Source organism: Glutamicibacter nicotianae (genome assembly GCF_006539525.1).
Taxonomy (GTDB): Bacteria; Actinomycetota; Actinomycetes; order Actinomycetales; family Micrococcaceae; genus Glutamicibacter; species Glutamicibacter nicotianae.
Window position 1 is genome coordinate 56,268 of sequence record NZ_BJNE01000003.1, and the last position, 55,011, is coordinate 111,278.

Genomic DNA, 55,011 nt, shown 5'->3' on the forward strand with positions numbered 1-55,011 from the left:
GGGAATGCAGCAACCTGACGAGCAACGCGCCATCACCACCGCTCGCCACGTACTCTCCGCAGTGATCCGCGCGGGAATCAGGGATCTGGTGATTTCTCCCGGTTCACGCAGCGCCCCATTGGCCTACGCCGCGGCCGAGGCGGAGGCTGCCGGGATCCTGGATATCCACGTGCGCATCGATGAACGCTCTGCCGCCTTCATGGCCCTGGGCCTGGCCCAAGGCACCGGGCGGCCGGCAGCAGTGGCCGCCACCAGTGGCTCTGCCGTCGGGCAGATGCTGCCGGCGGTGATGGAAGCCAACCATACCGCGACACCGCTGCTGGTTCTTTCTGCTGATCGCCCCGATGAATTGCACGGCACCGGGGCAAGCCAGAGCACCCGCCAGAAAAACCTCTTTGGCGAGCACGTGCGCCTGGCGGCCAATGTTCCTGCCGGTGCTGACCCGCAGCATGAACTCGCACAGGCCTTGGCTGCCTTGGCCGGCAACGAGCAGGATCCGGCCGGCCCGGTCCAATTGAACCTGCAGTTCCGGGATCCGCTGACTCCAGCACCCCAGGAGCGCATCGAGGAACAACGCTGGACTGCGATTGAACCCGGGCAATGGCCGGCACCGCGCCAGCCGGATATGTCGACCCTGCCCGTCCAGCAGCTCAAGCCACGCCGGAGCGTGGTCGTCGCCGGGCATGGGTCTGGCGAGGAGGCGCAGCAATTCGCCCAGGACCTGGGGTTGCCATTGTTCGCCGAGCCATCGTCCAACGCACGTTTCTCGGCCAATGCCATAGGCCACTACCGCCCGCTGATCACCGTGGGCCTTGAGCGCATTGAACGCGTGGTGCTCTTCGGCCGCCCGACCCTGAGCCGCCCGGTGGGCAAGCTGCTAGCCGACCCGGCAATCGAATCGGTGATCTGGCAGCCGGTGCCGGTGGCATGGTATGAGCAGGGCCGGCGACGCGAGACCCCGGTCAGCTCGTGGAACGAACTGCAGGAATTCGCCGGCTCTGGTGCACCGGGCTGGCTCGAAGCGTGGCAGCAGCTCGATACCCAAGCCTTGTCGGTGCGCCAGGATCTGGGCCGGGAGTCGGCGGCCAATGGGACAGATGTCGCCGAGGCCATCTGGGAGCACGCACCGGAAGTGCTCCTGCTCGGCTCTTCGAACATCGTCCGCGATTTCGACTTGGCGGCCCGCCCGGCACCAGCACGAACCATGACCGTGCACGCCAATCGCGGCCTGGCCGGAATCGATGGAACCATCGCCACCGCCCTGGGCCTGGCCCAGGGCAGCAAGCGTCCGACACTGGCGGTGATGGGGGACATCACCTTCGCCCATGACGCCAGCTCGCTGTCCTGGACTCCGGGTGAAGAACAGCCCGTGGTGGACATCGTGGTCTACAACGATGGGGGAGGAGCAATCTTCTCCACCTTGGAGCACGGTGAAGTAGATGGTTCGGGCCGCTACGCCAATGCGGTGGAACGGCTCTTTGCCACCCCGCAGCGGCTGAGCCTGCCTGCGCTCGCCGAAGCCTATGGGTGGCAGTACGCCAAAGCAGAAACCAAGGAAGAGCTTGGCGCCGTTCTGGCCGCACGGCGCACGGCAAACCTGCGGCTGATTGAAGTGCCGGCCTCGCGCAGCAACCTGCGCGCCGAGACGCTTGAGCTGAACCAGGCCATCGGGCAGCTGTCCTGGCCAACCCCCTGAAGGCCGCTGCGAGGCAAAAAGGAATCCCCTGCGCTGCCAGTACATTTCACTGGCAACGCAGGGGATTCCTGATGCGCTGTGGTGCTTAGATGTCGACGTGCGTCGGATCGAGCACGCGGCGCAGGAAGTCCTGCGTACGCGGCTGCTGCGGATTGCCGATGACATCCGCTGCCTTGCCTTCTTCCACCACGACCCCGCCGTCCATGAAGAACACCCGGTCTGCAACTTCCTTGGCGAATGCCATCTCGTGGGTGACCACGAGCATGGTCATGCCCGCCTGGGCCAGGTTCTTCATGATGGACAGCACCTCGCCTACGGTTTCCGGGTCCAACGCACTGGTTGGCTCATCGAAAAGCATCAGGGTCGGTTCCATGGACAGCGCGCGTGCGATGGCTACGCGCTGCTGCTGGCCGCCGGAAAGCTGATCGGGGTAGCGGTCGCCGAAGTCGCCCAGCCCTACGCGTTCCAGGTGGCCCAAGGCGATTTTCTCCGCCTCGGCCTTCTTGCGCTTGAGCACCTTGATAGGCGAAATGGTGCAGTTCTCCAGCACCGTCAGGTGCGGGAACAGGTTGAACTGCTGGAAGACCATGCCCACTTGCTGGCGCATCTTGTCCAGGTTCACATCGGGATCGGTGGCGTTGAAGCCGCCGACCATGATGGTGCCGCCATTCGGCTGCTCCAGCAGGTTCACGCAGCGCAGCAGGGTGGACTTTCCCGAGCCGGAAGGACCGATCAGGCAGACCACCTCGCCCGGAGCAACATTCAGGTCAATGCCCTTGAGCACTTCGTTGCTGCCGTAGGCCTTGCGCAGTCCGGTGATTTCCACGCCCGAAGCATGGACTGAAAGCTTATTGGTGTCGCTCGACATTTCCAGGTCCTCTCTATCGCTTGGTCTTTGCGGCGCGGGATTCGAACTTGCGGGCCACCAAGCTCAGCGGGATGGTGATCACCAAGTAGAACAGGCCGGCGACAACCAGCGGGGTGATGCCGGCATCGATTTGCGAGATGCCGTCGCGGCCGAACTTGGTCATTTCGTACTGGGCCATCGAAGCACCGAGGATGAAGGCCAAGGAGGTGTCCTTGGTCAGCAGGATGATTTCGTTGGTCATCGGCGGCAAGACGATCTTGAAGGCCTGCGGGATCACGATGGTGACCATGGCGCGCCATGCTGGCATGCCCAGTGAACGAGCGGCTTCGGTCTGCCCCTTGGGCACTGCCTGCAAGCCTGCACGCAGGGTTTCTGCAATGTAGGCTGCCGAGACCAAGCCTAGGGCGCACATGACGTTGACCGGCTGCGGCCACTGTGTTCCAAAGGCCTGCGGCAAGCCGAAGCCGAAGGCCAAGAGCACCAGGATTGCCGGGATGCCGCGGAAGAATTCAATGAATGCGGTGGCGAACCAGCGGTAGGGCGCAAATGACGCCATTTTCATCAGTGCCAGAAGCAGGCCAAGGACCAAGCCGAAGGCGAAGGAAATGATGGTGTAGAAGATGGTGTTCTTCAGGCCGACCAGGATCATGCCTGGGAACATTGGCCCCAGCTTGTCGAAGGAGAAGAAGGCGTAGACTGCCTTGTCCCAGTCGACTGCCAAGACCAATGCGATGATCGCGATGATGAAGATGGCGATCTGGATGGTCTTGCTCATGCGGGCGCGCTGACGGGTGGTCATTGCCATGCTTGATTACCTCTCATGCAGGAAGCGGAGGCAGGGCTGCCAACCTGTGGGCGCAGCCCGATGCCCCCGCTTGCCTTGAAATCAGATGATGCTCGAGAATTACTTCTCGCCGAACCACTTCACGGTCAGTTCTTCCATGGTTCCTGCATCGGTCAAGCGCTTGAGGGTGCCGTTGACCAATTCCAAGGTCTTTGGCTGGTCCTTTGGAACTGCAACGCCCAGCTGCTCGCCGGTCTTGAAGTCGGCAACAACGCTGAAGCCTTCTTTGTCCTTGATGGAGTAGCCGAGTACCGACTGGTTGCCCAGCAGCGCGTCGACCTGGCCAGCCAGCAGTGCCTGGGTCTGCAAGCCGGCATCCTCGAAGCCTACGATGTTGGTCAGGCCCTGTTCCTTGGCGTACTTCTCACCGGTGGTCGCCTGCTGGACGCCGACCTTCTTGTCCTTGGCGGATTCAAGATCCTTGATGCCTGAACCGTCTGCCGAAATCAGCACCAGGTCGTCATCCATGTACGGGGTGGAGAAATTCATCTTGGCCGAACGCTCTTCGGTGATCGAGATGGAGGAGATCGCTATATCGCACTGGGTGTTGAACAGGCCGGATTCGATGGAGTCGAAGCTGGCGTCGATGACGTTCAGATCCAGTTCTGCATCCTTGGCAATCTCAGCTGCGATGTCCATGTCGAATCCGACGTTCTTGCCATCCTTGACGAACTCGAATGGCTCGTAAGGAATATCTGAGCAAATGGTGAGCTTGCCTTCGTTCAGCGGGAATGAACCAGCTTCGGCTTCACCTTCAGAACCGGAGCCGGAACCGCAGGCGGTGAGCGCCAGCAGTGCAACGGAGGTGACAGCAACTGCGGAGGCGAACTTCTTCTTGAGACTACGCATAGGATCAGAACCTACTTTCGGGTAATGCGAGTGGATCATTGCGTAGCCATAATCATAACCACGCCAGCCCTAGGCTGAGATTCACCTCACACATGACGCGCCGAGAGTAAGGATTGTTTATGCTTAACCGGGTGCTACCCGGCCGCCTTCCCTTGTGCGGACTGGGCCTACTCGGCGCCCAAGGCTTGGCGCATGGGACGCATCTTGGCCCACGACTCGGCTAATTCATCTTCCGGCACCGAGCCGGGGACAATGCCGCAGCCGGCGTACAGGCGCATCAGCTTTTCGTCTTCCAGGATTCCGCCGCGCAAGGCGATGCCGAATTCGCCATCTCCACGGCTGTCAACCCAGCCGACCGGACCTGCATACGGGCCGCGGTCCATTCCTTCCAGTTCGCGCAAGAGCACGCCGGCCTTCTTGGTCGGGGTGCCGCATACGGCTGCGGTCGGATGGAAGATCTCGGCAACATCCAGTGCGGTAGGCAGGGTGCCGGCGGCATCTGCGCGCAACTGGGCACGGACGTCGCTGGCCAAATGCCACACATTGGGAAGCTGGAGAATGAATGGTTCCTCCGGGGCATTCATGCCGTGCGAAATGGGATTCAAGGACGCGGTGAGCGAATCGATGGCCAGCTGGTGCTCATTGCGCTGCTTCGGATCCTCAAAGAGGTTGCGGTGCGCGAAGTCGGGATCCTCGGCACCAGCGGCAGCGCGGTCCAGGGTTCCGGCCAAGACGCGGGCCTCGGCCAAGCCGCCGGTCACGCGCACCAGCATCTCCGGGGTGGCGCCTACCAAGCCGTCAACAGAATAGGTCCAGCAATTGCCATACTGCTCGGTTAGCGCATCGACGATGCGGGCCAAGTTGATCGGGGTGGAACTATGCGCCAACACGTCACGGGCCAGCACCAGTTTGGAGATTCCGCGTTCCTCGAAATGGCCCAGCGCATGGTCCACGGCTTCAAGGTAGGAACCGGCGGTCAGTTGTCCGCTGGTCAGCTCGATGCTGCCCGTTTCGGCTGCCGGCAAGGATGCATCTGCCATCGCTGATTCGGCGCGTGCCAGGGCCTGCTGGTAGGTCAGTCCGTTAAGTTCCTCGGCGCTGCCGGTAACGGTGATCCATGACTTCTCCTCATCGCGGCCGATAACCACCTGGGGGATGACCATGCGCGATTCGAAAACGCTGGTGAAGGAAAATGCGAAAGAGCCAAAAGACACCAGGCCGCTGCCCGGGCGGGAGATCGGGTCGATGATCCGAGCCTGCTCGATGACCTGTGCGAACCATGCGCGTGCACGCGCAAAGCGCTCTTCACCGTGCGTGTGCAGGCGGGCGGCAGTGCCGAAGCCGACCAAGCCGTGGCCGTTGCGGGTCCATACCAGGCTTCGGTGACGCAATGAGTCGGCCAGCAGTGTTTCGGGGGCATCGAGGTATTCGAAGGTGATGCTGGTGAGAACAGGAGCCGACGGCTGATGAGCGCTGGCGCTAAGAACGGGCGAATCTGCAGACATGATAAGGCTAAGCCTACCGCGCAATGCCGGGGAAAAAGGCTTGCGGGTGTCCGTGGTCACCCCTGTGAGATCGGCCGAGTCGGGTGAGAAGTGCAGGGGGAACCCGGTAAACTCTAAATCGACCTCTCAGGTCGCTGGTACCAGACCGGTAGGCCCGGCTCCGGCCATGCCAGCAATATTCAGTGGAAAGCATCGGCTAGAGTGAAGAGATGTTTGCGTGCATCTTGCAGGCAAGATTGCCTTCGCACACCGCGATGGCCAACCCGATGAAAGATAAGTAAGCCGTAGAACAGTGACTGATTCGAAGAGCAACTGGACCGCAGCCGGACATGACGTGTCCGACTCGATTGAGCTGAATCCTGAAACCGCTGCATTAGCTGCGGCCATCAATCTTCCCTCGGGCTTCGCTTTGCTGGCCGAGGATCCGGACTTCGGTCCGGCTATTTCCATGGGCATGGCAAAGGTGGAGAAGCTGCTGCGCGATGCACTGGCCAACTCTGACCCCTTGATCGACGCATCCAGCCGCCACCTTGTCGAGGCCGGGGGCAAGCGCGTACGCCCGCTGCTGGTGCTGCTGACCTCCCTGCTCGGCGAGGGCGTCAACGATGAGGTCATCAAGGCGGCGGCTGTCGTAGAACTTACCCACCTGGCCACCCTGTACCACGATGACGTTATGGACTCCGCTCCCATGCGCCGCGGCGCACCGACCGCACACGAAGTGTGGGGAAACTCCGTTGCCATTCTCGCAGGCGACCTGATCTTCGCCCGTGCCTCGGTGTTCGGCTCCGAGTTGGGCCCAGAAGCAGTCATGTGGCAATCACGCACCTTCGAACGCCTGTGCCTGGGACAGCTGCATGAATCCATCGGCCCTCGCGAGGGCGACGATGCCATCGAGCACCACATCCAGGTGATCAGCGACAAGACCGCATCGCTGCTTTCGACCTCCGGTGCTTTCGGCGCGCGTTTCGGTGGTGCCCCTGACTACATCGAGGTGTTGCGCGAGTACGGCGAGAAGGTTGGCATTGCCTTCCAGGTCGCCGATGACGTGATTGACCTGGCGTCCAAGGAAGCCGATTCGGGCAAGACTCCGGGCACTGATTTGCGCGAAGGCGTGCCGACCCTGCCGATTCTGCTGCTTCGCCAGGCGGCTGCGGACGGCGACACCCAAGCACAGCAGGCTGTCGAACTGGTCGATGCGGACCTGACCAGCGATGAAGCCCTGGCGGCCGCTGTAGAAGCCGTGACCGCCCATCCGGCAATCCACGAGGCCTGGAAGGCCGCGCGCAAGTGGGCCGATGATGCGATTGCCGTCCTGGCTCCGCTGCCAGAAGGTACCGTGAAGCAGGCGCTGATCTCCTTCGCCGATGCGGTGGTTACCCGCGAAGCCTAGACGGGATTGAACAAGCAAACCCCGGAAGACTGCGAAAGCCTTCCGGGGTTTCCTTGTGCTCGGGGCCTGCTTCTGCCCACGTGCATGCTCCTGCTTATCTGACGATATCCTCGCGGGTCAGCGGCTGCGGATGATTGGGGGAGAAGAGCGCCTGGCGCAGCTGTTCCGCTTTGCTCGCCCGCTCCTGGATTGAAACCCGGTGGCGCAGCTGCCGATAAAGCTCGTCATCGGCGTAGCGCGGGAAAACATGCTGGTGATAATGCCACACGTGCTGATTGCCCGCCGGCTCATTATGCTGCCGGGTACTCGTGCCTTCCGGATCCCAGGCCAGCTTCATCGCCAAGGCGACGCGCTTGGTCTCGCGCATGACCGCGGCACCAGTGGCCTCATCGAGGTCATAGAGCGCCTCCAGATGCGCGGTAGGAATGATCATCACATGACCGCCGTAGTTCCCGAACCCATCACAAGCCATGATCGCTGCCACAAGTTCGGTCTGATAGATCAGATCTGTGGGCGCGCACAAGTTGTCCTGGCTGAAGGGCAGGTCGTTGACCAGCTCGCAGAAAGGGCACGCGTAATTGGCTGGTTCATGGGAACGGTGGAGCACTAGTCCTCCAATTCGGCGGCCAGCTCTTCGAAGACCCAGGCGAACATGTCCAGGGTGAATTCGCTGAAGGTGCCTTCCTCGCTGGTCCATTTGCCCTTGGCATTGTTGCGGCGGTAGACGATTGGATCGGGAACATCGAGCTGGGACGCCTTGAAGCCCCAGACGAACTTCTCTTCCTCGTCTTCCAGGAACAGGAGGTAGCCGTCTTCGATTTCCAGTTCTTCCGGATCGAAGAAGTAGTGGTAGGCCTCCATGAAATCTTCATTATTGCCCAGCGCACGATAGAACTCTTCAAGGACGAAGGGAATCGGCACCTCGGACTGCGCCAGCCCTTCGCGCAATTCTTCGGCGCTCAGGCCATCGGCCTCGTTCCACTGGTCTTCCAAGTACTTGGGAACCAGGGAACAGAACTTCTCTAGAAACATGTCTGCCATGTCTTTATCCTATCGAGATTAGCCCAGCTCAAGGGCGCTCAACGCGATCCAGAGCTGGACTCGGTCGCTAGTCACATTCGGGTCGTAGCCGGAAAGGTCTGAAATCTGCTGGATCCGGTAGCGCACAGTGTTGCGGTGCAGGCCCATGGACTCTGCCACCGCGCCCACCGAGCCATCGCGGTTGAGATACTCGCTCAACGTCAGCAACAGGTCGGAATCGTGGGAGGCATCGAACTCCTGCAGCGGCCCCAGCACTTCGATGGCCAAATCCTGCAGGGGAACATCGTGGGCGGCGAGCAGGAGCGAGGTGAGTGACAGCTTGGTAGGCTCGTTGACCCGTTCGCCGTGGCGCAATGACTCCAGGGCCTCGAAGTAGCTCCAGCGGATGCCGGTGGTATTCGGGTAGCGTCCGCCGTAGCCCACGCGCGCCGGAATGCCGGCCGCGAGCAGATACTCATCGAGGTGCTTGACGGACAGCTGCACCTTGCCGTGCGCAACGATGATTGCCAATCGGCCATCGATGATCGCCGAAACCTGCGAGGAGAGATCGGAAGGCAGCGGCAGGGTTTGCAAGCGCTCGATCTGGCTTGGAGCCTGGACCAGGATGACCGAGTGCTCGCGCTGGGTGTTCAAGCCCAGAGCGCCCAGGCGTCCAGCCGCATCGGCGCCGACCAGGGCGCCGCCGGCGAGGTCTTCGAGCACTTGGCCGTTGGCGTGGCGCTGCGAAGCGCGCAGCCGGGACTTGTTCGCGAGTTCCAGGCCGATCAGCGACTGCGCGTAGTCGACTACTTGCTGGTGGACGTAGGGCTCGGCAATATGCAAGGTGCACTTGTCGCGCAGCCCGGTGGCCACCGGGCGTTCATGCCAGGAACGCGCCGGATCATAGTCGCCGCTGATCACTTCTCCGTGCAGGGTCAGTGCCACTTGGGTGCCGAGCATGCGTTCGAGTTCCTCGAGCATGCTGTCAAGATCCGAGGAGAGCAGTGTCTGGGCCAGCTTCTGGTGGGACTTCAGCAGGCTTTCAACGCGCTTGAGATGATCGGAGTTCAGTGCTTCGGCAATCAGCCGGGTGATCGCCGCGAAAGGTATCTGATAGGGAACCTCGAAGACGGGAAGTCCTACTTCGCGGGCGGCGTCAACGGTCGCCTGCGGTACCGAATCGTGCTCCAGTCCTGTGCCAAAACCCAAAGCTACGGCATCATTGGCCGCAAGGATATGGACGAACTGCCGTTGCGCGGCTTTGGTCTTCTGGCGAACGCCAGTGGTCAAGACAATTTCTCGTCCGGTCAAGAACTGCGAAGGGTCGAGTAGTTCGGTCACCGCACCCCAGGTGATGACCATGCCATCGCGGTGACTGTGTTCAGTTAGCGGCCGAAGATCGAGCTCGTCATGTTCCAGAAGACCGCGTAAACTAATTGCCATATAGTCATTCTAGTGGGAGAGCGAAAAGTTCCCGATTTAGCAAAATGCTCAAAATGTGGACACGAAAGCTCTAGAAATGACCACAATGTGAAAGTTTTGCAGTAGCTTAGACACATGAGCACTCCATCTTCATCGCAGGGCGCTCCACTCGCAACAGAGAAGCGTGAGACTTTCAGCTCCCGAAAGTTGTTCATCCTCTCAGCGATTGGTTCGGCCGTTGGTCTGGGAAACATCTGGCGTTTCCCCTATGTCGCCTACGAAAACGGCGGCGGCGCATTCTTGATCCCGTACCTGGTCGCAATTCTCTGCGCCGGCATCCCGCTGCTGTTCCTCGACTACTCGATCGGCCACCGCTACCGCGGCTCCGCCCCGCTGGCGTACCGCCGGGCTAACCGCAAGGCTGAGGTCCTGGGTTGGTGGCAGGTACTGATCTGCTTCATCATCGCCATCTACTACGCTGCCATCATTGCCTGGGCCGCCATGTACTGCTGGTTCTCCATCACCAAGACATGGGAAACGAACGCAGACGGCGCCGCCGGGTTCTTCATGGGGGACTTCCTCAAGGTCTCGGACAACGTCAATGTCGGGTTCGACTTCGTTGGCAACATCTTCATCCCGATGTTCTTCGTTTGGCTGGTCACCATCGTGATCATGGTCGCCGGCGTGAACAAGGGCATTTCACGAGCCAACGCGGTCTTCATGCCGCTGCTGATCGTGATGTTCTTGATCCTGGTCGTCCAGTCGGTCTTCCTGCCAGGCGCCATCGACGGCCTGAGTGCATTCTTCACCCCGGACTTCGCGGCACTGTCCAACCCGGCGGTGTGGGCTGCAGCCTTCGGACACATCTTCTTCTCGCTGTCCGTGGCCTTCGGCATCATGGTGACCTACTCGTCCTACATGAAGCGCAAGAGCGATCTGACCGGTTCGGGCTACGTTGTCGCCTTCGCCAACTCCAGCTTCGAACTGCTGGCAGGCATCGGCGTCTTCGCCGCTCTGGGCTTCATGGCCTACAACGCCGGCAGCTCCGTGGACGAGGTTGCCACCTCCGGCATCGGCTTGGCTTTCATTGCCTTCCCGACCATCGTGTCCGAAGCGCCGCTGGGCTCGCTGATCGGTGTGCTGTTCTTCGGCTCGCTGGTCTTCGCAGGCCTGACCTCGCTGATCTCCATTCTTGAGGTGATCGTGGCGGCATTCCAGGACAAGCTGGGCTGGAAGCGCGTCCCAGCGACCCTGGTCGTGGGCATTCCGGTTGCAGTGATTTCGCTGGTGCTGTTCCCGACCACCACTGGCCTGTACCTGCTGGACACCATGGATGCCTTCGTCAACCAGTTCGGCATCCTGGCCTGCGCCTTGGTACTCGTGATCGTCTTCGGTGCCGGCCTGGGCATGCTGCCGAAGCTGGCCAAGCACCTGAACCGCCATAGTTCCATCAAGCTGGGAACCGGTTGGAAGGTCCTCGTTGGCGGCATCGGACCAGCAGCCTTGGGCTACATGCTGATCAACGAATTGCAAAGCAAGATGGCCGAGTCCTACAGCGGTTACCCTGTCTGGTTCAACGGCATCTTCGGCTGGGGCATGGCCGGTGCGCTGATCGTTGGCGCGATCGTGCTCTCGCTGATTCCATGGAGCAAGAACTCGAAGATCGATGACCCCGAGTTCGACCAGCATCGTGCGAATGTCGAGGCCGAGGAAGTTCCTGAAGTCGCTGGAAAGGAGTACTAGCCATGAGTGCCATCGCGATTGTCTTCATGATTATCTCCATGCTCACCATCTGGGGCGGCCTGGCCGTCTCGCTGATCAACCTGAGTCGTCATCCTGAAAAGCAGGACGACGATGTGATTGAGCCAGCTGGCTCGGCAGGAAACTAGAACCTGCACGCAGCATCAGGATTAGAGGCCTCTGCGCTTCAAGCTACGGCTTGGAACGCAGAGGCCTCTTTCTTGTGCAAATGCACTGTGCGACACGAAGTGCGTTGTGCCATTCAGCGTAGTCCGCTGGTGGCCAGGAGAATACTCTCTAGTTATAGAGAAAACTGGGCAAGCGAGCTCACCAACAAGTTCTGGAAGGACAAGCACATGGACGTTACCTACCGCATTGATCAGAAGCGCAAGATCAACGGTCCGTTCCCCGGCCCGAAGTCGCAGGAGCTGACCGCCCGTCGAGCCAAGGCAGTTGCCGCAGGCGTGGCTTCCAGCCTGCCTGTATACGCCGCAGAGGTGGATGGCGGCATCATTGTCGATGTCGACGGCAACCAGCTGATCGACCTGGGATCCGGCATCGCGGTGACCACCGTTGGCGCTTCGAATCAAGCGGTAGCCAAGGCCGTCGCCGAGCAGGCAGCCCGCTTCACGCACACCTGCTTCATGGTCGCCCCGTACGAGAACTACATCGAGCTGGCCGAGAAGCTCGCTGCCATCACCCCGGGCAACTTCGAGAAGCGTGCGGTCTTCTTCAACTCCGGTGCCGAAGCGGTAGAGAACGCCATCAAGGTCGCCCGCATTGCCACCGGCCGCCAGGCAGTGGTCGCCTTCGACCACGCCTACCATGGCCGTACCAACCTCACTATGGGTCTGACCGCCAAGGCAGCTCCATACAAGCGCGGCTTCGGACCGCTGGCACCGGAGATCTACCGCATGCCAATGAGCTACCCGTTCCGCGAGGAAAACCCGAACATCTCCGGCAAGGAAGCTGCCGAGCGCGCCATCCTGGCCATGGAGAAGCAGATCGGTGGCGACCAGATCGCGGCGATCATCATCGAACCGATCCAGGGCGAGGGCGGCTTCATTGTTCCAGCCACAGGCTTCCTGCCGCGCATTGCCGAGTGGGCCAAGGAAAACGGCATCGTCTTCATTGCCGACGAAGTACAGGCAGGCTTTGCCCGCTCCGGCGCATGGTTCGCGTCGGATATCGAGGGCATCGAGCCTGATATCGTCACCCTGGCCAAGGGCATTGCCGGTGGCATGCCGCTGTCGGGCATCATCGGCCGCGCCGAACTGCTGGACTCGGTGCACGGCGGCGGACTGGGCGGCACCTACGGCGGCAACCCGGTAGCAGTGGCCGCAGCCCTGGAATCCATCAAGTTCATGGAAGAGCAGGACCTGGCGGGCCGCGCCCGGCAGATCGAAGAGAAGTTCTTCACCCGCTTCGGAGCGCTGCAGAAGGACATCAAGGAACTGGGCGACATCCGTGGCCGTGGCGGCATGGTCGCGATGGAATTCGTCAAGGCCGGGGGCAAGGAGCCGGATGCCGCACTGACCAAGGCGATCGCCGACGAATGCCTGGCCCAGGGTGTGCTGATCCTGACCTGCGGCACCTACGGCAACGTGGTGCGCCTGCTGCCGCCGCTGGTCATTGGCGACGAGCTGCTCGAAGATGCCTTTAACGTGCTGGAAGATGCCATCCGCAAGGCTGTCGCCTAAGCAGCCGCGTTCTAGGCCGAGCACGGCGAAAGCCTCGAATCTCCTTTTCGGAGATTCGAGGCTTTCGCTTAATCAGTGCTCATGCCAATTGGCGCTCAGCCCAGCCTCTTTGGTTCGGGCATGGATCCAGTGCGTGGAATCCGCATCATGTCCACGAGCACGAAGATGACTGCAACCCATACCAGAGCGAAGCCAACCCAGCGTTCGAATGGCATGTGCTCGCCGAAGACCAATAAGCCCAAGATGAACTGCAAAAGCGGGGCGAGGAACTGCAGCGAGCCCAGCGTGCTCAATGGCAAACGGCGTGCCGCACCTCCGAAGAGCAATAGTGGAACAGCGGTGATAATTCCGCTGCCTGCCAGGAGCAGGAGACCCGGAACGTCAGCCGAGAACAGTGCCGACTGACCGTCAACAGCCAGCCACAGCAGGTAGCCGAAGGCCAGCGGGGTCAGCCAGACGGTTTCAATGGTCAACGACCCCAGAGCAGTACCGCTTTGGCCCACCTTGTTCTTCACCAGTCCATAGAAGCCAAAGGAGAAGGCCAGCCCGAGGGAAATCCATGGAACCCGCCCCAGACCGACGGTCAGGACGATCACGGCAACAGTGGCTACGCCGACTGCGATCCACTGCAGGCGACGCAATTTTTCCTTCAGGACCACGACGCCCAGGAGGATGGCCACGATTGGGTTGATGAAGTAGCCCAACGATGCTTCCAGCACATGCCCGGTCAAGACAGCTAGCGCGTAGAGCGTCCAGTTGGCCGCGATCAGCACACTGGCCAGTCCCAGCTGCCACATGGCCTTGGCGTCCCTGAACATGGCCAAAAACTGCTTGAACTGGCGGGTGAATGCTAGTAGAAGCAGGCAGAAAACCAGCGAGAAGATTACCCGGACGCCAACGAATTCGAGGGCCGAGATGGCAGGCAGCAGTAGGAAGTAAGCCGGGAGCATGCCCCAAATCAGGTATGCGGAGGTGCCTTGGATCAGCCCATAACTATGTTCCGAGCGGATCGGTTTGGCAGTACTTAAGGACATGCAGGGCGCACACTTTCAGAATCGCAATAGGTCGGAGGAACGGGCTAGCCGGAAATAAGCTGTGGCACCGCATCTTAAAACTACAACGTCCAGCCTCCCGGTATATTCCCCTGCCCTTGCGGGTGCCTGCACCCGGGGCGCCGATGTGGTCTTCTCACCGGAACATATTTGGAATTCCAGTCGTTGACTAGACTAGAGAACACCAACTTGGTTTGCTTCATTGAGGGAGTGCATCGCCGTGCATGGACATAACAACGGACTCAAAACCGCCTTTTTGATGGGTGGAATGTTCGCCCTGCTGCTGGCCATCGGCTCGCTGATTTCCGCGGGTACCGGCCGTTCGATGTTCATATGGATCTTCGCCTTGATCGGCCTCGCAAGTACCGCCTACAGCTATTGGAATAGCGACAAACTGGCCCTGCGCTCAATGCATGCCTACCCGGTCAGCGAAGCGGAACAACCGGAAATGTACCGCATCGTGCGCGAGCTTTCGATGAACGCGCAGCAGCCGATGCCGCGCCTGTATGTTTCCCCAACCACTTCGCCGAATGCCTTTGCTACCGGCCGCAACCCGCAGAACTCGGCGGTGTGCTGCACCGAAGGCATCTTGCAGCTGCTTAACGAACGAGAATTGCGTGGTGTGCTGGGCCATGAACTGATGCACGTCTACAACAGGGACATCCTCACCTCGTCGGTCGCCGCGGCAATTGCCGGCGTGATCACTTCGGTGGCGCAGTTCCTGATGTTCTTCGGAGGCGGCAACAGCAATGACAACCGCGGGGTGAACCCAATCGCATTGATTGCGTTGTCGCTGCTGGCACCGCTGGCTGCGTCCATCATCCAGATGGCCGTGAGTCGTACCCGCGAATACGATGCCGATGAAGATGGTGCCAAGCTGACCAACGATCCGCTGGCACTGGCAAGCGCGCTACGCAAATTGGAATCGGGGATCTCCCACGCTCCGCTGGCGTCGAATGACCAGAAGCTGGTCAACAGCTCGCACCTCATGATCGCGAACCCTTTCGGTTCGCGCCTGAAGCGCATGTTCTCCACCCACCCTCCGATGGAAGATCGCATCGCGCGGCTTGAAGCAATGGCCGGCGGCCGCGGGTACTAGGCTGAATCCGCTGGAGCAGGTGACCGCTCCTGCGGATCGACCTGTTGTAGCAGCGCTCCATGGGCGATCGGAGACTCGCGTCTGCGGGAAGTTGAAGCCCTGGGGAAGCCTCAAAGGCGTTAACCCAGAACCGTGATCGCGGCATGCTTCTCATCAACAGACCACGAGGAGAAAGAAAAATGACCGACGGCGAAATGCGTTTTCCTTCGCTGGGTGATGCGATTGCTGGCCGGTTGACGACAGGTGTGGTGAAGGGAGCGGTTGCCCTCCTGCTCGCGTGGATCATTACGCTGTTCATCGATGTCGACATGGCGTTTGACAGGATCGCGGTCGCACTAGTTCTTGCGTTTGTCCTATCCGGGATTGCGGGCGCAGTCATTGAGCGGCCCATCGTGCTCCGCGATCGCAGGCCCAATCCAGGAGGGTTTGCCTACGTTTTCCTGCCGTTCACGGCGTCAATAGTGATCAGTTTTGTTGCTTCTTACGCTCTCCACCGTTCCATAAGTGCCAGTGCAGTGGTGACGGCTGCAGTGGCAATCTGCAATTTGGCAGAGCTGCTCTGGATGAAAAGTTGGATTCCTGGGCCGACTCCTGAGGAAGAGCAGGCCACGATCGATGAATTCACGGCGATGACGAAGGAGCATTTTGCCGACGATGTGGAGGAGATCAAGCGTGGTGCCAGGGAGAGGAGCCGCGACAGGTACTACAAGAAGAAGGCCCGTGACGAGGCCAAGGCGCAAAAACGCAAAGGCGATGGCAAACGGACACGTTGAGCAGTCGGACGAGAGTTTTCGGTAATCCAGCAAAAGCCGGGGGCTGTCACCCATCCACCACGGATGGGTGACAGCCCCCGGCTCTTGCGAAGTACGTCTAGCAGGCTGAGATGAGCCCTACCGGAAGTTCACGAACTGCAGGTCTGCTTCTTCGAAGTCGCGCAGCAGAGCCATGGTGGCCTGAAGATCATCGCGGGACTTGGACGAAACGCGCAGCTCATCGCCCTGGATCGTGGACTTGACGCCCTTAGGTGCCTCATCGCGGATCAACTTATTGATCTTTTTGGCGACATCCTGGGCGATGCCCTCCTTGATGCTCGCTTCGATGCGGTATTCCTTGCCCGAAGCGAAAGGGTCACCGGCATCCAACGACTTCAGCGAAATGCCGCGCTTGACCAGTTTGGACTGGAAAACATCCAGTACAGCGTTGACGCGCTCTTCCGAGTTGGCCTTCATCAGGATCTTCTCGCCGCTGAAGTCAATTTCAGCGCCAACGCCCTTGAAGTCGTACCGCTGGGCGATTTCCTTCTGGGCCTGGTTCATCGCGTTGGCGACTTCCTGGCTATCAACCTTGCTTACGACGTCGAATGTGGAATCACTAGCCATGTGAGTACTCCTAGTTGAAACGGGTCTGATTCGCTTCATAGCCTACCGGTTTTAACATTCAAATTCGGGGTGTGATCAGGCTTACAGCAAAAATGCCCCTCTCGATTTCACAACTCCGGAAAACTCCTGTAGAGTTATTTCTCGTTCCGACAAGAGCAAATGTTCTTGAAGCGAACATACTCGGCAGATTACCCGAGTGGCCAAAGGGGGCTGACTGTAAATCAGCTGGCAACGCCTTCACTGGTTCGAATCCAGTATCTGCCACAAAATAACTCCCGGATCCCAGGATCCGGGAGTTTTTTGCATCCGGGGAACTTGCGCGGCCATCGGGTTGGTTTTATTCCCGTGCTCAACCAAGATCACCTTTCTACGTATTTCAAATAAGGATCGGCTACCGTATAACCATGGCAACGAAAAATGTGAGCGAAGACGAATTCGCGCAGCTGATTGATGAGAACGACATCGTCCTGGTGGACTTCTGGGCTGCCTGGTGCGGTCCATGCCGCAATTTTGCGCCGGTGTACGAGCAGACTTCCGAGAAGTTCCCCGATGTAGTGTTTGCCAAGGTGGATACCGAAGCGGAACAAGGCTTGGCCCGCGCTGCGAACGTCACCTCGATTCCGACCATCATGGCGTTCCGCGAGAATGTCCTCGTGTTCTCGCAGGCTGGTGCGCTGAACCAGACCCAGCTCGAAGACCTTGTTACCGCCGTCAAGGGCATTGACATGAGCGAAGTGCATAAGCAGATCGCAGAGGAAGCCGCGCAGGCAGACTCCTAGGAATTCCCAGAAACTTCGGGCTCCCTTACCGCCGCCGGTGATCCAGCGGTGCGTATCGGGGCCCGAAGCTTTGTTTTCTCTGCCCCGAGAGCTGCAGCAAACGGACCACGCGTTGCCGATGCGGGGCATAGGGCGCCAGCAGGTCAAGCATCTGCGCATCGCTGATTCTCGAACCGGCCAGCACCTGGCCAACGAAATCTGCCAGATGGAAATCTCCGACGGAAATGTGATCAGCAGATCCATGGGAACGCTGCAGCGTCTCGGCAATGGTCCATGGGCCGACCCCTGACACCGACGCCAACGCCGCCTCCAGGGTTCCCGGTGCCATCGCCTTGGGCTTTGGCTGGTTTATCGGCTTATCCGCCCACCACTGCAAGCTGCTGGCAACCCGCACCACACGCGCCATCGTGGTAGCCCGTTGCCCTTCAACACGCGCTGCTTGCCAGTCCCACCGCTTCATCGTTGCCAATTTCTGCGGACCGGGGAAAATCATCAGGCCTTCGGGCGCCGGGCCAGGTGCCCGGTGGCCCAGGTGGCGGATCAGCCAGCGCCACGCGTAATTCGCTTCGATCCCGGTGACCCGCTGTTCCAGAATCGCCCCGGTCACGTGCTCGAAGATCCTGCCGGTGCTGGGCAGAACGAAATCAGGATGCTCGAAGCGGGAACGCGCGATGATCTCCGGGAACTTGCCTTCTTTGACTCCCGCGTCGAAATCGGTCCAGTCATCTTTCGCACCCAGCAAGTTCGGTGCCGATTCCATGGCCCACTGGGCGCCAGGACCCCAGGCCTGCAATGCGGCTGGCGAGCTCGGGGAGGGCTTATGGATATGCAAAGTTGCATCCCCCAGCGGCGTCGCAAAGGCCAGCCACGCCTCGGTCTGCGACAGGCGGATCGTCGGATCGCCCAGGCCGCGGCGCAAGATGCCCAAGGTCTTGGGCAGGGCCACCGGACGCTGCGGATCGTAGCTGGCGGTCAACGACTTCTCCATGAAACGCATCCTATAACTTCGTGCTCGGGATTCCTGGGCCAGCATCGCTATCACCAGAGAAAAGCGTGCGTCCACTGCGTGACGTTTCGCTACGCCTCGGAACGACATGTATGACATCCGCCGGTAAAGTTCTTGACATGAAGTATGCGTCCACAGTTCTAGACCTGATCGGCAATACCCCTTTGGTGAAGCTCAACCGAGTCACCGACGGGATCAAAGCCACCGTACTGGTGAAGCTCGAGTACCTGAATCCGGGCGGTTCCATCAAGGACCGCATCGCATTGAAAATGGTCGAGCGTGCCGAGGAATCCGGCCAGCTCAAGCCCGGTGGAACCATCGTGGAACCGACCAGCGGCAACACCGGCGTCGGCCTGGCGATGGTAGGCCAGCTCAAGGGCTACAACACCATTTTCGTCACCCCCGATAAGGTGGGCGAGGAAAAGCGCGACGTGCTGCGCGCCTACGGTGCCAAGGTAGTAGTTACCCCAACCGCGGTGGCTCCGGATTCGCCCGAGTCCTACTACGGCGTATCCGACCGCCTGGTCACCGAAATCGATGGCGCATACAAGCCCGACCAGTTCTCCAACCCGGGAGCGCCTGACAGCCACTTCGAGACCACCGGCCCGGAAATCTGGAATGACACCGACGGCAAGCTGACCCATGCAGTCATCAGCGCAGGAACCGGCGGCACCATCACCGGCACCGGACGCTACCTCAAGCAGATCTCCGCTGACCGCGCTTCCGGCCCGGTGAAGATCATCGCCGCTGACCCCGATGGCTCGGTCTACTCCGGCGGCACCGGACGCCCCTACTTTGTCGAAGGCGTCGGCGAAGACATGTGGCCGGGAAACTACGACCCCTCCGTGCCGGATGCCGTGGAGCCGGTCACCGACGCCGAGGCATTTGAGATGACCCGCCGTCTGGCCAAGGAAGAGGGCCTGCTGCTGGGTGGTTCCTCGGGCATGGCTGTCGTCGCCGCGTTGCGCGCCGCCAAGGATCTGGGCGAAGACGACGTGGTTGTCGTGATCGCACCGGATGGCGGCCGCGGCTACCTGGCCAAGATCTTCAACGACCAGTGGATGCTGGACCAGGGTTTCACCACCGATGAATACTCCGCGCTGGACTTCATCGGCGAGGCGCTGGCCAAGCAAGGCACCGCGACAGTGCCATTGGACACTACCCTGGCCGAGGCGGCCAAGGCGCTGCGCGAGCAGGGCGATGACGCGCTGGTCGTAGCCACTGCACCACTGCCTGCGCGAATCGGCGAGATCCGCGGCGTAATCGGTGCCAGCGACATCACCGACGCGCTGTTGGCCGGTGCAGAACCAACCAGCACGCTGGCAGATCTGGGCGACTTGGCAATGCCATTCATTGGCACCGCAGACACCCCGGAGCATGCGCAAGACTTGCTCAAGAGCCACCCGGCCGTGCTGCTGACCAAGGGCGGCGAAGTGATTGCCGCGGCCACCGCAGCCGACCTTCTGGCCTACACCACCCGCTAGAGACTTCACCACAAAGGATTGATATCGATGACTGAAAACCATCAGGGCGCAAACACCCGCTTTGTCCACGCGGGCCAGGAATTCGAACCGGTTACCGGCGCGGTAGTTCCGCCGCTGCACTTCTCCTCCACCTACGCGCAGGACGGCATTGGCGGCCTGCGCAACGGCTACGAGTACGGCCGCGGCACCAACCCGACCCGCGACTCGCTGCAGGCGCAGCTGGCCGGCGCCGAATTCGGCAACCACGCATTCTCGTTCAGCTCGGGCCTGGCCGCCGAGGATTCGCTGATCCGCGCCGTTCTGCGCCCGGGCGACCACATTGTGCTGGGCAACGACGCCTACGGCGGAACCTTCCGCCTGATTGACCGCGTCCTGGGTGCATGGGGCATCGGCAACACCCCGGTGGACATGGGGGACGAGGCTGCCCTGGCCGCTGCCATCGAGAAGAACCAGGCGAAGCTGGTGTGGGTGGAAACCCCGTCCAACCCGATGATGAAGATCACCGACATCGCGAAGGTCGCAGAGATTGCGCATGCTGCCGGCGCACTGCTGGTCGTGGACAACACCTTCGCCAGCCCGTTCCTGCAGCAGCCGCTGACCCTGGGGGCCGACATCGTGGTCCACTCGACCACCAAGTACATCGGTGGCCACTCCGACGTGGTGGGCGGCGCCGTGATCGTCAAGGACGCCGAGCTGGCCGAGAAGATCGGCTTCATCCAGTTCGCCGTGGGCGCCGTTTCCGGTCCCATGGATGCGTTCTTGACCACCCGCGGCCTGAAGACCCTGGGCGTGCGCATGCGCACCCACTCGGAGAACGCCGCGCAGGTGGCCCAGTGGCTGCGTGAACGCAGCGAGGTCGAGCGCGTGCTCTACCCGGGCTTCGAAGACCACCCGGGCCACGAGATTGCCAAGAAGCAGATGTCCGGCTTCGGCGGCATGGTCTCCGTGCAGTTCAACGGCGGGGAATCGGCAGCCCGCAAGATTGCCGAGAGCACCAAGCTGTTCACCCTGGCTGAATCCCTGGGCGGCATCGAGTCGCTGATGAACTATCCGTCGGAGATGACCCACGCTTCGGTGAAGGGCACCGAGCTGGCAGTTCCAGTGAACTTGCTGCGCCTGTCGGTCGGCATCGAAGACCCTGCAGATTTGATCGAAGACCTGGAGAAGGCCTTCACCAACCTGTAAGCCGTAAACGCAAAGGACCTGGGTTCTGCTGCCCGCCAAGGGCAGCAGAACCCAGGTCCTTCGTGCATTGAACCGGGTTCCGGTCCGGCTACCGGCGGCGCTTGGCCGGCTTGGGATCGACGATCTTGAAGTACCTGTTGCTTGCCGGCAACCACATCAGCACCACGCTGAACATGATGATGGCGGCCAGCAGCGAATAGCGTCCGAACCGCAGCAGCAGCGGCAGTGCGGCAATCAGCCCCAGCCAGGACAGCTGGGCGCGCGCTGCCCGGTCGCCGGTGAACAGCCGGTATCCCAGCACGCCGCAGGCGATGCCCGCTGCGGCGAAAAAGACCATCAGCGCAATGCTGCCGAAATCCAGTGTGGAATCCCGGCTCTGCTCATAGGCCAGGAAGCCGCCGAAGCCGAGAAAAAGCACTCCGGCCAACAGCCAGAGCATCTGGGCGACGAACAACCCGCCGGGGATGGGCTCATCGGGACGTCGTGGAAAAAGTGGTTTCTTCACGTGCTTAACCCTACGTGCTCTGGCGCGGTGCCCGATCTCACACGGCTTCGGCACTGACAACACAGTGCCGTTCAAGCTAGCATTAAGTGTTCGCGAACATCAGGGTATCCCTCTCGCATCCAGCCCAATTTTTGAGGCTGGAGCCTTCTCGTGTTGTATTTTCCGCAAAGTGTGTGCGGGTCTTTATGTCATAGGGGAGCGCTTGATGAGCGTGACTTGTATCTGACTGTGCAGCCTATACGTCGTTTCTTTGGGGACGGCCAAGGCCTATCCCCAAACGAATGAGGTAATTCTTCGTGTCTTCTGACATGCCCGTAAACACCAACGACAACCAGACCCCGGAAGAGCCAACCGTGCTCTTCTCCGAGCTTGGCCTGGATGCCCGCGTGCTTGCATCGCTTGCCGACCTTGGCTACGAGAAGCCATCGCCAATCCAGGCAGCGACCATTCCACTGCTCCTCGAAGGCCGCGACGTGGTCGGACTGGCCCAGACCGGTACCGGCAAGACTGCTGCTTTCGCACTGCCTGCCCTGTCCCGCATGGCCGAACTGGCTGACACCAACGGCCTAGCCAAGACCCCGCAGATCCTGGTCCTGGCTCCAACCCGCGAGCTGGCCCTCCAGGTCGCCGAGGCCTTCACCTCCTACGCCAAGTACCTGCCGAACTTCACCGTTCTGCCCGTGTACGGCGGCTCCCCATACGGCCCGCAGCTCAACGGCCTGCGCCGTGGCGCACAGGTCGTCGTGGGCACCCCAGGCCGCGTGATCGACCACATCAACAAGGGTTCCCTGGACCTGTCGAACCTGCAGTACGTGGTGCTGGACGAGGCCGACGAAATGCTGCGCATGGGCTTCGCCGAAGAGGTCGACAAGATCCTGGAAGCGACCCCGGAAGAGAAGCAGGTTGCCCTGTTCTCGGCCACCATGCCGCGCACCATCCGCCGCATCGCCTCTGAATACCTGCGCAACCCGCAGGAAGTCGCCGTGAAGTCCAAGCAGTCCACCGGCACCAACATCACCCAGCGCTTCCTGCAGGTCATGGGCGCCCACAAGCTGGACGCCATGACCCGCATCCTCGAATCCGAGGAATTCGACGGCGTGATCACCTTCGTGCGCACCAAGATGGCTACCGAAGACCTGGCCGACAAGCTCAAGGCCCGCGGCTTCACCGCTGCCGCCATCAACGGCGACATCCCGCAGCAGCAGCGCGAGCGCACCGTGGAGAACCTGCGCTCGGGCAAGATCGACATCCTGGTGGCTACCGACGTGGCGGCCCGCGGCCTGGACGTCGAGCGCATTTCGCACGTGATCAACTTCGACATCCCGCATGACACCGAGTCCTACGTGCACCGCATCGGCCGCACCGGCCGTGCCGGCCGCAAGGGCGACGCGATCCTGTTCATGACCCCGCGCGAGAAGTACCTGCTGCGTGCCATCGAGAAGGCGACCCGCCAGCCGGTGACCCAGATGCAGCTGCCGTCGCTGGATTCGGTCAACGACCGCCGCATCCAGAAGTTCACCGACCGCATCGACAAGACCATCAGCGGCCAGGACCTGACTACTTTCCGCGAGATCGTGGAGAAGTTCGCTGCCGAGCACGAGGACCTGGACCACCTGGAAATCGCGGCTGCACTGGCTTTGATGGCCCAGGGCGGACGCCCGCTGCTGATGACCGAACCGGTCATGTCGCCTGCGAAGAAGGCCCGCATGGATCGCCCGGAGCGTGGCGAACGCGGTGAGCGCGGTCCACGTGCCCGCAAGACCGCTGCCGAGGGCAACGCCATGTACCGTCTGGCAGTTGGCCGCCGCAACCGCGTGCAGCCAGGCTCGATCGTTGGCGCGCTGGCCAACGAGGGCGGCTTCGATTCTTCGGAAATCGGCGGCATCGACATCCGTTCGGACCACACCCTGGTGGAGCTGCCAGCAGAGCTGAGCAAGGACCAGTGGCGTGCGCTGTCCAAGACCCGCATTGGCGGCGAAGCCATCGATCTCCAGCTCGACAGTGGCCGCAGCCCGCGCCGTGACGACGATGGCGACCGCGCTGGTTTCCGTGGCAGCCGTGGCGGCTACGGTGGTGGACGTGGCGGCCGTGGTGGATTCGGTGGCGGACGCAATGGCGGACGTGGCGGATTCGGCGGCGGACGCGGTGGCAAGGACCGCTACAGCGATTCGAACCGCAGCGGTGGACGTCGCGACTACTAAGCCTGCAGCGCACAGCTGAATAGCACTGGATAACGCCCTTGGGGCAAGCCGAAAGCTTGCCCCAAGGGCGTTTTCGCATGCCCGGGCTAATTACTCGGCAGGGGTCCCGACGGGGATCTCGTCCCCGAGATAGACCGTGCCCCCGCTTTCCAGGAACTGCCTGCTTTTCTGCGCCATCCCGGCCAATGCCGCCTGCGCCTCGGCCGAGCCGTATTCGTCGCGGATATCCTGGGAAATGCGCATGGAGCAGAATTTCGGCCCGCACATGGAACAGAAGTGGGCAGTCTTCGCAGGCTCGGCCGGCAGCGTCTCGTCATGGAATTCCTGCGCGGTGACCGGATCGAGGGACAACGCGAACTGGTCATTCCAGCGGAATTCGAAGCGAGCCTTGCTCAGCGCATCATCCCGTGCCGTGGCACCCGGATGCCCCTTGGCCAGATCTGCCGCGTGCGCCGCGATCTTGTAGGTGATCACCCCGGTCTTCACGTCATCCCGGTTGGGCAGCCCCAGATGCTCCTTGGGGGTGACATAGCAGAGCATCGCGGTACCGTAGCGGGCAATCTCCGTGGCGCCGATGGCGCTGGTGATGTGGTCGTAGCCCGGCGCGATATCGGTAACCAGCGGGCCCAGGGTGTAGAACGGGGCCCCGTCGCACAATTCCTGCTGGCGCTCCACATTCTCGCGCACCAGATGGAAGGGGATATGCCCCGGGCCCTCGACCATCACCTGCACATCGTACTGCCAGGCGCGCTTGGTCAGCTCGGCCAGGGTATCCAGCTCGGCGAATTGCGCTGCGTCGTTCGCATCCGCGATGGAGCCCGGGCGCAGCCCGTCGCCCAGCGAGAAGGCCACGTCGTACTGAGCGAAGATCTCGCACAGCTCATCGAAGTGGGTGTAGAGGAAATTCTCCTGGTGGTGCGCCAGGCACCATCCTGCCATGATGGAGCCGCCGCGCGAGACCATGCCAGTGACCCGGTTGGCGGTCAGCGGGATGTAGCGCAGCAGCACACCGGCATGGATGGTCATGTAATCCACGCCCTGCTCGCACTGCTCGATGACGGTGTCGCGGAAAATCTCCCAGGTCAGCTTGTTGGCTTCGCCATTGACTTTCTCCAGCGCCTGGTAGATCGGCACGGTGCCGATGGGCACGGGGGAGTTGCGGATGATCCATTCGCGGGTGGTGTGGATGTCCTCTCCGGTGGACAGGTCCATCACCGTGTCGGCACCCCATTTGGCGGCCCACTGGAGCTTGGAGACCTCTTCAGCGATGGAGCTGGTCACCGCCGAGTTGCCGATATTCGCATTGATCTTGACCAGGAACGCCTTGCCGATGATCATCGGTTCGGATTCCGGATGGTTGATGTTTGCCGGGATGATGGCTCGTCCGGCGGCGAGCTCGCTGCGCACCAGCTCGACATCGCATTCCTCGCGCAGCGCCACATAGCGCATTTCCGGGGTGATGACCCCGGCGCGCGCATAGTGCATTTGCGTCACGCGGGCTCCTCCAACGGCCCGCAGCGGAGGGGCCGAACGTCCAGCCCATTCCGCGCTGGCCGTGCCGCGGCGGACCGCTGAGCGCCCGTCGTCGTGCAGATTGCGCTCGCGGCCGGCATAGGTTTCCACATCCCCGCGCTCCCGGACCCATCGCTCGCGGAAGGGTGGCAAGCCCTGGGTCGGTTCGCTTCCCGGTCCGCTGGTGCGATACACCGACAGCGGCTCGTTGGGCTTTCCATTGGGGGAGTCTGCCAGATGGATCTGCGTGACGGGAACAGAAATTCCCGCAGATTCGCGGTAGGCAAGGGTGTGGGCAGGGTGCTGTTCAAATTGTTCCACTTGGAAACTCACTTCCTTCGCCGGCATTACCCGGACAGGTTCAACGGTCGCGGACGGCGATAGCCCGATCTCAGCCCTTGCCAGGGCACCCGTGTGGTCGCGAACAACTTAGCACGCTTGGGAGGAGGAAACGCAAATCCAGTGGTCAGAACAGTGACATCAAGTCAGGATGCGGGCACTGGCCCCGGCGTCAGGAGATAGTTTCTGGAAGCGATCAGTCTCTTGCGGCGCGAATCCGGAATCTGGGAAAAAGGGCGTGGCAGATAACTGGCGAAGCAGCGCGGGCGCAGGCTGAAGCGATGGCCGCGCGATGGGGCACTGAGAGCGGTAGATAAACGAAAAGAGAAGCAATCTGGAACCAGATTGCTTCTCTCATTTCGAGCCCCCTGCCGGAATCGATCCGGCGACCTCGTTCTTACCAAGAACGCGCTCTACCACTGAGCTAAGGGGGCAACAGGTAAATACTTTACACAGGTTTTCGAGGTTTGCAAAATCTGCCGGGGATTTGTTGCTGACATCACAATGTCCCTAATCAAGGCGGAAATGGAGGTCGGTGAACCTAGGGGGATTCTGCGCCCGCAATAGCTTGCCTTCATGCCACTGAATTCCGGTTGCCGCACGTGGTGGAGAGTTCACCCACCGGATGTCGCGCACCCAGCCGGATGTCGCGCACCCTTCCGGACGGCCCGTGGCCCTGGAGCTAGCGGGGGCAGGGGGAGTGTTCTCTTCTGGAGTATTTGTGTTGGAAGATTTGCCGGCTGCCTCAAGGGAATTCGGCGCGGAACTCTATCCTGTAAGCCTGAGCGAAGCGGCGATTGACCGCGAGGGGCAACCCAGTGAGCATCGTCACCAGAACACTTTTTGTCCCAGCCTTCGTCCCTGATTGCCTTCAAGGTCTGGCTAAAACCGTTTTGACTAGCAGTTTTATGGAAATCCTCGGGCGCTTTCCAGATCGGTTTGCCGATTTTTCTTTGCCGGGAAATGCGTGTAGAGTATTTACTCGTTGCCCCCTTAGCTCAGTGGTAGAGCGCGTTCTTGGTAAGAACGAGGTCGCCGGATCGATTCCGGCAGGGGGCTCTGAGTGAGAAGCTTTCTTGGCTTCTACTGGATTGTTTCTCACTTGTGGCGGCGTAGCTCAGCTGGTTAGAGCGCACGACTCATAATCGTGAGGTCCCGGGATCGAGTCCCGGCGCCGCTACCAAATCAAAGATCCTCAGCTTCGGCTGAGGATCTTTTTTTGGTTTCCGGGTTCGAAACGGTCTTCAGCGGACCTTGAGCGCTAAAGCCATTAAGGCTTAGTTGTCGGCACACTTTTCGGGGCCTCTGGTGCTGGCTTGCTGTGCCAGCGACAGCAGTCCTTGGAAGGCCTTCGTATCGAAAGTCGCCTCGTGGCCTGCTTGGTCATTGGCATCATGGCCGTGTACTTCGGTATGCAACCGTTGCATTTGCATATCGAGTTTCGTTGCAACAGCTGCCGCATCGGCGAGCTCCTGTACCAGATGCTCTGGAACCTCGCCCTCGTACTTGTAGAAAATCTTATGTTCCAGGCTTGCCCAGAAGTCCTGGGCGATGGTGCGGATCTGCAACTCCACTACAACGTCGACAGGGCCGTCGGACAAGAAGACCGGAATTTGCACAATCGCATGAACACTTTTATAGCCGCTAGGCTTCGGGTTCTTGATGTAATCCTTGATCTGGATGACCTTCAGGTCATTTTGAGCGGTCAAGGTGTTCAGGACCTTATAGATGTCCTTGACGAAACTGCAGGTGATGCGCACACCCGCAATATCGCTGAGGTTCTCGCGTATGGCAGTAAGAGACGGTGCGATATTCCGGCGGGCAACCTTGCGCATGATGCTCTCCGGAGTTTTCACCCGGGAACTGACATGTTCGATTGGATTGTATTTGTGCAAGTACAAGAACTCTTCGCGCAAGATCGAGACCTTGGTCAGTACTTCGTCCACCGCAAACTGGTATTCCATCATGAAGCGCTGGAAATCATGGTGGAAGGCCTTCGTCAATCGCTGCAACTCAGCCGGGGAAGGGGTAGTTCCAGCAGCTGAGATTGCCACTGCACGCGTCTCGTCATCAAATGGGACAGAAATCCTGGATCACCTCAACAGATTGTGGCCCGGCCCGCGGTACGTTTCCGGTGCAGTTTCAGCCTACGGGCATCTCCTAAGAATTAGGTCAGAACCAATCGGGAATTTGTTCAGCTAACTTTCGGACTTTGTGTATCGGCCAACCTGTCCGCCGGACCTGGCCATCTGCGGTGAACTATCGTTGGGAGGGGAAACTTCAGAAAGGTCCTGATGGAATTCGCTTCAGCTACCCGGCAGCTATGCCACGGCATCAGCTTCGCAGAACATGAACCCGCCCCGATGCTCCAGCTGCGCAGCGGCGAAACCTGGGGCACCGAGTACTTGGAAGCGGGGCGTTCACTGGCCCTGGAGATCGGAGAACTGAAGTTCTGCCTGGGCTACATCACGATGAAGGCCGACGGCTCGCGCAATACGCTGCCGTGTCCCAAGAACCAGGCCCTGCGCACCGGTACCCAATGCGAGAGCTGCCGCCGGCTGGACCAGTCGAAGTTCATGCACCATTTCCACAAGACGGGCGAAGCCCCCGAAGGCCTTCGCAAGTACCTGGAACAGCCGCACTTCTTGTATATAGCCAGCTTCGCCCACGGCGCGACCAAGGTCGGCACCACCTCGACCAGTAGCAAGTGGACCCGGCTGGCGCAGCAGGGCGCGGTCATTGCGCGTTATGTCGCCCGCGCCAACGACGGGGCGGCCATCCGGGTGCTCGAAGACCTGGTCACCGAGCATGTGGGCCTGAGCCAGCAGGTGAGGCAGAAGTCCAAGGTCAAGGGCTTGGCTAGCTGGGAACTGGACTACGCCCAGCTTGATCAGATCAACGCCGACGCAGCAGGCAGGGCCCGGGACTTCCTCGGCGCGCAGCGGGGCTTGGAGGCCTACGGCGTGCAATTGCGCGACGAGCTGTGGGAGCAGCCGGCTTTCGCCCGCCCAGTCATTGGCGCCTGGGATGCGCATGCGCTGCATGCCTGGACCACGGCCCTGCCCGGAAGCACCGTGAACCTGCGTATCCGCGGCGTGCTGGGACAGAGCATCCTCGCCGACAGCGGCGATGGCACCACCCTGCGCGTGCTGGATGCCGCCGAGCTGAAAACCCGCGAGGTCGCGGTGGTGGAGCAGCGCGGGGACTTCAAGGAAGAGCAATCCGCCTTGTTCTGAGACCAGAATGCTGTCGGGGGAGTCACGCGGAAATGCCCCGGCGGCAATGAGCGCTCCCGGCCCGGGCTGAACTAGACTTGAGCCATGACCAACACTCCTTGGGAATCCGCCTCGCCGCGCTACAAGAAGCTCGTCTTCGCCGCCATGGGCATCATGGGCGTGGGCATCATCCTGGCCATCATCGGCGCCAACATTCCGTCCCTGCCCACGGTCTACACCGCGATCGGCATCATGGTCATCGGCATGCTCTGCCACATCGCCAGCCTGGTTGTCCGGGCCAAGGACGCACGCCAGTGGCGCATCGAGAATGGCCTTGCCGCACCACGGACCAACAAGCGCCCCTCCGACGGGCAGAACTAGGCTCCCGCAAGAATTCCACAGTGTGACCGGGCAGCTGCGCCCGGATTTCGTATCCGGCGGCATCCACGCCCGGCCACGTCCAACAACGTTCAGGAGAACCCATGGGCATCAACCCTGACCTGGTAGGGCGCATCTACCCTGCCGGCGAGTCCTACCAGGTAGGCCGCGAGAAGATCCGCGAATTCGCCGCCGCCACCAAAGCCGCCAACCCGGCGCACTACGACGTGCAGGCAGCCCGCAAGCTGGGCTACAGCGACGTTGTCGCCCCGCCGACCTTCGCAATCATCATCGCACAGCGGGCCGATGCGCAGCTGATCTCCGACCCGGCCAGCGGCATCGACTTCTCCCGCGTGGTGCATGCCGACCAGCGATTCACCCACCACCGACCGATCGTGGCGGGTGATGAACTGCTCGCCGAGCTCTACGTGGACCAGGTCCGCGAGATGGGCGCCGGCGCGATGATCACCACCCGCGCCGAAATCACCACCGCGGCCGGCGAGAAGATCGCCACCACCGTTTCATCGCTACTGGTACGAGCTGAGGACTAAGCATGATTGAATTCGACAGCCTCGAAAAGGGACAGGTCATTGGATCGCACACGGTGCAGGTCAACCGCGCGGACCTGGTTCGCTATGCCGGAGCTTCGGGCGACTTCAACCCGATCCACTGGAATGAGCGCTTCGCCAAGGAGGTGGAACTGCCTTCGGTGATCGCCCACGGCATGTTCACCATGGGTTCGGTCATCGACCTGGTCTCGCAGTGGGTAGGGAACCCGGGCGCCATCATCGACTACCAGACCCGCTTCACCAAGCCGGTCGTCGTCGAAGACCCGGAAGGCTCCAACCCATCGGAGCATGAAGGCACCACCATCTCGGTGGAAGGCAAGGTCGGCGCCTTGGACGCCGAAGCCCGCACCGCCCGCATCGACTTGGCAGTCTCGGCCGATGGAGCCAAGGTGCTGCTCAAGTGCCAAGCAGTGGTGCAGCTCTAGGCATGCAGCTTCCAGGTGATGCGCAGCGGCCGGCAACCCAGTGGCGCAATGCGCTGATGGCCGCCTACCTGGCCAGCGGCCTGCTGATCTCGGCCCTGGTCTCGCGCTTGCCGGCGGTGCGCGACGCCTTGGCGCTGGACCACGCCAGTGTCGGCCTGCTGCTGCTGTGCCTGAGCGCAGGGTCCTTCCTGTCCGTGTCGGTCTCGGGGCAGCTGGTCCTGCGGCTGGGCGCCACCAGCGTCATGCGCATCGCCGCGACCCTGGCCGGCGGCTCGCTGATCCTCGTCGGCGTCGGTGCCGGGATCTTCGGCAGCGTCGTCATCTGCGGCATCTTCCTCTTCGCCCAGGGACTGGGCACCGCCTCTTGGAATGTCGCCTCCAACGTCCAAGGCGCGGCCATGGAACGGGCCCTGGGCAAGAGCATCATGCCTGCCCTGCACGGCTTCTTCTCCATTGGCACGGTAATCGGCGCCGGTGCCGGCGCGCTGGGCGCACGCCTGCAGATCCCGCTGCAGTACCACTACGGCTTCATGGGCCTTCTCATCATCGCCACGGTCCTGTTCAGCGCACGATTCTACGGCGAAGACTTCAGCCGGACCCCGCGCACCAGCAGCAACGGGTCCTCGCTGAAGAAGGCCTGGACCGAACCGCAGACCGTGCTCCTGGGCGTGCTGGTGCTGGGCATGGCCCTGGCCGAAGGCGCTGCCGGAGACTGGGTGGCCATGGCGCTGGTGGACGGATACCAGACGAAGGAAGGCGTGGGCGCCATCGGCTACGGCGTCTTCGTGGCCGCCATGACCCTGACCCGCCTGCTCTCCGGCGATTTGATCCTGCGGATGGGCAGGGTTTTCATGATCCGTGCCAGCGCCATCAGCGCGCTGGTTGGCGTGCTGCTCTTCGCCTTCGGCAACAATCTGCCCCTGGCCTTCGTGGCCTTGGCCATCTGGGGCATGGGCGTGGCCCTGACCTTCCCGTTGGCCATGAGCGCTGCCTCGGATGATCCGGTGCATGCCGCGACCCGCGTCTCGGTGGTGTCCACCATCGGGTACGGCGCGTTCCTCGGCGGCCCGCCACTGCTGGGTCTGCTGGCCGAAGTCATCGGGCTGCTGCCAGCACTGGGCTCCATCTCCATCCTGGTGGTTGTGGCCTTCTGCCTGTCCTCGAATGCCGCCGGAAGCCGTGCCGGCGGCGAGCCCAAGGCCTAACTGGCCGGGCAGGAAGCCCACCCCTACCTCCTCATACGGAAAGTAAACTGAAGCAATGCTGAAGAACCTGACCACGACCCGCGTCGGCGGGCCAGCCCGGCAAATGGTGACCGCAACCAGCGAAGCTGAACTGGCTCACGCAGTAGCCGCCGCGGATGCCGCAGGGCAGGACGTCCTGCTCATTGGCGGGGGGTCCAACCTGGTGATCTCCGATGAGGGCTTCCCGGGTGTTGCCGTGCAGATTGCCACCCGTGGATTGCACCTGGACGAGCAGCCGAATGGCAAGGTGCTGCTGCGTGCCGCCGCCGGCGAGAACTGGGACACGACCGTTGAATACAGCTTGGCTGAGGGCCTGAGCGGGCTGGAAGCGCTCTCGGTCATCCCAGGGTGCACCGGTGCCACCCCGGTGCAGAACGTTGGAGCCTACGGTGCAGACGTGTCCCAGACCTTGGCGTGGGTGCGCGCCTATGACCGCGAGAGCGACCAGGTGCTCAAGCTGGATAACGCCGAGCTTGAATTCGCCTACCGGGAGTCGCTCATCAAGCGCACCAGCACCAATGGGTCCCCGCGCTATGTGGTCCTCGAGGTGGCGTTCCTGCTGGCCCGCGAGAACGAATCGGCTCCGATCCGCTACGCAGAGCTGGCCCGCCGGCTCGGGGTTGAAGCGGGAGACCGCGCCAACGCGCTCCAAGTGCGCCAAACAGTGCTCGAATTGCGCCGTTCCAAGGGCATGGTCTTTGATATCAAGGACGCTGACTCGCATTCCACCGGTTCCTTCTTCACCAACCCCATCGTTGAATCCAGCGTCCTGGACAAGCTTCCGCCGAACGCCCCGAACTACCCGGTGGAACAAGCCGGCTTCGTGAAGCTGTCCGCTGCGTGGCTTATCGACCAGGCCGGTTTCTCCAAGGGCTACGGTTTGGAGGGGACCGGCGGATTCGCGCTCGCCGATGGCCGCGCCTCGCTGTCCACCAAGCACACGCTGGCCATCACCAACCGCGGGGAAGCCACTGCCCAGGACATTCTGGCCATCGCCCGCTCAGTACGTGCCGGCGTGCAGGAACGTTTTGGAATTGAACTGGTCAACGAGCCGTTGCTGATTGGCGAAGTGCTCTAGGTGAAATGCTTCCCGGCGATTGCCGGGGCAAGGGAGGAATGCCGTGGCGGAAGTATCCCTGCGAAAGCTCTGTCCAGCAGATATCGACCTGCTGGAGGTGAACTTCCAATCCGTCCAGGGCGCCGGCGAAGCCCAATGGTTCGGCTTCTGGGATACCAGCAAGCTGCGCAACCGCGTGGCCCAAGACCAGATGATCGGCAGCGCTGACGGTGCGCTGGCAGTTTGCCTGGGAGAGCAGGTCATCGGCAAAGCCGATTGGTTCACCGTCACGTCGTGGGGCCGGGCCAACACCTCTGCCTGCTGGGAAATCGCCATCGGCATCTTTGCCGAGTTCCGCGGCCAGGGCCTTGGCACCCGAGCGCAGGAGTTGCTTGTCGATTACTTGTTCTCCCATTACCCGCGGCATCGGATTCAGGCCACGACAGCCGCTGAAAACCTGGCTGAGCAGAGGTGCCTGGAGAAGCTGGGGTTCACCCGCGAGGGTGTCATCCGGCAAGCGCAGTGGCGTGCCGGTGCGTGGCATGACCAGCTGATCTATTCGCTGCTCAGGGATGAGTTGGCCCGCTAGCGCTCACCTGCAGGAAAATGGCACACAGCCCGGAACAGAAATCCTGTTCCGGGCTGTGTGCCATGGTTTGCGCTTCAGGGATGGCTAGAGGCGGCCCTGGGCGATAGCGAGCATGCGGCGCAGCGGCTCCGCTGCGCCCCACAGCAGCTGGTCGCCGACGGTGAAGGCCGAGATGTATTCCGGGCCCATTTCCAGCTTGCGGATGCGGCCTACCGGGATGTCCAAGGTGCCTGAAGCCGCGACCGGAGTCAGCTGATCCACGGTCGCTTCCTTCTCGTTCGGGATGACCTTGGCCCACTCGTTGTCGGCTGCCAGCAGCGACTCGATTTCGGAGACCGGCAGGTCTTCCTTCAGCTTCAGCGTCAGTGCCTGCGAGTGCGAACGCATGGCGCCAATGCGGACGCACAGTCCGTCCATGATGATCTGCTGGTCGCCGGAAGTCTGCAGGATCTTGTTGGTCTCAACGCCTGCCTTCCATTCCTCGCGGGACTGGCCGTTGCCCAGATCCGCGTCGATCCATGGGATCAGCGAGCCGCCCAGCGGTACGCCGAACTGGGAAGCGTCGAGGTTTCCGCGCTGGGTTTCCAGGACCTTGCGGTCGATTTCCAGGATGGCGCTTGCCGGGTCAGCCAGTTCGCTGCCCACCGATGCGTTGATGTCGCCGAACTGGGTGAGCAGTTCGCGCATGTGGCGGGCTCCGCCGCCGGAAGCGGCCTGGTAGGTCATCGCGGTGCCCCACTCGACCAGGTTGTTCTTGAACAACCCGCCCAAGCCCATGAGCATGCACGAGACGGTGCAGTTGCCGCCGATGTAGTCCTTGGTGCCAGCGGCCAGGGATTCGTCGATCACCGAGCGGTTGACCGGGTCCAGGACGATGACGGAATCATCGTTCATGCGCAGCGAGGACGCGGCATCGATCCACAGGCCGTCCCACCCGGACTTGCGCAGCTCGGTGTGGACCTTGGTTGTGTAGTCGCCACCCTGGGCGGTGACGATAATCGGCAACTTCGACAGCGTGTCAATGTCGAACGCGTCCTGCAGCGGGCCGGCGCCCTCAGCGAATGCCGGGGCGTTGCCGCCAGCATTGGAAGTCGAGAAAAATACCGGGTCGATCTGGGCAAAATCGCCTTCGTCGAGCATGCGCTGCATCAGCACGGATCCAACCATGCCTCGGTAACCTACAAAACCAACAGATGAAGTCATGTCTCCATGGTAGGTGCGATGATCGGGCAGAGCCCGGTTCGTTACAAGAGTTAAAGCAGAATCACACCCAAGCCCCAGCAGGGTTCAGGTGTGATTCGGTACAGCGAAAGTTTTACTTTTCCTCAAGCAGCAGCTTGCGGTTCTTGATCGCCCACATCGCCGAGAAGATGAAGATCTGCGTGGGAACCAGCAATAGGATCAGGCCGAAAATCTTGTGGCCGCCCAGAACCATGAAGAAGCCGAGTACGGCCACTACCAATGCCAGCAGCGGGAAGAGCATGTATCCGAGAATGAAGAGTGCCTCGGGGTGCTGCTTGAGCTCTCCGATGTATTTTTTCATGGTCGTTCTAGTCCTTTAGGCGAAGCCAGGTTTCAAAGCGGTAGCGGGTACCGGTGGAGGAAGTATGCCAACGGGCAGCTTCCGATTCTTGGGATGGATCGCAAGCACCCAGAGCGAAGTCGGCGGTGAGCGCGGGTGCAGAGGTGTCTCCTTCGGGGGAGACATCAAGCTTGGTGACCACTGCGAGGTCCAGCATGTCCAGTGCCTGTGCGTAGACCTTTCCGCCGCCAATGATCCAGACTTCTTCGCCGCCTTCGCTGCGCTGTGCCAGGGCAACGGCTTCTTCCAGGCACGAGACGGGTACTGCGCCATCCTCGCGGAGTTGCCCATGGGCATCGGCCTGAGTGGTCAGCACGATGTTGGTGCGGCCTGGCAGGGGGCGGAACTTCGCCGGGAATGAGTTCCATGTGGTGCGGCCCATGATTACCGGATGGCCTGCGGTGGTGCGCTTGAAATGGGCCAAGTCCTCGGGAACATGCCATGGCATAGCACCGCCAGCGCCAATGATGCCGTTCTCGCCTTGGGCCCAAATGGCGCCAATTAGCGGTTGCGCTTCGTGCGCGTGGCGCGGATTGGAGGTCATACGGCTACGGTTCCCTTGATGGTCGGGTGGTGCTGGTAGTCGTTGACGCTGAAATCTTCCAGCGTGTAGTCGAAGATCGACTCTGGCTTGGAATTGAAGCTGAGCGTCGGGTATGGGTAAGGATCGCGGGAGAGCTGTTCCTTTACCTGTTCCAAGTGGTTGGTGTAGATGTGCACGTCGCCGCCGGTCCAGATGAACTCGCCTGGTTCCAGATCGAGCTGGTGCGCCAGCATGCGGGTGAGCAGGGCATAGGAGGCGATGTTGAAAGGCACGCCCAGGAACATGTCTGCACTGCGCTGGTAAAGCTGGCACGAGAGCTTGCCTTCGGCGACGTAGAACTGGAAGAACACGTGGCATGGCGGCAGCGCCATGTTGTGGATTTCTGCGACGTTCCACGCCGAGACGATGTGGCGGCGGGAGTCAGGGTTGTTGCGCAACGAGTCGACCAGCTGGGAGATCTGGTCAATGTGCCCGCCGTCTGGAGTTGGCCAGCTGCGCCATTGGACGCCGTAGACCGGGCCGAGTTCGCCGGTCTCATCAGCCCATTCGTTCCAGATGCGAACGCCTTGGTCCTGCAGCCACTTCACGTTGGACTCGCCGCGCAGGAACCACAGGAGCTCGGCAGCCACAGACTTGAAGTGCACCCGTTTGGTGGTGATCAGCGGGAAAGAATCCTTCAGATCGAAGCGGATCTGGCGGCCGAATACCGACAGGGTTCCGGTTCCGGTGCGGTCTTCCTTGGAGGCGCCGTTTTCCAGCACGTCTCGAAGCAGATCTTCATAGGGGGTCGCGATTGAACTCGTCATCATACCTGTCGTGCTGGTGGTCGGCGCTGGCTTATTCACACGTTCCAGTTTAGATCACTCGGGATGCTGCCGGAACAAGGCGCAAGGATGACCCTGCTCGCATTCGAGGCTAGCTGGCGGAAACCACCATGTCGTTGTATTCCGGGTAGCGGTGCAGGTAGTCCTGGACGTAGCTGCACTCGGGAATGATCTTCAGGCCCTCGTCGCGGAACTTGTCCAGAACCAGGGTCACCAGGGCACGAGCATATCCGCGGCGGCCGAATTCCTCATTGACGATGGTGTGCTGAATCGTGGCGATCCCGTCTTCTTCGTGGTAGCCGAGGAAGCCGACGAAAGTGGAACCGTGCCACAGAGAATAGCGGCCACGGCTTGCGTCGTGATCCAGACGCAGGCCATGGTGCACAATCTTCTCGACTGGCTGGTGCGGCTGCTTGGCAGTCATGGCATTACCTCATTCTCGGCTGTGACGTGTGTCCTATTTACAGTCTTATCCCTAATCGGAGCCAGATGCAACGGGTTGCGCCAAGCCATGAGAGAACACCTATGCACGGCATGCATTGGACGGGCAGCGGCCGCCGAGGCTAGTCGTGGTACGGCGTGTGGATCTCGAATGAGACGATGCGCGGCTTGCCGGCTTGGACCTGCTGTGCAACGATCAAGGATCCTGGTTCCAAATAGGGATCTTGATCCGGCAGTGCCTGGGCCAGTTCAGCGGTGGAGTTCTTTGCGAGGACCTCCAGTACGAAGGGCAGCACCGGCCGATGGGTGCAAATCACCTGGGAACGGTACTTGTCGAACAGCTTCTGCACGGCCTTGCGGGCTCGCTCAGGCTTGCGCGTGGCAGCATGTTCGGTCAGTGCCTTGATGCTCTTGAGGTTCAACGCGTGCAAGGCTGCGTAGGGCGTAATCGTCTGTACGCAACGCATCCACGGCGAAGAAGCCACGTGCATAGGCTTCCACGCTTCGAGCATCCGCGAAACAGCCTGCGCTTGGCGCCGTCCGGTCGCCGCCAGCGGGCGGTCGCCCTCGGCGCGCGTCCATTTGCCACGCGGCTTGGCCTTGGCATGGCGGACGATCAGCACCGGGTGCGTATCGAGCACGCCAGCGTCATGGGCCCGCACCAGGTCGTCCAGCGGCTGGTTGTCGGTGGCCGCGGACAGCATCCCGGCAGCTTTCTTGGGGCTGACCCAGCGCGTCTCGTCGCATTCTGCGCCGTCGGGTTCGATCACCGTCTGCGGATCGGTCTTGGCCGCCCAGTAGTAGACGACCTTGGTTTTCTGCCCGACTGTGTAGGCAGTGGCCGAAAGCGGGATGCCCAAGGTTATGCGCAACCCGATTTCCTCGCGGACCTCGCGCAACGCGCACTCTGCGATGGATTCGCCCTGGTCCAGCTTTCCCTTGGGCCAGGACCAGTCGTCGTACTTGGGACGGTGGATCAAGAGAACTTGCAGTTTGCCGTCCTTCAGCCTCCAGGGGATCGCCCCGGCAGCCACGATGTCGTATTCGCCAAGGCGGATTTCCTCGGCGTCTGCGGATCGGATGATGTCACGAGCCCTGGTGCGGGTATCGCGCAGCTCTGATTCGTTCACTAGCTGTTACGTCCACTGTTCCGTCGGCGGGCATGTTCTTCTATTAGCCAGAACTGGACATCGGAGAGTGGCTTGCCATCCTCGTCCTGGTAATGGCGGATCCATTCTCCATCGGAGTTCAAGTGCCAGGAAGCGGTCTTGTCATCCATGTAGCGGGCCAGCAGCGTGATCATGCGATCGATGTCTTCCGGGTTGCGCAGCGAAACCAGGGCTTCCACGCGCCGGTCCAGGTTGCGGTGCATCATGTCGGCGGAGCCGATGTACACCAGTGGATCTCCGCCATTTTCAAACATGAACACGCGGCTGTGCTCAAGGAAACGGCCAAGGATGGAACGCACTTCGATGTTCTCGCTCAGTCCGGGGACACCCGGGCGCAGGGCGCAGATGCCGCGAACAATGACTTCCACCTTGACGCCTGACTGGCTGGCCCGGTACAGCGCATCGATGATGGCTTCATCCACGATCGAGTTGACCTTGATAACGACCTTCGCCGGCTTGCCCGCGGTGGCGTTGACGATTTCCTTCTCGATGTGCGCCAGCAGTCCGGTGCGTACCGAACGCGGAGCAACCAGCAAGCGGTTGTATGTCGAGCGCGGGGCGTAGCCCGAGAGCTGGTTGAAGAGCTTGGAGATATCCTCGCCAACCTCGTCGTCGCAGGTGAGCAAGCCGAAGTCCTCGTAGTAGCGCGCGGTGCGCGGGTGGTAGTTTCCGGTGCCGATATGGCAGTAGCGGCGCAGCTTGTCGCCTTCGCGGCGAACCACCAGGGAGAGCTTGGAGTGGGTTTTCAGGCCAACGATGCCGTAGACCACGTGCACTCCGGCCTGCTCCAGCTTGCGCGCCCAGGAGATGTTGGCCTGCTCGTCGAAGCGCGCCTTGATTTCCACCAGGGCCAGGACTTGCTTGCCGGCTTCTGCCGCGTCGATCAGCGCATCGACAATTGGCGAGTCGCCGCTGGTGCGGTACAGGGTCTGCTTGATGGCCATGACCTTCGGGTCAGCTGCCGCCTGTTCCAGGAAGGCCTGCACGCTGGTGGAGAAGGAATCATAGGGATGGTGAAGCAGGATGTCGCGGCGGCGTACGGCCGCGAACACATTGGCGGCCTTGGCAGTTTCCGATTCGTTCAGGTAGTTGGAAGTATGGCCGACATGCTTGGTGTAGTGCAGTTCGGAACGATCCAGCGATGCGATGACACCGAGGCCGCGCAGGTCCAATGGGGTGGGAAGCTTGAAGACCTCGTCCTCTTCCACACCTAGTTCGCGGGTGAGCAGTTCCATGATTTCGGGGTTGATGTCATCGGCGACCTCCAAGCGAACCGGTGGACCGAAGCGGCGGCGCAGCAATTCCTTCTCCAGCGCCTGCAGCAGGTTTTCTGCATCGTCTTCTTCAACTTCCAGGTCTTCGTTGCGGGTAACGCGGAAGAAGTGGTGCTCAACGATTTCCATGCCGGGGAACAGCAGCTCCAGGTGTACCGCGATGAGCGCTTCGAGCGGGATAAAGCGGGCGGTGCGCAGCGACGAGTGCGCAGCGCGGGTGCCGTCGATGCTGATCAGGCGGGCGATGGTGTCCGGCACCTTCAAGCGGGCGAAGAGTTCTTTGCCGGTCAATGGGTTGCGGACTACCACAGCCAAGTTCAGCGAGAGGCCGGAAATGTAGGGGAACGGGTGGGCGGGGTCAACGGCCAGCGGGGTGAGTATCGGGAACACCTGGGAAACGAACCATTTGGAAAGCAGTTCTCGTTCGGAGGCCGAAAGGTCTTCCCATGTGGTGATGCGGATCCCTTGCTCGGTCAAATCCGGGTAGACCGAGTCGGCGAAGACCTTGGCGTGGCGGGTCTGCAGTGCGTGGGCCGAGGCGAGCAGCAGCTCCAGCTGGTCTACCGGGTTCATGCCGTTTGCCGCTGGCACTGCCAGTCCTGCGTGGATGCGGCGCTTCAGCCCGGCAACGCGAACCATGAAGAACTCATCGAGGTTCGAGGCGAAGATGGACAGGAAGTTCACACGTTCCAGCAACGGCAGATCGGTGTCTTCGGCCAGTTCCAGTACACGGGCGTTGAAGTGCAGCCAGCTGAGCTCGCGGTCAAGGAAACGTTCATTTTTGAATCCGCCATCAGGATGCAAGTCCGGCAGCGAATCGGCAGGTTCTATGCGGTCCTCGTTGACTTTCGAAGAAGGGACATCGCGTAGTTGAGTACCAGTTTCCTTGGGGTAGCTATTCATCTGCTGAACTCACTTCTTTCCTGCAAGTGGACGCTAAAGACACCGCTAGTGGCAGTCCCGAAATAATCGGAACTGCCGATACCCCTAGTCTATCTTCTGCGGACCGTACATGATGTCGGCATCCCAAAGTGTGAAGCCCAGCGAGCGGTAGAGCTTCACCGCTGCCTCATTATCGGCATCGACGTACAGGATCACCGCATCAACGCCCAATTCAAGCAGGTAGTTGACGCCGGTGGTGGTCAAGGAACGGCCCAAGCCCAGTCCCTGCGCCTCGGGAACCACGCCGACAACATAGACTTCGCCGGTGGGACGTGCCGCGTCAGCGGAGGCAGGATGGATCTTGGTCCAGTGGTAGGCGAGCAGATTCTCCTCCGCATCGAATGCGAGGAAGAAGCCGGTTGGATCGAACCAGTCCTCGGACATGCGTGCTTCGAGGTCGTCGAGGGTCAGTGAGCCCTGCTCGGGATGGTGGGCGAAGGACTTGGCGTTGGCTTCCAGCCACTGCGGCTCATCCTCGCCAACGCGGAACGTGCGAACCGTGATGCGGCGGTCAATCGGGGATTCTTCCAAATAATCGGTGCCTTCGCGGCGCATCCGGAACAGCTCGCGTACGCGGTTCAGTCCTACGCCGGCGGCCAGCTTCTTGGCCGCCTCGTGGTCGCCGTGCGCCCACGCCTGGATTTGCGAGAGGTCCAGCAGCTCGCCGAGCTTGCCCAACAGGGCGCGGCCAATACCGGCCCGACGATGCTCAGGGTGGACCACCAGTTCCAGGACCCAAGGGTGCTCCTCGGATTCCCGAACCGCGACAGCCACACCGGCCAACGTGGAATCCGCACCTTCACCGGCTTCAGCGAGCAGTGCAATTAGATTTCCGTTTGACTCATCGGCTGCCAAAGCCACCAGGGTCTGATCGCTCAACGGCGGATTGCCATCGGCTTCCTGCGCATCGAGTGCTAGTTGACGCACGTCGGACAGTACCCGTTCATCAAGCTCACCGGGGACGTGCTGAATGGAAACAGTGTTCTGTGGCAGTTCGCTCATGCATTTCACGATAGTCGCAAAATGTGGGAAGTGGGTAGGAGTTATCCGAAAGTTATGATTCGGTGTGGAAGCGGTAGCCGACGTTGCGCACCGTTCCAATGAGCTGCTCATGATCGGTGCCGAGTTTCGCGCGCAAACGGCGCACATGCACGTCAACTGTACGGGTGCCGCCGTAGTAGTCGTAGCCCCACACCTCATGCAGCAGCTGCTCGCGGGTGAAGACCCGACCGGGAAACTGCGCGAGGTACTTGAGCAGCTCGAACTCTTTGTATGTCAGGTCCAGCATGCGGTTATCGATACGGGCGGTGTAGCTCAACTCGTCGATGCGCAGGCCCGAAGAGCTTTCGGGCTCGACCTGCGCCGGGGCAGGCGCCGATGCGCCTGAGAGCATCAGACGGATGCGTGCATCAAGTTCTGCAGGAATCGCGGAAGGCAGCAGGAAATCCGTCGCGTGCCAGTCCGAATTCAAAATGCCCAGTGCGCCCTCGCTGACAACCAGCAGCAAGGGGAGATTCAAGTTGGCGTGCAAGAGCTGTGCCAAAGAGCGAGCCGGAATCAGATCGGTGCGGGCATCGAGAATGAGCGCATCGCATTCCGGGAGTTGGCTCAGCGACTCTGTGGTTGCAGGGAAGAATGAAATCTCGTGCATCAACAGTTCAAGTGCCGGAAGAACTTCAGCGGCATTTTCGGCATGATTACTTAGGAGCAGTAGGTGAGCCAATCGGTCTGCCTCCTGCCAGATAGTTGCGAAAAAATCACTTTTACGTGTCACAGTATAAGGAATGAATCAGTTGAAGCACGCATGTGAACACGCAAGTGCGGACACATTACCGTCAGGAATCGGAATTTGAGAATCAAGGTTTTATTCAGTGGGCTCGTTGCAGCAGCACTGCTTGTCATTGCCGCAAGTCTGGATTCGATGAGTTGGCTGATGGGTGTGCTCACCGCGGTATTGCAGCTGATTTTCGCCTATACGTGGCCCCGCATGGTTCGCTCCGATGCGCCATGGCCGATCACCATCATCTTGGCGCTATGCTCGTTGGCTGCCACGGCCTTGGCCATGTTCCTGCCGGGCGGGTCGATGATGTCACATAGCGTCGAAGTCATCGCGGTTGGCGTGCTTCTGGTATTTATCAGCCAAGTATTGCGCGGTGCAGAAGCCGAAGGCCGGTTGGCCGGCGTGGTTTCCGGTGTCACTGGCATTGTCCTGGGCGTGCTCGGTTCTGCCTGGGCCGCCAGCGCTTACGCGCCATACGGCTTTGGGTTGACCGTGATCACCGTGGTCGCGCTGCTCGGGGCCGGCGCGGTGTCTGCAACCCGACTTCCGAACCGGATGACGATGATTCTTGCGCCGGTGGTCGCTGCCGCATTGGGCGCGGCGTCCAGTGCGTTGCCCATGGATCTGCTTTGGTACCAGGGTGCGATCCTCGGGTTGCTGGCAGGACTGCTGGTTGGTTCGTTACGCGCCTTGGCTTTGGTCAGCCGCAGCGTGCGCAATCTGAGTGGAATCCTGGGCTTGGCCTGCGCCATCTTGCTGATGAGCGGTGCTGTCAGCTGGTATGCGATGGAAGTTCTGGCATTCATTTAACGGTGAGCGGTTCAAATATGATGCAAGCTGCGTCACGCGTGTCGAAGTTGTCCGGGCTCGCACGCTAAGATGAAGCCATGAATGAAAATTACCTTGCAATCGAAATTTTCTTCCAGGCACTTGTAGTGATCGCCGGTCTCGGAATGGCCGGGTTCGCGGGCCTGGTAGTGAAGCGCCTCTTCCAGGGCCAGAAGTAGAAACAGCGCACACAACAACGTGTGCGCTGTTTTCTTTTCATCACTAACTAAATTAGGAGCGAGTAGTCCATGGCCTTTGACCTACCTACGGACCTCACCCCGGAACTTGTACCTTTCGCTTGGCTCATTGGCACCTGGGAAGGTGCCGGCCGTCTTGGCGAAGGCGAAGCCGAGGACGAGTACTTCTGGCAGCAAGTCATCTTCCGCGACCTTGGCGGCCCTTACCTTGAATACCGCAGCGAAGCCTGGCTGACAGAAGCCGATGGCACGAAGCTGCGCATCCTGGCGGTTGAATCCGGATTCTGGTCGCTGGACCGCGAACAGCAGGATGCCGATGCGGGTCCTGGCATGGTGCCGGGGGATATCTTCCCGGTATTGCGTTCGGCTGACGATGTGCAGAAGCTGCACACCGAGGACGGCTTCAAGATCCAGGCGCATATCGTCCGGCCTGATGGCATCTCAGAGCTGTATTACGGCCTGATTGATGGGCCGCGTATTCAGCTTGCCACCGAGAGCCTGCTGCGCAGCAAGAATGCCCAGGCTTACGCATCGTCCACTCGCATCTACGGTCTGGTCAATGGCGAGCTGTTCTGGCGCTGGGATGTCTCCAAGGGCAATATGGACCTCCAGGCGCACGCCTCCGCGGCGCTCAAGCGTGTCACGGCCGAAGGGACGGCGAACTGATCATGGCCGCTGGATACCGTTCAGTTCTGCTCGATCGCGCTGGGGCTGTGGAAGCTGGCGGTGTTGATGCCGGTGTCGCAGCCCACTACGGCGCGCCGACCCGTGAAGCACGCAAGCTCGCCGAGGGCCAGGCAGTTGCCGATCTGAGCCACTTCGACGTTGTCGAGATCCGGGGCGAGGATCGGCAGAGCTGGCTCGATACGCTCAGCAGCCAGCGAATTTCCCATCTGAACCCAGGGGGCAGCACCCAGGCGCTGTTGCTTTCGGTCCAGGGTCGGATTGAGCACGAGATGAAGGTGCTCGCCGCCGAAGACCAATTGCTGCTGATTGTTGAACCGGGCGCCGGGGCAGCGTTGGAGCAGTTCTTGAACTCGATGCGCTTCATGCTGCGCGTTGAGGTCAATGACCTTTCCTCCAGCTATGGCGTGCTGGCAGCTACCCGCAAGATCGGCACCGCTGGATCGCTGGTCTGGGAGAACCCATGGCCAGGCATTACCGAGGGCGGGTGGGCCTATTCCCGCGAAGACCACCCAGGCAAGGAACGTCCATGGTTCTTGCACATCGTGGAGCTGGAGAATCTGGCCGAAGCCGTAGGTGACGAAGAACTAGCCGGCATGATGGCTGTCGAAGCCTTGCGCATTGCCGCGTGGGAACCGCGTTTCGGCGCTGAGATCGACGACAAGACCATTCCCCACGAGCTGGACTGGCTGCGTACCTCGGTGCATTTGAACAAGGGCTGCTACAAGGGCCAGGAAACGATTGCCCGCGTGCACAACATTGGCCACCCGCCGCGCCGACTGGTGTTCTTGGACCTTGACGGTTCCATGCACACGTTGCCTGCCGCCGGCGCCAAAGTGAAGCTGGGAGAACGCACGGTAGGCCGGATTACTTCCGCGACCTTGCATTATGAAGCCGGGCCCATCGCCTTGGCCGTGGTCAAGCGCAACGTCGATCCGGAAGCGGAATTGGCCGTGATTGATGGTGAAACGAGCTATCCGGCGACGCAGGAAGTCATTGTGGCTACCGATGCCGGCCAGGTCGCTGGGCGCTTTACCGGGTTCCTGAGGACTCCGCCCCAAGGCTAGAAGCCAACGACAAGGGCGTGGGGTGAAATGCTTTCCAAGGCATTTCACCCCACGCCCTTGTTGCGTCTCCAGGATCAGCCGAAGAGCACAGCGGCTTCTTCGTAGCGTTCCATGGGCACGCGCTTGAGGTTGTTCAAGGCGGCCCGCAGAGGCACGCGCAGCACCTTGGTGCCGTGCAATGCCACCATGGTTCCCCATGCCTCGGCGTGAATGGAATCCACAGCTGCCATTCCCAAACGGGTGGCAAGGACACGGTCGAAAGCCGTAGGCACGCCGCCACGCTGAATATGCCCCAGCACGGTTGCACGCGTTTCAATGCCGGTACGTTCCTCGATCACTGGCGCGAGCATCTCGCCAATGCCGCCAAGGCGAGCACGGCCGAAGGAGTCGAGGCCGCGTACCGAGAAGGCCTCTTCCATGCCTTCGGGCACGAAGCCTTCGGCGACAACCACCAATGGGGCGCGTCCGCGTTCATGGGCTTCGTTCACCCACTGGCAGATCTGCTCCATGGTGGTGGATACCTCCGGGATGAGTACGGCGTGCGCACCGGATGCCATGCCCGCGTGCAGGGCAATCCAGCCCACGTGCCGGCCCATCACTTCAGCGACCATGCAGCGGTGGTGCGAGTCGCCGGTGGTGCGCAGGCGGTCGATGGCTTCGACGGCGATCTGGTTGGCGGTATCGAAACCGAAGGTGTAGTCCGTGGCGTCCAGGTCATTGTCAATGGTCTTGGGGACGCCAACGATAGGCAGGCCCGCCTCGCAAAGGCGCTGGGCGCCGGCGAGCGTGCCTTCGCCGCCGATGGCGATCAGCGAATCGATGCCATTGGACTTGAGGACTTTGGAAATGTTCTCGGCGCCACCGAGCTCACCCTCGAACGCATTCGTGCGCGAGGTGCCTAAGATGGTGCCGCCCTGCTTGGCGATGCCGCGCACAGCGGTTCGGGGAAGATCAAAGTAGTCGCCTTCCTTGACGCCACGCCAGCCGTCGCGGAAACCGACGAACTCGTAATCGTAGCTTTTGATGCCGTTCAGTACCGCTCCGCGGATAACAGCGTTCAAACCTGGGCAGTCGCCGCCCGAGGTCATGATTCCAATGCGCATTGGCCCTCGCTTAGTAAAGGGAAAGCCTTGTGCAGCAGCTGGAGCAAGCAGGCTCCCGATATAGCTGCGACAATAAGGATTTCCATTCGGATGTCATTCAATATCCGCGCGCCATTGAGCATCTACTCTGCGTGCCATTGTACGTGCTTAAAGCCACTAGGGCGAGTCTCACGTCACGGATGTGCGTGAGACCCGCCCTAGCCGGATCATGGCGCCAAGCCTCGTTCGCCGAGTTGGCCGGTCGGGACCAGAACTTAGAATTTGCGCAGCCAGTTCTGCAAGATGATGGTGTTGTCCTGTGCCGGGATCAGGATCCACGCCAGAATATATGCGGCAATGCCCATGACCGGGAGCAGGAACGAAAGCAGCAACGCAATGCGCACCAAGGTGACATCCCATCCGAACTTGTAGGCAATGCCTCCGGCGACGCCGCCGGCCAAGCGGCCTGGTCCGCGGCGAAGCGGCATGGAACGAAGCGAGTTGAAGAATGCGTCCATCAGATAACTCCTAATAGTTGGAAAAGCGTGGAAACTTAGAGGTTGGGGTCCGTGGGCAGAGGTGGTTCAGCTGCGGATTTCCGGGCCTTGCCGGCCGCGGCCAGACCGGAGAAGATCATGGCAACACCAGCCAACGCGACGATGGTGATGAAGAACAACGGCATGTCGAAACTCCATTGCAGAACCAGTCGGCTGAGCGATGCCAGGGCGACAACGATCATGATCAGCCCGAAGACCAAGGTTCCGGTAGGGAATTTTCTAGCTGGAGTGGAAGAAGAATTCATGAAGCTCAGTCCTTAGAAATCCTTGTTGCTGGGGTTCAGGATGGTGGGAGTATCGACGCTGGTGGAGAAGGAGGAAAAAGCGCCGTCGACTTCAACGGTCAGCGTTGGTGCATCGCCGGGCAAGGTCCGCAGATCCTGAGGCAGCTCCAAGTCCATGCCGGATAGGAACGCGCCTTCGGTTTGTACCTTCACCGGAACATTCTCCGGCAGGAGCAGGTCCAGCTTGGAAAATACGGAGTCGATCTCTACCGTAGTGGGCTTGGTAATCGTGCCCAAATGGGTCAGGTCTACCGTGGAGCTGCTGAATGCTGCACTGTACTGGCTGTCGTCTCCGGTTGCCGAGCGAACGAACCCGCGGGTTGAATCACCGAAGGACGTTACAGAGAAGATCACCGTCAACACCAGCAGAGGAATTGCCAAGCCCAAGAGGCCTCCACTGGTGCGCCCGGAAAGCGCGGCCAGGACGATGACGAGCCCAACCAGCAGCAGTCCGCAAGCCAAGGCCACCGTCCAGCCCGAACCAGGCAAAGCAACGATATCCAAGTAATCGGCCAGCATGACCACAGCGATCACCAGCACGGTGAGGCCGAAGACGGTCGTTCCAAGCCATCCCGGAATCGGGTGGATGATCGGCTTGCGATTCACCTTGGGGTTGTAGGCCTTGGTGTATGCAGGATCTGGTGAGTAGCTATTCTCGTGCTGGCGTATGGGGCCAGAATCATCTGAACTCATGGGGTGCTCCTTGGTTGGCGCATCTGGATTACCGGCCGCGAACCGGTTCGCCGCGCTTGCATTGAAACTCTGGGTGCCATCTCCACGCCATGGATGCTCCAGCGCCGTGGTCTTGCTGGCAGGCTTGGGCGAGGCGGCAGGACTGGTACCGGTTGGCGCCGTCTTTCGGGCCCCGTCCGGCCGCGCAAATCGGGTGTTTTTCCTGCTGAAGATGATGAATGCGATGGCCGCGACAATTGCCACGGGCCACAAGATCGGTGCCAGCGAATCCAGGAACCAGGGAGCCGGGAAGATGCCAAACGCAAAGATGATGACTGCGCCGGTCATGCCGCTGGTCCAGTTGCGATTCACTGCACTTTCCAGATGCATCTTTCCAGCGGCATCAGGCAGCAATGCCCAAGCCAGACCGTAGAGCACCATGCCCAAGCCGCCGAGGACACCGAGCACCACGAAGATGCCGCGGATCAGGACCACATCGACCTTGAAATAATCGGCCACGCCAGTTGCGACGCCGCCGAGCCACTGCGAGTCCTGGCGGGTGACCGGTGATTTGCGCAGCTGTTCGTATATGCCGCGACGACGTTGAGACCCTTCGTTATTCATAGTTCAATGTTCTCGCGTTGCCGGGGTCCAGCGCTATGAGGGGATACCCTGAACTTCCCCTAGGGGTGCCCCTAGATCCGGTGATCAACCGCGAAGAATCGCCAAGAACGTGCTTGACTTAGAACCATGGAAAGTCCTGAACGACGTTTGATGGTTCGCAGCGAAAACCGGCTCGTTGCTGGTGTCTGCGGCGGCCTCGCGGAGCATCTGAATCTGCCGCTGAAGTACGTCCGGCTGGGGTTTCTGGGACTGTCCGTTTTAGGCGGCGTCGGCATACTGCTCTATGCCTGGCTCTGGGTATTCGTCCCGAGCGCAGAAGAAGCGCACGCGGACGAGCTCCGCTCCTGGGGCACCAGGTCTCGCAGCCTTGCTGAAGAGATGAACCGAGTGCAGCAAGGCATTTTCCGGCCACGCGAAGGGTGGGAAAGGAACTCCACCTGGCGTGACACGCTAATCGGTGCGGGTTTGCTGGCGCTCGCCGTCCTGGCCTTCGGGCAATGGACCGGCTGGAATATCCGCTGGGATCTGATCTGGCCTTCCTTGTCCATTATTGCTGGCATTGTGCTGGCCTGGATCCAATTCGATGAGGGAATCACCGAGGGCAGGAAACGTCTGGCACTGCCGTTGCTGCTGCGCTTGGCCTTTGGGCTGGTCCTGGTTATCGGCGGGCTGCTGGCCTTGCTGGGAAACATTGTCGGTGCCGCGGACCTGCTCGGCGGCCTGTGGGCGGCTTTGGCGATTATCGTCGGCGCGACCGTTGTCTTGCTTCCTTGGGGCACCCGGCTATGGCGGGATTTCATCGCTGAACGAAGCTCTCGGCAGGCTGCGGCCCAACGAGCCGAGTTCGCCGCTCACCTGCATGATTCGGTTTTGCAAACCTTGGCGGTGATTCAAAAACGCAGTGAAGACCCGGCTGCGGTGAGGACCCTGGCACGTGTCCAGGAACGTGAACTGCGCCAATGGCTGTATGGCAACCACGACCTTGATGACGAAGACGTCATCGTTGAGATCCAGCACGAGGCAAGCCACATTGAACAGTTGCTCTTGCGCGATGTTGAAGTCGTTTCGGTAGGCAATGCGCAGGGCTTTGCCGGACAGCAGGCACTGGTGGCCGCTAGCCGCGAGGCCATGATGAACGCGGCCAAGCATGCTGATGGCAAGATTTCAGTTTTCATCGAATGCTCGGCCGCGCAAGTAGAAGTGTATGTGCGCGACCGCGGCACCGGTTTTGACATCGAAGGAATACCGGCGGATCGTCACGGCATCAGGGAATCAATCATTGGCCGCATGGAACGCGCAGGCGGCACGGCACAGATCCGCAGCGGCGCATCCGGAACTGAAGTGCAGCTGAGCATGCCATTGGACATGGAGGAAGAATAGGAATATGAGCGCAGAAAACGCCTCCGGGCTGTACCGAGTAGTGCTGGTGGATGACCATGCCATCTTCCGCTCCGGATTACGTGCCGATTTGGCCCAGGATATCGAGATTGTCGGCGAAGCCGGCACCGTGGAAGACGCCATTGAGGTGATCAGCGCGCAGCAGCCGGATGTGGTGCTATTGGACGTGCATCTGCCCGGCGGCCGCGGCGGCGGCGGGGCCGAAGTGCTCAAGGGCTGCACCGGGCTGCTGGGATCAACGCGCTTTCTGGCATTGAGCGTTTCCGACGCGGCGCAGGACGTCGTGACGGTTATTCGTTCCGGTGCCCGCGGGTACGTCACCAAGAGCATTTCCGGGGCGGAGATTTCTGATGCGGTGCGGCGCGTGGCCGGGGGAGATGCCGTGTTCTCGCCACGCTTGGCAGGGTTCGTCTTGGACGCCTTTGGCAGCAGCGCGCCGGTGGCGGAAATTGATGAAGAACTCGATCTGCTGTCCGACCGCGAATTGCAGGTCATGCGGCTGATCGCCCGCGGATACAGCTATAAGGAAGTTGCCAAGGAGCTGTTCATCTCAGTGAAGACCGTGGAATCCCATGTCTCAAATGTGCTGCGCAAACTCCAGCTATCAAACCGGCATGAGCTCACCCGTTGGGCCGTTGACCGCAAGATCCTCTGAACAGCATTGCGGAAAAACAATGAAGCCGGGAAATCCATGATCGTGGTGGATTCCCCGGCTTCTTGCGTGGTGAGTCTCGCTTACTTGGCTTCGCCCAGCAGCTTGGCCATCCGCGCGACGCCTTCTTCAAGGTCTGCATCACCGAGCGCATAGGACATGCGGATGTATCCGGACGGGCCGAACGCTTCACCTGGAACGACGGCAACTTCTGCGTGCTCCAGGATGAAGGCCGCCAGTTCTGCACTGGTGTTGTTCACAACTCCGCGGATCTCGCGACCCAGCAATCCGCGCACGTCCGAGTAGGCGTAGAACGCGCCCTCCGGGGTTGGGCAGTGCAGTCCGTCAATTGCGTTCAGCGACTCGACGATGGCCAGCCGGCGGCGGTTGAAGGCGACCTTCATTTCGTTGACTGCATCCAGCGGCCCGGCAACGGCTGCCAATGCGGCGCGCTGCGAGACGTTGGAAACATTCGAGGTCGCGTGGGACTGCAGGTTGGTGGCCGCCTTGATGACATCCAGTGGACCTGCCATCCAACCCACGCGCCAGCCGGTCATGGCGTAGGTCTTTGCGACGCCGTTGAGAATGACAACTCGATCTTCGAGCTCCGGGACCAAGGTCGCGATGGAGCTGAAAGAGGCATCGCCGTAGGTCAAGTGCTCGTAGATTTCATCGGTAACGACCCACAGGCCCTTGGATGCGGCCCACTGGCCGATCTCGCGGACCTGCTCTGGGGTGTACACCGCACCGGTCGGGTTCGATGGGGAAACGAACAGCAGCACCTTGGTGCGTTCGGTCAGCACGGACTCGAGCTGTTCGACGGTCACCTTGTAGCCCTGCTCTGGACCGGCGAAGATCGATACAGCCTTGCCTCCGGCAAGCTGGATGGCTTCAGGATAGGTGGTCCAGAAGGGCGCTGGAACGATGACCTCGTCGCCTGGATCAAGCAGCGTGGCAAACGTGTTGTACACCGCCTGCTTGCCGCCGTTGGTGACCAGAACCTGGTTGGCGTTCAGTGCGTAACCCGAATCGCGCATGGTCTTAGTGGCGATTGCTTCGCGCAGCTCGGGAAGACCGGCAGCAGGGGAGTACCGGTGGTTCTTCGGATCCTGGGCTGCCTTGACTGCTGCTTCGACAATGTAGTCAGGGGTTGGGAAGTCAGGTTCACCGGCACCGAAACCGATGACTGGTCGACCTGCTGCTTTAAGAGCCTTCGCCTTGGCATCTACTGCGAGAGTCGCGGATTCGGAAATTGCGCCGATGCGGCGAGAAATGCGAGACATTGGGGATTCGTCCTGAAATCTATGGGGACAGCTGTTACACCTCAGTTTAGTTTGCGACCCTGCACTTCAGCATCACAATCTTGAAAATGACACAATAAGGTGCAAATCGGGGTCCGGGAATGCGTTCTGCGCCACACCGGAGGTTGTCAGTTCGACATTTCCGATTTCGTTGCGTAAAGTTATTTCTCGTTGCCGAGACATCGCAACGGACAAAGCAGGAAGTTTTATCCGCTAAGATGTTCTAGGTGGGAGCGGTAAAAAGCTCCGAAGGGTAGTGGCGCAATTGGTAGCGCAGCGGTCTCCAAAACCGCAGGTTGCAGGTTCGAGTCCTGTCTGCCCTGCGCAATAGCGATTTATCGCTTAGCGAATTATCTCATCACGGTGTGTTGCAGTCGAATAGACTATGGCACACCGTGATTGTTTCAACTGGCCAAATTTTTGAAACGAGGAAGAACATGACCGAATCTGCTCTCAGCTCCGGTAAGGGTGGACAGAAGTTGGGTTTCTTTGCCCGGATCTTCTTGTTTTTCCGTCAGGTAATCGCAGAACTTAAAAAGGTCGTCACCCCGACCCGCAGCGAACTGGTGAATTACTTCCTGGTTGTTGTCGGTTTCGTAGTCGTGGTGATGCTGATCGTGACGGCCCTGGACTTCGTCTTCGGGCAGGGGTCGATCCTCCTGTTCACCAACAAGGTAGAACAGTAATTTTTTTGCCTCGGCGGTATGATTACCCCGAGGCAATTTAGTGTCATTCAGTCAAAGAAAGCAGGAGCTGCAGTGTCCGACAAGGAACTCGAACCGCAGATTAATGACGAGGTCGATAACGAGTTCGTTGAAGCCGCCGGCGATCAGGTAGAGCCAGCTGTTGAAGCTGGCATCGACCCAACCGAAGCACCAGCACAGGACGCTGAAGACGCTCAGGTTTCCGAAGGCGCAGCTGAAGAAGCTGAAGGCGACGACAACGAAGCCGAAGCTGAAGACAACGTAGCAAAGCTCAAGGAAGAATTCCGCGCTAAGCTCCGTCGCCTTCCGGGTGACTGGTTTGTGATCCACACCTACGCTGGCTATGAAAACCGCGTGAAGGTCAACCTCGAGACCCGTATCCAGACCCAGGACATGGATGAGTACATCTTTGACATCCAGGTTCCAATGGAAGAGGTCGTTGAGGTCAAGAACACCCAACGCAAGATCGTTCGTCGCGTGCGCATTCCGGGCTACGTCCTGGTTCGCATGGAACTGACCGACGCTTCGTGGGGTGTTGTTCGCCACACTCCAGGTGTCACCGGATTCGTTGGCAACGCCCACGATCCAAACCCATTGAACCTTGATGAAGTGTTCTCCATGCTGGAGCACACCATCGTTGATCCGGTAGAGCAGCCGTCGGCTTCGAAGCCAGGCCGTGCTCCAATTACTGAGGTCACGGTTGATTTCGAAGTTGGCGAATCGGTCATCGTGAACGACGGACCGTTCGAGACGATGCCGGCAACCATCTCGGAAATCAAGCTGGATGCCGCTCAGCTGGTCGTGCTGGTTTCGATCTTCGAACGCGAAACCCCAGTGACCCTGAACTTCAACCAGGTCACCAAGATCCAGTAGTATTAAGTCTTCGTGCTCCATATCGGTCGCTTATCGATGTGAGAGCACGGTTGGCTGTCGCGCCACGACAGCCAGATCCCCGTACCACGCTCCTGTGCTGCGGGAAACGCAAGAGTAGAAGGACCCGACATGGCCCCAAAGAAAAAGGTCACCGGACTCATCAAGCTGCAGATCCAGGCAGGTGCTGCTAACCCAGCTCCTCCAATCGGTCCAGCCCTTGGTCAGCACGGCGTCAACATCATGGAATTCTGCAAGGCTTACAACGCAGCGACCGAGTCGCAGCGCGGTAACGTGATTCCAGTTGAAATCACCGTATACGAAGACCGTTCGTTCACTTTCATCACCAAGACTCCGCCTGCAGCTGAGCTGATCAAGAAGGCCGCTGGCATCGCCAAGGGCTCGGGTGTCCCGCACACCAACAAGGTCGCCAACCTGACCCAGGCACAGGTCGAGGAAATCGCCAACTCCAAGATGGCTGACCTGAACGCCAACGATCTGGCTGCTGCAGCCAAGATCATCGCCGGCACCGCCCGCTCCATGGGTGTGACCGTAGAAGGCTAATTGCGCCTTCCGCTATTCACCTCGTGAACAGCAACAAAGAATTTAATCTAAGGCGTTTCGATCCGTTGATCGATTCGCCCGTGGCAGGACCGGGCGCGGTCCATATGACCACGACTGCATAAGGAGATAACGCAGATGGCAAAGCGCAGCAAAGCATACGTAGCCGCCGCGGCTAAGATCGACGCGGACAAGTTCTACGCTCCAGCCGAGGCAATCGCCCTGGCCAAGGAGATCGCAGGCGACAAGGCAAACTCGACCGTTGAGGTTGCTTTCCGCTTGGGTGTTGACCCACGCAAGGCTGACCAGATGGTTCGCGGTACCGTGAACCTTCCACACGGCACCGGCAAGACCGCCCGCGTGGTTGTTTTCGCTAACGGCGACAAGGCAGAAGCAGCTCGTGAAGCTGGCGCCGACTTTGTTGGCTCGGACGACCTGATCGAAAAGATCCAGGGCGGCTGGACCGACTTCGACGCAGCAGTTGCAACCCCTGACCTGATGGGCAAGGTTGGCCGCTTGGGTAAGGTTCTGGGTCCTCGTAACCTGATGCCAAACCCTAAGACCGGCACCGTGACCATGGACGTGGCCAAGGCTGTCACCGACATCAAGGGCGGCAAGATCGACTTCCGCGTCGACAAGCACTCGAACCTGCACTTCATCATTGGCAAGGTTTCGTTCGATGCAAAGCAGCTGACCGAGAACTACGCAGCAGCCCTGGACGAGGTTCTGCGCCTGAAGCCTTCGGCTTCGAAGGGCCGCTACATCTCTAAGGCAACCATCGCTACCACCTTCGGTCCAGGTATTCCTGTTGACGCGAACGTAACCCGCGTTGAGGCCTAAGCCTAGTAGCTAGCTAGTTTGAGGGAGCATGTCGAAATTCGGCATGCTCCCTCAACTTTTAAGCCAATAACTTCCTTCGCTGCCGGCACACGAAAGCATGTCTGCGTTTCATGCCGGGCGGCCGCCGGTGATAAGCTTTGACTACCGAGTATTCGGTCGTCCGCGTATGGATCCCCCAAGGCCCTACGCGGGCGAGGCACGAAAGTTTCCCCAAGACTTTCATGTCGGCGGGGCTTGTTGCCAGCGTTCCCCAAGCGCGGGCAAACGAGTCCCGCCATTCTAATTTTTATCTTCCCAGTGACCAGGATCATGGGGATGCTTCCGGCATTGATTTGCTGTCGCGTCGACTGCTCCTATAAACTGGAACTACCGAAGACCGTCGGTTGAACATCTGGTTTCCATTTGTTCCTAAGGATCCGCAAGGATGACCAACGCAGGTTACATAGATTTTTTGACTTTGAATAAGTTGAAACGCCCTGTGCTCCTGCGCGGGGCTATTTTTATGGCCTCGCCGGTTTTGAAACGGTACCGAACAAATCCCCGGAAGGAGTGTTATGGCAACCCCAAGCAAGACTGCAGCGATTGAAGAAATCACTGCGGAATTCAACGATTCGTCGGCGGCTGTCTTGACCGAATACCGTGGGCTTACCGTTGCACAGCTCAAGGATCTGCGCCGCTCGCTTGGTCAGGAGACCAAGTACGCAGTCGTGAAGAACACCTTGACCGCAATCGCAGCGAAGAACGCTGGCATCGATGCTTTCGATGAGCAGCTTTCTGGTCCAACCGCAATCGCCTTCATCAAGGGCGACGCAGTTGCTGCCGCTAAGAGCCTCACGGAATTCGCCAAGACTAACGACAAGCTGGTCATCAAGACCGGTTGGTTCGAAGGCAAGGCACTGGATCAGAGCGGCATCGCTGCTCTGGCTGCGCTGGAATCCCGCGAAACTCAGCTCGCCCGCGTTGCAGCAGTGCTGCAGGCTCCAGCTTCCGCTGCTGCCCGCGCTGTCGAAGCTCTGCGTGCAAAGCTCGAAGAGAACGGTGGCGAAGCTGCCGAGGAAGCTCCGGCAGAAGCCTAAGCTTTC

55 protein-coding genes, 5 tRNA genes and 1 riboswitch are annotated in these 55,011 nt (G+C 60.6%); of the genes, 32 read left to right on the plus strand and 28 right to left on the minus strand.

Going from position 1 to position 55,011, the window contains the following annotated elements; genetic code table 11:
- Positions 1 to 4 precede the first annotated feature (4 nt).
- Complete coding sequence (menD, locus tag ANI01nite_RS04980; protein ID WP_255314431.1) at positions 5 to 1,696, plus strand: 2-succinyl-5-enolpyruvyl-6-hydroxy-3-cyclohexene-1-carboxylic-acid synthase; 1,692 nt, start codon at positions 5 to 7, stop codon at positions 1,694 to 1,696.
- A gap of 85 nt (positions 1,697 to 1,781) precedes the next feature.
- On the opposite strand, the gene ANI01nite_RS04985 is transcribed toward menD, so the two are convergent.
- The 4 genes from ANI01nite_RS04985 to ANI01nite_RS05000 form a co-directional block, all read right to left on the minus strand.
- The gene (locus tag ANI01nite_RS04985) at positions 1,782 to 2,564 is read right to left on the minus strand and encodes an amino acid ABC transporter ATP-binding protein (protein WP_141356516.1); all 783 of its coding nucleotides are present in this window, start codon (positions 2,562 to 2,564) and stop codon (positions 1,782 to 1,784) included.
- Between the two features lie 13 nt (positions 2,565 to 2,577).
- Entirely contained in the window at positions 2,578 to 3,369 is a 792-nt protein-coding gene (locus tag ANI01nite_RS04990; RefSeq protein WP_038992263.1) for an amino acid ABC transporter permease, read from the minus strand.
- 99 nt (positions 3,370 to 3,468) lie between these two features.
- Complete coding sequence (locus ANI01nite_RS04995; protein WP_141356518.1) at positions 3,469 to 4,257, minus strand: ABC transporter substrate-binding protein; 789 nt, start codon at positions 4,255 to 4,257, stop codon at positions 3,469 to 3,471.
- 167 nt (positions 4,258 to 4,424) lie between these two features.
- Positions 4,425 to 5,762 (minus strand): isochorismate synthase, encoded by a 1,338-nt coding sequence (locus ANI01nite_RS05000; protein ID WP_141356519.1) that lies wholly within the window; start codon positions 5,760 to 5,762, stop codon positions 4,425 to 4,427.
- A gap of 292 nt (positions 5,763 to 6,054) precedes the next feature.
- Between ANI01nite_RS05000 and ANI01nite_RS05005 the strand changes: the two genes are divergently transcribed.
- Positions 6,055 to 7,152, plus strand: a complete 1,098-nt coding sequence (locus ANI01nite_RS05005) for a polyprenyl synthetase family protein (protein ID WP_066140850.1) — start codon at positions 6,055 to 6,057, stop codon at positions 7,150 to 7,152.
- A 94-nt stretch (positions 7,153 to 7,246) separates the two neighbouring features.
- Here ANI01nite_RS05005 and ANI01nite_RS05010 read toward each other — a convergent pair whose 3' ends face one another.
- The 3 genes from ANI01nite_RS05010 to ANI01nite_RS05020 are packed head-to-tail and all read right to left on the minus strand — an operon-like array spanning position 7,247 to position 9,615.
- Positions 7,247 to 7,759 carry an HIT family protein gene (locus ANI01nite_RS05010; protein WP_141356522.1) on the minus strand — a complete coding sequence of 171 codons (513 nt, stop codon included), beginning with the start codon at positions 7,757 to 7,759 and terminating at the stop codon, positions 7,247 to 7,249.
- Positions 7,759 to 8,193, minus strand: a complete 435-nt coding sequence (locus tag ANI01nite_RS05015; protein ID WP_038992256.1) for a hypothetical protein — start codon at positions 8,191 to 8,193, stop codon at positions 7,759 to 7,761. Before ANI01nite_RS05015 ends, ANI01nite_RS05010 begins: the two co-directional genes overlap by 1 nt.
- An 18-nt stretch (positions 8,194 to 8,211) precedes the next feature.
- The gene (locus ANI01nite_RS05020) at positions 8,212 to 9,615 is read right to left on the minus strand and encodes a PucR family transcriptional regulator (protein WP_141356523.1); all 1,404 of its coding nucleotides are present in this window, start codon (positions 9,613 to 9,615) and stop codon (positions 8,212 to 8,214) included.
- A gap of 114 nt (positions 9,616 to 9,729) precedes the next feature.
- Between ANI01nite_RS05020 and ANI01nite_RS05025 the strand changes: the two genes are divergently transcribed.
- From ANI01nite_RS05025 to gabT, 3 genes are all read left to right on the plus strand, one after another.
- Positions 9,730 to 11,337, plus strand: a complete 1,608-nt coding sequence (locus ANI01nite_RS05025; protein WP_141356525.1) for a sodium-dependent transporter — start codon at positions 9,730 to 9,732, stop codon at positions 11,335 to 11,337.
- Between the two features lie 2 nt (positions 11,338 to 11,339).
- Positions 11,340 to 11,483, plus strand: coding sequence for a methionine/alanine import family NSS transporter small subunit (locus ANI01nite_RS05030; RefSeq protein ID WP_073705872.1), 144 nt, complete (start codon positions 11,340 to 11,342; stop codon positions 11,481 to 11,483).
- Positions 11,484 to 11,690: 207 nt separating this feature from the next.
- Positions 11,691 to 13,034 carry a 4-aminobutyrate--2-oxoglutarate transaminase gene (gene gabT / locus ANI01nite_RS05035; protein ID WP_066140835.1) on the plus strand — a complete coding sequence of 448 codons (1,344 nt, stop codon included), beginning with the start codon at positions 11,691 to 11,693 and terminating at the stop codon, positions 13,032 to 13,034.
- Positions 13,035 to 13,129: 95 nt separating this feature from the next.
- Here gabT and rarD read toward each other — a convergent pair whose 3' ends face one another.
- On the minus strand, positions 13,130 to 14,068 hold the full coding sequence (gene rarD / locus ANI01nite_RS05040; RefSeq protein WP_141356527.1) for an EamA family transporter RarD: 939 nt from the start codon (positions 14,066 to 14,068) through the stop codon (positions 13,130 to 13,132).
- A gap of 238 nt (positions 14,069 to 14,306) precedes the next feature.
- Between rarD and htpX the strand changes: the two genes are divergently transcribed.
- Entirely contained in the window at positions 14,307 to 15,185 is an 879-nt protein-coding gene (gene htpX / locus ANI01nite_RS05045) for a zinc metalloprotease HtpX (protein WP_066140830.1), read from the plus strand.
- A 179-nt stretch (positions 15,186 to 15,364) separates the two neighbouring features.
- Positions 15,365 to 15,958, plus strand: a complete 594-nt coding sequence (locus tag ANI01nite_RS05050) for a magnesium transporter (RefSeq protein WP_141356529.1) — start codon at positions 15,365 to 15,367, stop codon at positions 15,956 to 15,958.
- Between the two features lie 117 nt (positions 15,959 to 16,075).
- On the opposite strand, the gene ANI01nite_RS05055 is transcribed toward ANI01nite_RS05050, so the two are convergent.
- Positions 16,076 to 16,564, minus strand: a complete 489-nt coding sequence (locus tag ANI01nite_RS05055) for a YajQ family cyclic di-GMP-binding protein (protein ID WP_038992247.1) — start codon at positions 16,562 to 16,564, stop codon at positions 16,076 to 16,078.
- 182 nt (positions 16,565 to 16,746) lie between these two features.
- Between ANI01nite_RS05055 and ANI01nite_RS05060 the strand changes: the two genes are divergently transcribed.
- Positions 16,747 to 16,828: transfer RNA gene (locus ANI01nite_RS05060), tRNA-Tyr, on the plus strand.
- Between the two features lie 140 nt (positions 16,829 to 16,968).
- The gene (gene trxA / locus ANI01nite_RS05065; RefSeq protein ID WP_038992246.1) at positions 16,969 to 17,343 is read left to right on the plus strand and encodes a thioredoxin; all 375 of its coding nucleotides are present in this window, start codon (positions 16,969 to 16,971) and stop codon (positions 17,341 to 17,343) included.
- A 25-nt stretch (positions 17,344 to 17,368) separates the two neighbouring features.
- Here trxA and ANI01nite_RS05070 read toward each other — a convergent pair whose 3' ends face one another.
- Positions 17,369 to 18,331, minus strand: coding sequence for a DNA-3-methyladenine glycosylase family protein (locus tag ANI01nite_RS05070; protein ID WP_141356531.1), 963 nt, complete (start codon positions 18,329 to 18,331; stop codon positions 17,369 to 17,371).
- 137 nt (positions 18,332 to 18,468) lie between these two features.
- Between ANI01nite_RS05070 and ANI01nite_RS05075 the strand changes: the two genes are divergently transcribed.
- Positions 18,469 to 19,833 (plus strand): pyridoxal-phosphate dependent enzyme, encoded by a 1,365-nt coding sequence (locus tag ANI01nite_RS05075; protein WP_038992244.1) that lies wholly within the window; start codon positions 18,469 to 18,471, stop codon positions 19,831 to 19,833.
- Positions 19,834 to 19,860: 27 nt separating this feature from the next.
- Positions 19,861 to 21,018 carry a cystathionine gamma-synthase gene (locus ANI01nite_RS05080; protein ID WP_141356533.1) on the plus strand — a complete coding sequence of 386 codons (1,158 nt, stop codon included), beginning with the start codon at positions 19,861 to 19,863 and terminating at the stop codon, positions 21,016 to 21,018.
- An 88-nt stretch (positions 21,019 to 21,106) separates the two neighbouring features.
- Here ANI01nite_RS05080 and ANI01nite_RS05085 read toward each other — a convergent pair whose 3' ends face one another.
- Positions 21,107 to 21,523 carry a hypothetical protein gene (locus ANI01nite_RS05085; protein WP_141356535.1) on the minus strand — a complete coding sequence of 139 codons (417 nt, stop codon included), beginning with the start codon at positions 21,521 to 21,523 and terminating at the stop codon, positions 21,107 to 21,109.
- A 308-nt stretch (positions 21,524 to 21,831) separates the two neighbouring features.
- Between ANI01nite_RS05085 and ANI01nite_RS05090 the strand changes: the two genes are divergently transcribed.
- Positions 21,832 to 23,724, plus strand: a complete 1,893-nt coding sequence (locus tag ANI01nite_RS05090) for a DEAD/DEAH box helicase (protein ID WP_141356739.1) — start codon at positions 21,832 to 21,834, stop codon at positions 23,722 to 23,724.
- 90 nt (positions 23,725 to 23,814) lie between these two features.
- Here the strand turns inward: ANI01nite_RS05090 and thiC are convergent, their stop codons facing one another.
- Positions 23,815 to 25,557 carry a phosphomethylpyrimidine synthase ThiC gene (thiC, locus tag ANI01nite_RS05095; RefSeq protein WP_038992337.1) on the minus strand — a complete coding sequence of 581 codons (1,743 nt, stop codon included), beginning with the start codon at positions 25,555 to 25,557 and terminating at the stop codon, positions 23,815 to 23,817.
- Positions 25,553 to 25,660: riboswitch (TPP riboswitch) on the minus strand. It overlaps the preceding gene by 5 nt.
- Before the next feature lie 277 nt (positions 25,661 to 25,937).
- Positions 25,938 to 26,009: transfer RNA gene (locus ANI01nite_RS05100), tRNA-Thr, on the minus strand.
- 553 nt (positions 26,010 to 26,562) lie between these two features.
- Here ANI01nite_RS05100 and ANI01nite_RS05105 point away from each other — a divergent pair.
- Positions 26,563 to 26,634, plus strand: a tRNA-Thr gene (locus ANI01nite_RS05105).
- Between the two features lie 47 nt (positions 26,635 to 26,681).
- A tRNA-Met gene (locus ANI01nite_RS05110) sits at positions 26,682 to 26,758 on the plus strand.
- 94 nt (positions 26,759 to 26,852) lie between these two features.
- On the opposite strand, the gene ANI01nite_RS05115 is transcribed toward ANI01nite_RS05110, so the two are convergent.
- Complete coding sequence (locus ANI01nite_RS05115; RefSeq protein WP_052253876.1) at positions 26,853 to 27,629, minus strand: GTP pyrophosphokinase; 777 nt, start codon at positions 27,627 to 27,629, stop codon at positions 26,853 to 26,855.
- Positions 27,630 to 27,869: 240 nt separating this feature from the next.
- Between ANI01nite_RS05115 and ANI01nite_RS05120 the strand changes: the two genes are divergently transcribed.
- The 7 genes from ANI01nite_RS05120 (at position 27,870) to ANI01nite_RS05150 (ending at position 33,052) form a co-directional block, all read left to right on the plus strand.
- Positions 27,870 to 28,811 carry a DUF2797 domain-containing protein gene (locus tag ANI01nite_RS05120; protein WP_255314414.1) on the plus strand — a complete coding sequence of 314 codons (942 nt, stop codon included), beginning with the start codon at positions 27,870 to 27,872 and terminating at the stop codon, positions 28,809 to 28,811.
- A gap of 84 nt (positions 28,812 to 28,895) precedes the next feature.
- On the plus strand, positions 28,896 to 29,171 hold the full coding sequence (locus ANI01nite_RS05125) for a hypothetical protein (RefSeq protein WP_038992239.1): 276 nt from the start codon (positions 28,896 to 28,898) through the stop codon (positions 29,169 to 29,171).
- A 101-nt stretch (positions 29,172 to 29,272) separates the two neighbouring features.
- Positions 29,273 to 29,719: an FAS1-like dehydratase domain-containing protein gene (locus ANI01nite_RS05130; protein WP_073705879.1), complete on the plus strand. Its 447-nt coding sequence runs from the start codon at positions 29,273 to 29,275 to the stop codon at positions 29,717 to 29,719.
- A gap of 2 nt (positions 29,720 to 29,721) precedes the next feature.
- Positions 29,722 to 30,162, plus strand: coding sequence for a MaoC family dehydratase (locus ANI01nite_RS05135; protein WP_038992237.1), 441 nt, complete (start codon positions 29,722 to 29,724; stop codon positions 30,160 to 30,162).
- A 2-nt stretch (positions 30,163 to 30,164) separates the two neighbouring features.
- Positions 30,165 to 31,367 (plus strand): MFS transporter, encoded by a 1,203-nt coding sequence (locus ANI01nite_RS05140; protein WP_121867140.1) that lies wholly within the window; start codon positions 30,165 to 30,167, stop codon positions 31,365 to 31,367.
- Between the two features lie 55 nt (positions 31,368 to 31,422).
- Positions 31,423 to 32,484, plus strand: a complete 1,062-nt coding sequence (locus tag ANI01nite_RS05145) for a UDP-N-acetylmuramate dehydrogenase (protein ID WP_141356537.1) — start codon at positions 31,423 to 31,425, stop codon at positions 32,482 to 32,484.
- A 43-nt stretch (positions 32,485 to 32,527) separates the two neighbouring features.
- On the plus strand, positions 32,528 to 33,052 hold the full coding sequence (locus ANI01nite_RS05150) for a GNAT family N-acetyltransferase (protein ID WP_141356539.1): 525 nt from the start codon (positions 32,528 to 32,530) through the stop codon (positions 33,050 to 33,052).
- An 84-nt stretch (positions 33,053 to 33,136) separates the two neighbouring features.
- Here ANI01nite_RS05150 and asd read toward each other — a convergent pair whose 3' ends face one another.
- The 9 genes from asd to ANI01nite_RS05195 all read right to left on the minus strand — a co-directional run bounded on the left by asd (position 33,137) and on the right by ANI01nite_RS05195 (position 41,551).
- Positions 33,137 to 34,255: an aspartate-semialdehyde dehydrogenase gene (gene asd / locus ANI01nite_RS05155; protein ID WP_141356541.1), complete on the minus strand. Its 1,119-nt coding sequence runs from the start codon at positions 34,253 to 34,255 to the stop codon at positions 33,137 to 33,139.
- Between the two features lie 112 nt (positions 34,256 to 34,367).
- Positions 34,368 to 34,595, minus strand: a complete 228-nt coding sequence (locus ANI01nite_RS05160) for an NF038396 family protein (RefSeq protein WP_038992232.1) — start codon at positions 34,593 to 34,595, stop codon at positions 34,368 to 34,370.
- A gap of 7 nt (positions 34,596 to 34,602) precedes the next feature.
- Entirely contained in the window at positions 34,603 to 35,178 is a 576-nt protein-coding gene (locus ANI01nite_RS05165; RefSeq protein ID WP_141356543.1) for a dihydrofolate reductase, read from the minus strand.
- Entirely contained in the window at positions 35,175 to 35,984 is an 810-nt protein-coding gene (locus tag ANI01nite_RS05170; RefSeq protein WP_141356743.1) for a thymidylate synthase, read from the minus strand. Before ANI01nite_RS05170 ends, ANI01nite_RS05165 begins: the two co-directional genes overlap by 4 nt.
- A gap of 109 nt (positions 35,985 to 36,093) precedes the next feature.
- On the minus strand, positions 36,094 to 36,426 hold the full coding sequence (locus ANI01nite_RS05175) for a GNAT family N-acetyltransferase (RefSeq protein WP_066140787.1): 333 nt from the start codon (positions 36,424 to 36,426) through the stop codon (positions 36,094 to 36,096).
- 139 nt (positions 36,427 to 36,565) lie between these two features.
- The gene (locus ANI01nite_RS05180) at positions 36,566 to 37,573 is read right to left on the minus strand and encodes an NUDIX hydrolase (RefSeq protein WP_255314416.1); all 1,008 of its coding nucleotides are present in this window, start codon (positions 37,571 to 37,573) and stop codon (positions 36,566 to 36,568) included.
- Positions 37,573 to 39,789 carry an RNA degradosome polyphosphate kinase gene (locus ANI01nite_RS05185; RefSeq protein WP_141356546.1) on the minus strand — a complete coding sequence of 739 codons (2,217 nt, stop codon included), beginning with the start codon at positions 39,787 to 39,789 and terminating at the stop codon, positions 37,573 to 37,575. Before ANI01nite_RS05185 ends, ANI01nite_RS05180 begins: the two co-directional genes overlap by 1 nt.
- An 84-nt stretch (positions 39,790 to 39,873) precedes the next feature.
- Complete coding sequence (mshD, locus tag ANI01nite_RS05190) at positions 39,874 to 40,830, minus strand: mycothiol synthase (RefSeq protein ID WP_066140780.1); 957 nt, start codon at positions 40,828 to 40,830, stop codon at positions 39,874 to 39,876.
- A 52-nt stretch (positions 40,831 to 40,882) separates the two neighbouring features.
- A complete protein-coding gene (locus ANI01nite_RS05195) occupies positions 40,883 to 41,551 on the minus strand; it encodes a winged helix-turn-helix domain-containing protein (protein WP_038992228.1) in 669 nt (222 codons plus the stop codon).
- Between the two features lie 198 nt (positions 41,552 to 41,749).
- On the opposite strand from ANI01nite_RS05195, the gene ANI01nite_RS05200 reads away from it, so the two are divergent.
- From ANI01nite_RS05200 to ygfZ, 3 genes are all read left to right on the plus strand, one after another.
- Entirely contained in the window at positions 41,750 to 42,418 is a 669-nt protein-coding gene (locus tag ANI01nite_RS05200) for a hypothetical protein (protein ID WP_038992227.1), read from the plus strand.
- 266 nt (positions 42,419 to 42,684) lie between these two features.
- Positions 42,685 to 43,299, plus strand: coding sequence for a heme-binding beta-barrel domain-containing protein (locus ANI01nite_RS05205; protein ID WP_066140775.1), 615 nt, complete (start codon positions 42,685 to 42,687; stop codon positions 43,297 to 43,299).
- A 2-nt stretch (positions 43,300 to 43,301) separates the two neighbouring features.
- A complete protein-coding gene (gene ygfZ, locus ANI01nite_RS05210; protein WP_141356548.1) occupies positions 43,302 to 44,384 on the plus strand; it encodes a CAF17-like 4Fe-4S cluster assembly/insertion protein YgfZ in 1,083 nt (360 codons plus the stop codon).
- Between the two features lie 74 nt (positions 44,385 to 44,458).
- Here the strand turns inward: ygfZ and ANI01nite_RS05215 are convergent, their stop codons facing one another.
- From ANI01nite_RS05215 to ANI01nite_RS05230, 4 genes are all read right to left on the minus strand, one after another.
- A complete protein-coding gene (locus ANI01nite_RS05215; protein ID WP_141356550.1) occupies positions 44,459 to 45,487 on the minus strand; it encodes a 6-phosphofructokinase in 1,029 nt (342 codons plus the stop codon).
- Positions 45,488 to 45,741: 254 nt separating this feature from the next.
- Positions 45,742 to 45,984: a PspC domain-containing protein gene (locus tag ANI01nite_RS05220; protein WP_141356552.1), complete on the minus strand. Its 243-nt coding sequence runs from the start codon at positions 45,982 to 45,984 to the stop codon at positions 45,742 to 45,744.
- Between the two features lie 35 nt (positions 45,985 to 46,019).
- Positions 46,020 to 46,268, minus strand: a complete 249-nt coding sequence (locus tag ANI01nite_RS05225; protein WP_141356555.1) for a hypothetical protein — start codon at positions 46,266 to 46,268, stop codon at positions 46,020 to 46,022.
- A gap of 12 nt (positions 46,269 to 46,280) precedes the next feature.
- Complete coding sequence (locus tag ANI01nite_RS05230; protein WP_141356557.1) at positions 46,281 to 47,603, minus strand: PspC domain-containing protein; 1,323 nt, start codon at positions 47,601 to 47,603, stop codon at positions 46,281 to 46,283.
- A 126-nt stretch (positions 47,604 to 47,729) separates the two neighbouring features.
- On the opposite strand from ANI01nite_RS05230, the gene ANI01nite_RS05235 reads away from it, so the two are divergent.
- Positions 47,730 to 48,983 (plus strand): ATP-binding protein, encoded by a 1,254-nt coding sequence (locus ANI01nite_RS05235; RefSeq protein ID WP_073705891.1) that lies wholly within the window; start codon positions 47,730 to 47,732, stop codon positions 48,981 to 48,983.
- A 4-nt stretch (positions 48,984 to 48,987) separates the two neighbouring features.
- On the plus strand, positions 48,988 to 49,656 hold the full coding sequence (locus ANI01nite_RS05240) for a LuxR C-terminal-related transcriptional regulator (RefSeq protein WP_066140762.1): 669 nt from the start codon (positions 48,988 to 48,990) through the stop codon (positions 49,654 to 49,656).
- 80 nt (positions 49,657 to 49,736) lie between these two features.
- Here the strand turns inward: ANI01nite_RS05240 and ANI01nite_RS05245 are convergent, their stop codons facing one another.
- A complete protein-coding gene (locus ANI01nite_RS05245; protein ID WP_038992216.1) occupies positions 49,737 to 50,936 on the minus strand; it encodes a pyridoxal phosphate-dependent aminotransferase in 1,200 nt (399 codons plus the stop codon).
- 268 nt (positions 50,937 to 51,204) lie between these two features.
- Between ANI01nite_RS05245 and ANI01nite_RS05250 the strand changes: the two genes are divergently transcribed.
- The 6 genes from ANI01nite_RS05250 to rplJ all read left to right on the plus strand — a co-directional run bounded on the left by ANI01nite_RS05250 (position 51,205) and on the right by rplJ (position 55,005).
- Positions 51,205 to 51,277, plus strand: a tRNA-Trp gene (locus tag ANI01nite_RS05250).
- Positions 51,278 to 51,391: 114 nt separating this feature from the next.
- Positions 51,392 to 51,640 carry a preprotein translocase subunit SecE gene (secE, locus tag ANI01nite_RS05255; protein ID WP_038992215.1) on the plus strand — a complete coding sequence of 83 codons (249 nt, stop codon included), beginning with the start codon at positions 51,392 to 51,394 and terminating at the stop codon, positions 51,638 to 51,640.
- 72 nt (positions 51,641 to 51,712) lie between these two features.
- Positions 51,713 to 52,531: a transcription termination/antitermination protein NusG gene (nusG, locus tag ANI01nite_RS05260; protein WP_038992214.1), complete on the plus strand. Its 819-nt coding sequence runs from the start codon at positions 51,713 to 51,715 to the stop codon at positions 52,529 to 52,531.
- 129 nt (positions 52,532 to 52,660) lie between these two features.
- The gene (gene rplK / locus ANI01nite_RS05265; protein ID WP_066140756.1) at positions 52,661 to 53,092 is read left to right on the plus strand and encodes a 50S ribosomal protein L11; all 432 of its coding nucleotides are present in this window, start codon (positions 52,661 to 52,663) and stop codon (positions 53,090 to 53,092) included.
- Between the two features lie 135 nt (positions 53,093 to 53,227).
- Positions 53,228 to 53,929 carry a 50S ribosomal protein L1 gene (rplA, locus tag ANI01nite_RS05270; protein WP_038992212.1) on the plus strand — a complete coding sequence of 234 codons (702 nt, stop codon included), beginning with the start codon at positions 53,228 to 53,230 and terminating at the stop codon, positions 53,927 to 53,929.
- A 554-nt stretch (positions 53,930 to 54,483) separates the two neighbouring features.
- Entirely contained in the window at positions 54,484 to 55,005 is a 522-nt protein-coding gene (gene rplJ, locus ANI01nite_RS05275) for a 50S ribosomal protein L10 (RefSeq protein WP_038992211.1), read from the plus strand.
- Positions 55,006 to 55,011 lie beyond the last annotated feature (6 nt).

Bases quoted from the DNA above. Each gene is read 5' to 3' on its own strand.
- menD (WP_255314431.1), top strand. From the start codon at position 5: ATGCAGCAACCTGACGAGCAACGCGCCATCACCACCGCTCGCCACGTA.
- ANI01nite_RS04985 (WP_141356516.1), bottom strand. From the start codon at position 2,564: ATGTCGAGCGACACCAATAAGCTTTCAGTCCATGCTTCGGGCGTGGAA.
- ANI01nite_RS04990 (WP_038992263.1), bottom strand. From the start codon at position 3,369: ATGGCAATGACCACCCGTCAGCGCGCCCGCATGAGCAAGACCATCCAG.
- ANI01nite_RS04995 (WP_141356518.1), bottom strand. From the start codon at position 4,257: ATGCGTAGTCTCAAGAAGAAGTTCGCCTCCGCAGTTGCTGTCACCTCC.
- ANI01nite_RS05000 (WP_141356519.1), bottom strand. From the start codon at position 5,762: ATGTCTGCAGATTCGCCCGTTCTTAGCGCCAGCGCTCATCAGCCGTCG.
- ANI01nite_RS05015 (WP_038992256.1), bottom strand. From the start codon at position 8,193: ATGGCAGACATGTTTCTAGAGAAGTTCTGTTCCCTGGTTCCCAAGTAC.
- ANI01nite_RS05020 (WP_141356523.1), bottom strand. From the start codon at position 9,615: ATGGCAATTAGTTTACGCGGTCTTCTGGAACATGACGAGCTCGATCTT.
- ANI01nite_RS05025 (WP_141356525.1), top strand. From the start codon at position 9,730: ATGAGCACTCCATCTTCATCGCAGGGCGCTCCACTCGCAACAGAGAAG.
- ANI01nite_RS05030 (WP_073705872.1), top strand. From the start codon at position 11,340: ATGAGTGCCATCGCGATTGTCTTCATGATTATCTCCATGCTCACCATC.
- gabT (WP_066140835.1), top strand. From the start codon at position 11,691: ATGGACGTTACCTACCGCATTGATCAGAAGCGCAAGATCAACGGTCCG.
- rarD (WP_141356527.1), bottom strand. From the start codon at position 14,068: ATGTCCTTAAGTACTGCCAAACCGATCCGCTCGGAACATAGTTATGGG.
- ANI01nite_RS05050 (WP_141356529.1), top strand. From the start codon at position 15,365: ATGACCGACGGCGAAATGCGTTTTCCTTCGCTGGGTGATGCGATTGCT.
- ANI01nite_RS05055 (WP_038992247.1), bottom strand. From the start codon at position 16,564: ATGGCTAGTGATTCCACATTCGACGTCGTAAGCAAGGTTGATAGCCAG.
- trxA (WP_038992246.1), top strand. From the start codon at position 16,969: ATGGCAACGAAAAATGTGAGCGAAGACGAATTCGCGCAGCTGATTGAT.
- ANI01nite_RS05070 (WP_141356531.1), bottom strand. From the start codon at position 18,331: ATGGAGAAGTCGTTGACCGCCAGCTACGATCCGCAGCGTCCGGTGGCC.
- ANI01nite_RS05075 (WP_038992244.1), top strand. From the start codon at position 18,469: ATGAAGTATGCGTCCACAGTTCTAGACCTGATCGGCAATACCCCTTTG.
- ANI01nite_RS05080 (WP_141356533.1), top strand. From the start codon at position 19,861: ATGACTGAAAACCATCAGGGCGCAAACACCCGCTTTGTCCACGCGGGC.
- ANI01nite_RS05090 (WP_141356739.1), top strand. From the start codon at position 21,832: ATGCCCGTAAACACCAACGACAACCAGACCCCGGAAGAGCCAACCGTG.
- ANI01nite_RS05120 (WP_255314414.1), top strand. From the start codon at position 27,870: ATGGAATTCGCTTCAGCTACCCGGCAGCTATGCCACGGCATCAGCTTC.
- ANI01nite_RS05125 (WP_038992239.1), top strand. From the start codon at position 28,896: ATGACCAACACTCCTTGGGAATCCGCCTCGCCGCGCTACAAGAAGCTC.
- ANI01nite_RS05130 (WP_073705879.1), top strand. From the start codon at position 29,273: ATGGGCATCAACCCTGACCTGGTAGGGCGCATCTACCCTGCCGGCGAG.
- ANI01nite_RS05135 (WP_038992237.1), top strand. From the start codon at position 29,722: ATGATTGAATTCGACAGCCTCGAAAAGGGACAGGTCATTGGATCGCAC.
- ANI01nite_RS05140 (WP_121867140.1), top strand. From the start codon at position 30,165: ATGCAGCTTCCAGGTGATGCGCAGCGGCCGGCAACCCAGTGGCGCAAT.
- ANI01nite_RS05145 (WP_141356537.1), top strand. From the start codon at position 31,423: ATGCTGAAGAACCTGACCACGACCCGCGTCGGCGGGCCAGCCCGGCAA.
- asd (WP_141356541.1), bottom strand. From the start codon at position 34,255: ATGACTTCATCTGTTGGTTTTGTAGGTTACCGAGGCATGGTTGGATCC.
- ANI01nite_RS05160 (WP_038992232.1), bottom strand. From the start codon at position 34,595: ATGAAAAAATACATCGGAGAGCTCAAGCAGCACCCCGAGGCACTCTTC.
- ANI01nite_RS05165 (WP_141356543.1), bottom strand. From the start codon at position 35,178: ATGACCTCCAATCCGCGCCACGCGCACGAAGCGCAACCGCTAATTGGC.
- ANI01nite_RS05170 (WP_141356743.1), bottom strand. From the start codon at position 35,984: ATGACGAGTTCAATCGCGACCCCCTATGAAGATCTGCTTCGAGACGTG.
- ANI01nite_RS05175 (WP_066140787.1), bottom strand. From the start codon at position 36,426: ATGACTGCCAAGCAGCCGCACCAGCCAGTCGAGAAGATTGTGCACCAT.
- ANI01nite_RS05185 (WP_141356546.1), bottom strand. From the start codon at position 39,789: ATGAATAGCTACCCCAAGGAAACTGGTACTCAACTACGCGATGTCCCT.
- mshD (WP_066140780.1), bottom strand. From the start codon at position 40,830: ATGAGCGAACTGCCACAGAACACTGTTTCCATTCAGCACGTCCCCGGT.
- ANI01nite_RS05200 (WP_038992227.1), top strand. From the start codon at position 41,750: ATGAGTTGGCTGATGGGTGTGCTCACCGCGGTATTGCAGCTGATTTTC.
- ANI01nite_RS05205 (WP_066140775.1), top strand. From the start codon at position 42,685: ATGGCCTTTGACCTACCTACGGACCTCACCCCGGAACTTGTACCTTTC.
- ygfZ (WP_141356548.1), top strand. From the start codon at position 43,302: ATGGCCGCTGGATACCGTTCAGTTCTGCTCGATCGCGCTGGGGCTGTG.
- ANI01nite_RS05215 (WP_141356550.1), bottom strand. From the start codon at position 45,487: ATGCGCATTGGAATCATGACCTCGGGCGGCGACTGCCCAGGTTTGAAC.
- ANI01nite_RS05220 (WP_141356552.1), bottom strand. From the start codon at position 45,984: ATGGACGCATTCTTCAACTCGCTTCGTTCCATGCCGCTTCGCCGCGGA.
- ANI01nite_RS05225 (WP_141356555.1), bottom strand. From the start codon at position 46,268: ATGAATTCTTCTTCCACTCCAGCTAGAAAATTCCCTACCGGAACCTTG.
- ANI01nite_RS05230 (WP_141356557.1), bottom strand. From the start codon at position 47,603: ATGAATAACGAAGGGTCTCAACGTCGTCGCGGCATATACGAACAGCTG.
- ANI01nite_RS05235 (WP_073705891.1), top strand. From the start codon at position 47,730: ATGGAAAGTCCTGAACGACGTTTGATGGTTCGCAGCGAAAACCGGCTC.
- ANI01nite_RS05240 (WP_066140762.1), top strand. From the start codon at position 48,988: ATGAGCGCAGAAAACGCCTCCGGGCTGTACCGAGTAGTGCTGGTGGAT.
- ANI01nite_RS05245 (WP_038992216.1), bottom strand. From the start codon at position 50,936: ATGTCTCGCATTTCTCGCCGCATCGGCGCAATTTCCGAATCCGCGACT.
- secE (WP_038992215.1), top strand. From the start codon at position 51,392: ATGACCGAATCTGCTCTCAGCTCCGGTAAGGGTGGACAGAAGTTGGGT.
- rplK (WP_066140756.1), top strand. From the start codon at position 52,661: ATGGCCCCAAAGAAAAAGGTCACCGGACTCATCAAGCTGCAGATCCAG.
- rplA (WP_038992212.1), top strand. From the start codon at position 53,228: ATGGCAAAGCGCAGCAAAGCATACGTAGCCGCCGCGGCTAAGATCGAC.
- rplJ (WP_038992211.1), top strand. From the start codon at position 54,484: ATGGCAACCCCAAGCAAGACTGCAGCGATTGAAGAAATCACTGCGGAA.